Origin of the sequence: Bradyrhizobium sp. CIR18, assembly GCF_014198295.1 — a bacterium.
In the GTDB taxonomy this organism is placed as follows: Bacteria; Pseudomonadota; Alphaproteobacteria; order Rhizobiales; family Xanthobacteraceae; genus Bradyrhizobium.
In genome coordinates this window covers 1-56759 of the sequence record NZ_JACIHF010000019.1, presented here as the reverse complement: position 1 = coordinate 56759, position 56759 = coordinate 1, and the positions used below count along the sequence as shown (strand labels likewise).

At 64.0% G+C, this 56759-nt stretch carries 56 protein-coding genes (1 of these 56 running past the window's edge); 27 read left to right on the top strand and 29 right to left on the bottom strand.

The features are described 5' to 3' along the window. On the bottom strand, window positions 1–259 hold the beginning of the coding sequence (locus GGD65_RS35495) for a L,D-transpeptidase (protein WP_018318755.1). 521 nt of this gene lie to the left of the window's left edge; 259 of the gene's 780 nt are visible here — the first part of the coding sequence; its start codon is at window positions 257–259; its stop codon lies off the left edge, out of view. A gap of 209 nt (window positions 260–468) precedes the next feature. On the opposite strand from GGD65_RS35495, the gene GGD65_RS35490 reads away from it, so the two are divergent. From GGD65_RS35490 to GGD65_RS35470, 5 genes are all read left to right on the top strand, one after another. Then, window positions 469–1581: an AI-2E family transporter gene (locus GGD65_RS35490; protein WP_018318756.1), complete on the top strand. Its 1113-nt coding sequence runs from the start codon at window positions 469–471 to the stop codon at window positions 1579–1581. 78 nt (window positions 1582–1659) lie between these two features. Next, the gene (locus tag GGD65_RS35485) at window positions 1660–2031 is read left to right on the top strand and encodes a YqjD family protein (protein ID WP_026202065.1); all 372 of its coding nucleotides are present in this window, start codon (window positions 1660–1662) and stop codon (window positions 2029–2031) included. 94 nt (window positions 2032–2125) lie between these two features. Further along, window positions 2126–2581 (top strand): hypothetical protein, encoded by a 456-nt coding sequence (locus tag GGD65_RS35480; protein WP_183238229.1) that lies wholly within the window; start codon window positions 2126–2128, stop codon window positions 2579–2581. Window positions 2582–2766: 185 nt separating this feature from the next. Then, complete coding sequence (locus GGD65_RS35475; protein WP_018318758.1) at window positions 2767–3909, top strand: OpgC domain-containing protein; 1143 nt, start codon at window positions 2767–2769, stop codon at window positions 3907–3909. 166 nt (window positions 3910–4075) lie between these two features. Beyond that, entirely contained in the window at window positions 4076–4684 is a 609-nt protein-coding gene (locus GGD65_RS35470) for a TetR/AcrR family transcriptional regulator (protein ID WP_179738167.1), read from the top strand. Window positions 4685–4734: 50 nt separating this feature from the next. Here the strand turns inward: GGD65_RS35470 and GGD65_RS35465 are convergent, their stop codons facing one another. From GGD65_RS35465 to urtA, 15 genes are all read right to left on the bottom strand, one after another. Continuing rightward, entirely contained in the window at window positions 4735–6393 is a 1659-nt protein-coding gene (locus tag GGD65_RS35465; protein ID WP_179738084.1) for an HWE histidine kinase domain-containing protein, read from the bottom strand. A gap of 294 nt (window positions 6394–6687) precedes the next feature. Then, complete coding sequence (gene ureG, locus GGD65_RS35460; RefSeq protein ID WP_018318761.1) at window positions 6688–7311, bottom strand: urease accessory protein UreG; 624 nt, start codon at window positions 7309–7311, stop codon at window positions 6688–6690. A 41-nt stretch (window positions 7312–7352) separates the two neighbouring features. Further along, window positions 7353–8081 carry an urease accessory protein UreF gene (locus GGD65_RS35455; RefSeq protein WP_183238261.1) on the bottom strand — a complete coding sequence of 243 codons (729 nt, stop codon included), beginning with the start codon at window positions 8079–8081 and terminating at the stop codon, window positions 7353–7355. Next, on the bottom strand, window positions 8062–8712 hold the full coding sequence (locus GGD65_RS35450) for an urease accessory protein UreE (RefSeq protein ID WP_018318763.1): 651 nt from the start codon (window positions 8710–8712) through the stop codon (window positions 8062–8064). Before GGD65_RS35450 ends, GGD65_RS35455 begins: the two co-directional genes overlap by 20 nt. Before the next feature lie 14 nt (window positions 8713–8726). Continuing rightward, window positions 8727–9026: a putative quinol monooxygenase gene (locus GGD65_RS35445; protein WP_018318764.1), complete on the bottom strand. Its 300-nt coding sequence runs from the start codon at window positions 9024–9026 to the stop codon at window positions 8727–8729. A gap of 127 nt (window positions 9027–9153) precedes the next feature. Then, window positions 9154–10869 carry an urease subunit alpha gene (ureC, locus tag GGD65_RS35440; protein WP_179738081.1) on the bottom strand — a complete coding sequence of 572 codons (1716 nt, stop codon included), beginning with the start codon at window positions 10867–10869 and terminating at the stop codon, window positions 9154–9156. Window positions 10870–10903: 34 nt separating this feature from the next. Next, window positions 10904–11443, bottom strand: a complete 540-nt coding sequence (locus GGD65_RS35435; RefSeq protein ID WP_183238228.1) for an HD domain-containing protein — start codon at window positions 11441–11443, stop codon at window positions 10904–10906. 57 nt (window positions 11444–11500) lie between these two features. After that, window positions 11501–11806, bottom strand: coding sequence for an urease subunit beta (locus GGD65_RS35430; protein ID WP_026202067.1), 306 nt, complete (start codon window positions 11804–11806; stop codon window positions 11501–11503). 111 nt (window positions 11807–11917) lie between these two features. Continuing rightward, entirely contained in the window at window positions 11918–12220 is a 303-nt protein-coding gene (locus tag GGD65_RS35425) for an urease subunit gamma (protein WP_007605424.1), read from the bottom strand. Window positions 12221–12257: 37 nt separating this feature from the next. Then, window positions 12258–13088: an urease accessory protein UreD gene (locus tag GGD65_RS35420; RefSeq protein ID WP_183238227.1), complete on the bottom strand. Its 831-nt coding sequence runs from the start codon at window positions 13086–13088 to the stop codon at window positions 12258–12260. A gap of 32 nt (window positions 13089–13120) precedes the next feature. Beyond that, window positions 13121–13816 carry an urea ABC transporter ATP-binding subunit UrtE gene (gene urtE / locus GGD65_RS35415; protein WP_018318770.1) on the bottom strand — a complete coding sequence of 232 codons (696 nt, stop codon included), beginning with the start codon at window positions 13814–13816 and terminating at the stop codon, window positions 13121–13123. Window positions 13817–13819: 3 nt separating this feature from the next. After that, window positions 13820–14581 carry an urea ABC transporter ATP-binding protein UrtD gene (gene urtD, locus GGD65_RS35410; protein WP_018318771.1) on the bottom strand — a complete coding sequence of 254 codons (762 nt, stop codon included), beginning with the start codon at window positions 14579–14581 and terminating at the stop codon, window positions 13820–13822. A gap of 6 nt (window positions 14582–14587) precedes the next feature. After that, on the bottom strand, window positions 14588–15748 hold the full coding sequence (gene urtC / locus GGD65_RS35405) for an urea ABC transporter permease subunit UrtC (RefSeq protein ID WP_018318772.1): 1161 nt from the start codon (window positions 15746–15748) through the stop codon (window positions 14588–14590). Next, on the bottom strand, window positions 15745–17352 hold the full coding sequence (urtB, locus tag GGD65_RS35400; protein WP_018318773.1) for an urea ABC transporter permease subunit UrtB: 1608 nt from the start codon (window positions 17350–17352) through the stop codon (window positions 15745–15747). The genes urtC and urtB overlap by 4 nt, the downstream gene beginning before the upstream one ends. Window positions 17353–17435: 83 nt before the next feature. Continuing rightward, a complete protein-coding gene (gene urtA / locus GGD65_RS35395) occupies window positions 17436–18758 on the bottom strand; it encodes an urea ABC transporter substrate-binding protein (protein ID WP_026202068.1) in 1323 nt (440 codons plus the stop codon). Between the two features lie 505 nt (window positions 18759–19263). Here urtA and GGD65_RS35390 point away from each other — a divergent pair. The 3 genes from GGD65_RS35390 to GGD65_RS35380 all read left to right on the top strand — a co-directional run bounded on the left by GGD65_RS35390 (window position 19264) and on the right by GGD65_RS35380 (window position 21621). Next, on the top strand, window positions 19264–20838 hold the full coding sequence (locus GGD65_RS35390; protein WP_183238226.1) for a DEAD/DEAH box helicase: 1575 nt from the start codon (window positions 19264–19266) through the stop codon (window positions 20836–20838). A 23-nt stretch (window positions 20839–20861) separates the two neighbouring features. Beyond that, on the top strand, window positions 20862–21149 hold the full coding sequence (gene infA / locus GGD65_RS35385) for a translation initiation factor IF-1 (protein WP_008131890.1): 288 nt from the start codon (window positions 20862–20864) through the stop codon (window positions 21147–21149). Window positions 21150–21408: 259 nt separating this feature from the next. Beyond that, entirely contained in the window at window positions 21409–21621 is a 213-nt protein-coding gene (locus GGD65_RS35380; RefSeq protein ID WP_018318776.1) for a cold-shock protein, read from the top strand. 100 nt (window positions 21622–21721) lie between these two features. Here the strand turns inward: GGD65_RS35380 and GGD65_RS35375 are convergent, their stop codons facing one another. The 4 genes from GGD65_RS35375 to GGD65_RS35360 all read right to left on the bottom strand — a co-directional run bounded on the left by GGD65_RS35375 (window position 21722) and on the right by GGD65_RS35360 (window position 24648). Beyond that, window positions 21722–22336, bottom strand: a complete 615-nt coding sequence (locus GGD65_RS35375) for a TadE/TadG family type IV pilus assembly protein (protein WP_026202069.1) — start codon at window positions 22334–22336, stop codon at window positions 21722–21724. Window positions 22337–22359: 23 nt separating this feature from the next. Beyond that, window positions 22360–22941 (bottom strand): TadE/TadG family type IV pilus assembly protein, encoded by a 582-nt coding sequence (locus tag GGD65_RS35370; protein WP_018318778.1) that lies wholly within the window; start codon window positions 22939–22941, stop codon window positions 22360–22362. Between the two features lie 228 nt (window positions 22942–23169). Next, a complete protein-coding gene (locus GGD65_RS35365; RefSeq protein WP_092254378.1) occupies window positions 23170–23670 on the bottom strand; it encodes a pilus assembly protein N-terminal domain-containing protein in 501 nt (166 codons plus the stop codon). Between the two features lie 150 nt (window positions 23671–23820). Then, window positions 23821–24648 carry a sterol desaturase family protein gene (locus GGD65_RS35360; protein ID WP_183238225.1) on the bottom strand — a complete coding sequence of 276 codons (828 nt, stop codon included), beginning with the start codon at window positions 24646–24648 and terminating at the stop codon, window positions 23821–23823. A 269-nt stretch (window positions 24649–24917) separates the two neighbouring features. Here GGD65_RS35360 and GGD65_RS35355 point away from each other — a divergent pair, with 269 nt between their 5' ends. The 10 genes from GGD65_RS35355 (at window position 24918) to GGD65_RS35310 (ending at window position 33841) form a co-directional block, all read left to right on the top strand. After that, window positions 24918–25082, top strand: a complete 165-nt coding sequence (locus GGD65_RS35355; protein WP_007599783.1) for a Flp family type IVb pilin — start codon at window positions 24918–24920, stop codon at window positions 25080–25082. 76 nt (window positions 25083–25158) lie between these two features. Then, the gene (locus tag GGD65_RS35350; RefSeq protein WP_183238263.1) at window positions 25159–25299 is read left to right on the top strand and encodes a hypothetical protein; all 141 of its coding nucleotides are present in this window, start codon (window positions 25159–25161) and stop codon (window positions 25297–25299) included. 121 nt (window positions 25300–25420) lie between these two features. After that, the gene (locus tag GGD65_RS35345) at window positions 25421–25945 is read left to right on the top strand and encodes a prepilin peptidase (RefSeq protein ID WP_183238224.1); all 525 of its coding nucleotides are present in this window, start codon (window positions 25421–25423) and stop codon (window positions 25943–25945) included. A 128-nt stretch (window positions 25946–26073) separates the two neighbouring features. Beyond that, window positions 26074–26871, top strand: a complete 798-nt coding sequence (gene cpaB / locus GGD65_RS35340) for a Flp pilus assembly protein CpaB (RefSeq protein ID WP_026202070.1) — start codon at window positions 26074–26076, stop codon at window positions 26869–26871. An 11-nt stretch (window positions 26872–26882) separates the two neighbouring features. Next, window positions 26883–28358 carry a type II and III secretion system protein family protein gene (locus tag GGD65_RS35335; protein ID WP_179738062.1) on the top strand — a complete coding sequence of 492 codons (1476 nt, stop codon included), beginning with the start codon at window positions 26883–26885 and terminating at the stop codon, window positions 28356–28358. A 20-nt stretch (window positions 28359–28378) separates the two neighbouring features. Beyond that, window positions 28379–29113, top strand: coding sequence for a CpaD family pilus assembly protein (locus GGD65_RS35330; protein WP_179738060.1), 735 nt, complete (start codon window positions 28379–28381; stop codon window positions 29111–29113). Next, the gene (locus GGD65_RS35325; protein WP_183238223.1) at window positions 29110–30378 is read left to right on the top strand and encodes an AAA family ATPase; all 1269 of its coding nucleotides are present in this window, start codon (window positions 29110–29112) and stop codon (window positions 30376–30378) included. Before GGD65_RS35330 ends, GGD65_RS35325 begins: the two co-directional genes overlap by 4 nt. 21 nt (window positions 30379–30399) lie before the next feature. Further along, a complete protein-coding gene (locus GGD65_RS35320) occupies window positions 30400–31869 on the top strand; it encodes a CpaF family protein (protein ID WP_018318788.1) in 1470 nt (489 codons plus the stop codon). Window positions 31870–31879: 10 nt separating this feature from the next. Then, on the top strand, window positions 31880–32857 hold the full coding sequence (locus GGD65_RS35315) for a type II secretion system F family protein (protein ID WP_018318789.1): 978 nt from the start codon (window positions 31880–31882) through the stop codon (window positions 32855–32857). A gap of 9 nt (window positions 32858–32866) precedes the next feature. Beyond that, complete coding sequence (locus GGD65_RS35310) at window positions 32867–33841, top strand: type II secretion system F family protein (protein WP_018318790.1); 975 nt, start codon at window positions 32867–32869, stop codon at window positions 33839–33841. 75 nt (window positions 33842–33916) lie between these two features. Here GGD65_RS35310 and GGD65_RS35305 read toward each other — a convergent pair whose 3' ends face one another. Continuing rightward, entirely contained in the window at window positions 33917–34732 is an 816-nt protein-coding gene (locus GGD65_RS35305; RefSeq protein WP_179738058.1) for a tetratricopeptide repeat protein, read from the bottom strand. Between the two features lie 236 nt (window positions 34733–34968). Beyond that, window positions 34969–35172 (bottom strand): hypothetical protein, encoded by a 204-nt coding sequence (locus GGD65_RS35300; protein WP_018318792.1) that lies wholly within the window; start codon window positions 35170–35172, stop codon window positions 34969–34971. A 200-nt stretch (window positions 35173–35372) separates the two neighbouring features. Between GGD65_RS35300 and GGD65_RS35295 the strand changes: the two genes are divergently transcribed. The 4 genes from GGD65_RS35295 to GGD65_RS35280 all read left to right on the top strand — a co-directional run bounded on the left by GGD65_RS35295 (window position 35373) and on the right by GGD65_RS35280 (window position 38326). Continuing rightward, a complete protein-coding gene (locus GGD65_RS35295) occupies window positions 35373–36746 on the top strand; it encodes a M17 family metallopeptidase (RefSeq protein WP_183238222.1) in 1374 nt (457 codons plus the stop codon). Beyond that, window positions 36739–37581: a C40 family peptidase gene (locus GGD65_RS35290; RefSeq protein WP_183238221.1), complete on the top strand. Its 843-nt coding sequence runs from the start codon at window positions 36739–36741 to the stop codon at window positions 37579–37581. Before GGD65_RS35295 ends, GGD65_RS35290 begins: the two co-directional genes overlap by 8 nt. Window positions 37582–37780: 199 nt before the next feature. After that, a complete protein-coding gene (locus GGD65_RS35285; RefSeq protein WP_092254365.1) occupies window positions 37781–38062 on the top strand; it encodes a hypothetical protein in 282 nt (93 codons plus the stop codon). 36 nt (window positions 38063–38098) lie between these two features. Beyond that, window positions 38099–38326, top strand: a complete 228-nt coding sequence (locus GGD65_RS35280) for a hypothetical protein (RefSeq protein ID WP_026202072.1) — start codon at window positions 38099–38101, stop codon at window positions 38324–38326. Window positions 38327–38405: 79 nt separating this feature from the next. On the opposite strand, the gene GGD65_RS35275 is transcribed toward GGD65_RS35280, so the two are convergent. The 6 genes from GGD65_RS35275 to GGD65_RS35250 form a co-directional block, all read right to left on the bottom strand. Further along, complete coding sequence (locus GGD65_RS35275; RefSeq protein ID WP_183238220.1) at window positions 38406–40043, bottom strand: ABC transporter ATP-binding protein; 1638 nt, start codon at window positions 40041–40043, stop codon at window positions 38406–38408. A 4-nt stretch (window positions 40044–40047) separates the two neighbouring features. Continuing rightward, complete coding sequence (locus GGD65_RS35270) at window positions 40048–41226, bottom strand: ABC transporter permease (RefSeq protein ID WP_026202073.1); 1179 nt, start codon at window positions 41224–41226, stop codon at window positions 40048–40050. Continuing rightward, window positions 41226–42335, bottom strand: a complete 1110-nt coding sequence (locus GGD65_RS35265) for a microcin C ABC transporter permease YejB (RefSeq protein ID WP_018318799.1) — start codon at window positions 42333–42335, stop codon at window positions 41226–41228. Before GGD65_RS35265 ends, GGD65_RS35270 begins: the two co-directional genes overlap by 1 nt. A 2-nt stretch (window positions 42336–42337) precedes the next feature. Continuing rightward, window positions 42338–44224 carry an extracellular solute-binding protein gene (locus tag GGD65_RS35260; protein WP_183238219.1) on the bottom strand — a complete coding sequence of 629 codons (1887 nt, stop codon included), beginning with the start codon at window positions 44222–44224 and terminating at the stop codon, window positions 42338–42340. 14 nt (window positions 44225–44238) lie between these two features. Continuing rightward, a complete protein-coding gene (locus GGD65_RS35255) occupies window positions 44239–46140 on the bottom strand; it encodes an extracellular solute-binding protein (protein WP_092254357.1) in 1902 nt (633 codons plus the stop codon). A 211-nt stretch (window positions 46141–46351) separates the two neighbouring features. Then, on the bottom strand, window positions 46352–46906 hold the full coding sequence (locus GGD65_RS35250) for a cytochrome c family protein (RefSeq protein ID WP_092254355.1): 555 nt from the start codon (window positions 46904–46906) through the stop codon (window positions 46352–46354). Between the two features lie 233 nt (window positions 46907–47139). Here GGD65_RS35250 and GGD65_RS35245 point away from each other — a divergent pair, with 233 nt between their 5' ends. Both GGD65_RS35245 and GGD65_RS35240 read left to right on the top strand, forming a co-directional pair. Further along, a complete protein-coding gene (locus tag GGD65_RS35245) occupies window positions 47140–47880 on the top strand; it encodes a 3-deoxy-manno-octulosonate cytidylyltransferase (protein ID WP_179738050.1) in 741 nt (246 codons plus the stop codon). 39 nt (window positions 47881–47919) lie between these two features. Continuing rightward, window positions 47920–48780: a prephenate dehydratase gene (locus GGD65_RS35240; RefSeq protein WP_018318803.1), complete on the top strand. Its 861-nt coding sequence runs from the start codon at window positions 47920–47922 to the stop codon at window positions 48778–48780. A 128-nt stretch (window positions 48781–48908) separates the two neighbouring features. Here the strand turns inward: GGD65_RS35240 and GGD65_RS35235 are convergent, their stop codons facing one another. Beyond that, on the bottom strand, window positions 48909–49928 hold the full coding sequence (locus GGD65_RS35235) for an LLM class flavin-dependent oxidoreductase (RefSeq protein ID WP_183238218.1): 1020 nt from the start codon (window positions 49926–49928) through the stop codon (window positions 48909–48911). A 403-nt stretch (window positions 49929–50331) separates the two neighbouring features. On the opposite strand from GGD65_RS35235, the gene metF reads away from it, so the two are divergent. From metF to GGD65_RS35220, 3 genes are all read left to right on the top strand, one after another. Then, window positions 50332–51252 (top strand): methylenetetrahydrofolate reductase [NAD(P)H], encoded by a 921-nt coding sequence (gene metF / locus GGD65_RS35230; protein WP_183238217.1) that lies wholly within the window; start codon window positions 50332–50334, stop codon window positions 51250–51252. A gap of 6 nt (window positions 51253–51258) precedes the next feature. After that, entirely contained in the window at window positions 51259–55110 is a 3852-nt protein-coding gene (metH, locus tag GGD65_RS35225; RefSeq protein ID WP_183238216.1) for a methionine synthase, read from the top strand. Window positions 55111–55304: 194 nt separating this feature from the next. Next, window positions 55305–56345 (top strand): tetratricopeptide repeat protein, encoded by a 1041-nt coding sequence (locus GGD65_RS35220; RefSeq protein ID WP_183238215.1) that lies wholly within the window; start codon window positions 55305–55307, stop codon window positions 56343–56345. Window positions 56346–56759 lie beyond the last annotated feature (414 nt).

Here is a 56759-nt window from a genome sequence, read left to right as displayed (position 1 = left end):
GGTCGAAGCCGACGATCTGCTTGCGCAGACGATCGGGCAGCTGGGCATCCTCGTCCGCCGCCTGCGGCTGCGGCGCTTCATTCACGTAGCCCTGCGCATAACCCTGGTCCTGCGGATATGCCTGCGGCTGCATCGGAGCATAGCCGAATGTCTGCGCGCTCGCGCCATCGAAAGGCACCGTCAGCAGAGCGGTTGCGAAGGCGAAGGCGGTGACGGCGCGCGGCGAGAAGCTGCGACGGACTGCAGAGAACTTTGTCATGTGCTGCCCCGTTGGATGCGTGCATCAGGGTGATGCGCTTGCGAACAAACGCCGCGGGAGCGATACAGGTTCCGGCCCTTCGCGCGGCATCCTTGTCACAGTCAAGCGAGCGCGCGTTCACGAAGCCGCGATGGAACCGCCGCGCCGCTCGCGCATTATCGGCAAATCAATGGGCGCGCGGTGCGAGGCTTCCGTGCGGGAGAGAGATTGTGCGCGTCCTTCCCAGTGAAAGTCTGATTTCCGGCAACAGCGAAGGCAGCCCGCTTCCCGACAGCCATATCGAGCTGCCGCCAGTCATCCGCCGCACAGAATTCGTCGCCTTCGCGCTTGCCGGCTTGTTACTGATTGCGGTCGTTACCGTGCTCTACGTTGGAAGAGCTTTCTTCCTGCCGGTCGTGATGGCCTTCGTCACCGGCACCATGCTGTCGCCGGCGGCGGGCTTTCTGGAGCGGTACAAGGTGCCGCGCAGCGTAGGTGCCGTTCTGATTGTGGTCGCGGGGACCGCCGTGGTCGCCTTCGTGGTGGCGCTGATCGCCTCTCCGGTGATGGAGTGGAGCACGCGCCTGCCGGAGCTCGGCGCGCAACTGAAGGACAAGTTGCACGTGTTCGACCGGCCGCTGGCGCTGTGGCGCGAGCTGCAGACCATGGTCGGCGGATCGGAAGGGCTGCCGAACTTCCAGATGCCGAAAGTCGAGTGGGTGCAGCCGACCCTCGAATTCCTGTCACCGACCTTTACCGAATTCCTGCTATTCTTCGTCACCCTCATCCTGTTCATCGCCAGCTGGCGCGACCTGCGGCGGGCCATGATCATGACCTTTAGCGATCGTGACGCGCGGCTCCGCACGCTCCGGATTCTCAACGAGATCGAGGTACATCTCGGCAACTATCTCCTGACGGTGACCCTCATCAATGTCGGCGTCGGTGTCGGCACCGGTCTCATCTGCGCGCTCACTAAAATGCCCAATCCGGCCGGGCTCGGCGCGCTCGCGGCAACGCTCAACTTCATCCCCATCATCGGGCCGGTCGCGATGTTCGCGGTGCTGGTTGTGGTCGGGTTGGTCGCCTTTCCGACCATCAGCGGCGGCCTGATGGCGGCACTCGCTTTCGGCGGTCTTACCTTTCTGGAAGGACACTTCATCACCCCCACGATCATTGGCAGGCGGCTGGCGCTGAATGCACTAGCAGTCCTGCTCGCGTTGGCCTTCTGGACCTGGATGTGGGGCCCAATGGGCGCATTCCTGTCGTCGCCGCTCCTGATCGTCGCGCTGATCCTGAAGGAGCATCTGTTACCGGCGGATGGGCCGCAGCTTCCGCAGGACTGACCGGTTTCCGCGAACGGAACTTCCCCGACGACGAAACGTTTTCCGGCTATCTCAGCCGTCAACAGTTTGGAGCTCCCGATGTCCACGACCGATGCCGAAGCCGGGATGAAAGACTGGACCGACAAAGCCACCAGAGAACGCCTCGAGAAGGATGTAGCAGCCGTGAAAAGCGATATCGCCGCCCTCACCGACCAGATCACCGACGCGCTCAACACATTTGCCAATTCCACCAGCAAGCAGGCCCGCCGCGGCTATCGTCAGGCGCGCGAGAACATGGATACCGCGCTCGACGACGTGTCAGAGCGCGGCAGTGCAATGATGGGCGCGGCCCAGGAAGCCTACGGCTCGATCGAGGAGACGCTCGAAGACGCGATCACACAGCGGCCGCTTGCGACCGTCGGACTCGCGCTCGGCATCGGCTTTCTGATCGGTGCCGCCTGGCGCCGGTAAGATTTGCGGGACGCGAGTTGAGGCGTCGGCACCGGCGCATTGCCGGTGTCGGCCCGTGATGGTTTGGCTTGCGGGGAACTGAGGAGCGAGGGCCATGTTTCAGCGCATCATCGACGGGATCAGTGCATCCACCGGCACGACGGTGCGGCTGACCTCGCTTGCCGCGGGCGCGGCCTTCGCGCTGTTCGTGACGACGTGCTTCCTTTGCGCGGCCGCCTTCATCTCGGTGCTCGAGAAATATGGCCCGGTGCAGGCCTGTCTGACCGGCGCCGGCATCTTCTTCCTGCTGACGCTGGCAGCGGTAGGTTCTTATTGGGGCTACAAGCGCGAGGTGCAGAAGCGTGCCCGGATCGCGGCCGAGCGCGCCGCCAAGTCGGCAGCGCAGAGCATGCTCGCGGACCCCATGCTGCTCGCCACCGGGCTGCAGATCGTTCGTGCCATCGGGGTCAAGCGACTGCTGCCGATCCTGGCGATCGGAGGCGTCGCGCTCGGCATCATGGCGAGTCGCGCCGGCGTTCCTGACGAGGCGTCGGCCGAGCCCGCCGAATAGCGGTAAGAACAGGTTAGAAAATTTCGTTGTAAGTCCTCCGAGCGCATCAATCAGAACGTCCATAAGACACCGCGCAATTTCGCGCCATAACGGCGGATGCCCCCAGCCATCACGCAAACGCTACTCGGATGGGCAGGCAGTTGCCGTTAAAAGTATCACCCTGATTCCCAAAGCTATTTTAATCAATGAAACCGTCCGTTAAGGCGAACCTCGCCGCATTCCATCACGACGCCAGGCTGTATCTGACGCTCGGTATCGCCAACTGGTCGGTTTTCGTCGACCATATCCCGAACAACGTCGTCAACCTGCTGACGCTGCGCAATTTCGGCTTCAGCGGCGCCGCCGACCTGTTCGTGTTCGTCGTGGGCTATGGCGTCGCCATCATCCACGGCCGGATGGAGCTTGAACGGGGTTACCTCGTGGCGGCGACGCGCATCTTCCGCCGCGTCTGGCGACTCTACGCCGCCTATGTCGTGCTGTTCGTGATCTATATCGACACCATCGCCTACGTCGCCTCGCAATCGATGGCGCCGGAGATCATCCACGAATACAACATCTCGGGCATCCTCGAGCACCCGCTGAGGATCCTGGTCCGCGGCCTCGTGCTCCAGGAGGAGCCGCTGAACCTCGACCTCCTGCAGCTGATGATCCCGCTGATGGCCTTCTTTCCGTTCGCGCTGTGGGGCCTGTTGCGGTGGCCGAACCTGACCCTGGCGGCATCGGTCGCGCTGTACCTTGCCGCACGCTGGTTCGACTGGAATTTCCGGGTCTATCCGGACCAGGAATGGACCTTCAATCCGCTCTGCTGGCAGATGCTGATGGTGCTCGGGGGCTGGTTCGCCGTGACAGGCGCGCCCGGACGCGCGCTACGCGACATGCCCTGGCTGCGGATTCTCGCCGGCACCTATCTCGTATTCGCGATGGCCATCACCTTGCTGCGCCATTCGCCGGCAATGTCGGCTTACCTGCCGGACATCCTCCTCGACAGCATCGCGCCGACCGACAAGGAAAACCTTGCGCCCTATCGCGTGCTTCACTTCCTCGCACTCGCCTTTCTGGCGACCCATCTCATTCCGGCCGATCATCCCGGCCTGCAATTGAAGCCGCTGCAGGCGGTCATCAGATGCGGCGAGGAATGGCTCGCCGTGTTCTGCGTCGGGGTATTCCTTTCGTTTGCCGGCCATCTCATCCTGATCACCAGCGCCAATCTGGTGGTGATGCAGATCGTGGTGAGCCTCGCCGGCTTCGCCGCGATGACCGCGGTGGCCTACTACGTCGCCTGGTCGAAGTGGCAGGATCTGCCGAAGGTCTTGCGGCAGCAGACCTAATGCGCGATGCGATGAGGAGGAATCGTCATCGCGCTTTAGGTTCCACGCGAGCCGGGATCCACTTCGCTCGAAAACACTCTGGCCAGAGAATCGTGCGATTCTGCTAGGCCGAAAGCAGCGGCTGCGCTATGCGGAGAAGCTCTGCGTGAGGAGACCGGGCGTGGCGATGGTGAAAAGCGGGGGTGGGGAGACCGAGAGCACGCCCCGGCGCGGCCGGCCTCGGTCGATCGAGACCAGCAACGCGATTCTCGAAAGCGCCTATGCGCTGATGGCTTCGACCGGCCTTGCCGCTACCACCATCGACGCGGTCGCCCGCCACTCCAGCGTCTCCAAGATGACGATCTACAAATGGTGGCCGTCCCGCGAGGCGCTCCTGATCGACGCCTTTCTTCAACATGCCGCGCAGATGCTGCCGCTGCCCCCGGAGGGCTCCGGCAACCCCGCGGCACGCGCCCGCCGCCATGCCGCAGCCTACGCCGAGGCGCTCCAGGGCGAGTTCGGCAAGGTCCAGCTCGCGGTGATCTCCGAATGCATTTCCAAAACCGGCTCGGCCGAGCTGTTCTATGCCCGCTATCTGCAATTCCGTCGTGACGCGCTGGTCGAGATGATCGCGGCAGGCCAGAACGACGGCAGCATCCTGGCCGAAGGGCAGGCTGAGGATCTTTACGACGCGATCTATGGCAGCCTGTTCTATCGCTACGTCTTCGGCATCGCGCCCATCACGCCCGCCTACGCCCGCAATCTGGTCGACCTGGTGTTGCGGCCCAAGGGTTAAGCCCCAAGGGTTAGGCCCCAGGATTAGGCCGAGGCTTAAGCCGGCGGCTTCTATCGCGCAGGCCTCACCGGCGCGGAGATCTTGTCCGTGCGGTCGCGCTCGGTCATGTCGATCACCGTCTCCATCGGCGCGGTCAGCTCGTAGACATAGGAGGCGTCGGTAAAATAGCGCTTGGCGGTGCCACCGAGCGCTTCGGGGGCGACACGGTCGAGCAGGATCAGGCCAAAATCGGAATCGGGGCGGCGGGTCGCCTCGCTGGTGTTGAGCTCCTCCCAGCGGAAATGGAAGACCTCGTCGGCTCCCTCGCCCGTCACCGTCCAGCTGGCGGTGATGTGCGGATGTTTTCCAACCAGCGACAGGCCCTCGTCGGAATGTGAGGCGAGTTCGAAGAACAGCAGCGAAAGGCTCTGCGCCGCGCGCGCGCTGACCGCGATATCAGGCCCCGTGACGGCGATGCGGTCAGCATGGGGGATGGCGCGCGCCTCGAACAGGCCCTTCAGCTTGACGCCCTGCCACTGGCTCTCGCTGAGCAGCGAGACCACGTTGGACATGGCATGGATGCGCCCGATCAGAAGCTCGCGGGCGACGTCGATGTCCGAGCCGTGACGCAAGGTGCGCGTCACGATCGACTGGATCACTGCAAGGATATTCTTGACCCGGTGGTTGAGCTCGTCGATCACCGCGGTCAGCCGGCGCTCGAAGCCGATTCTGACCTGGATTTCCCGGCTGAGCCGCAGATTGTTGTAGGCGACATAGCCGAACAGGCCGCACACCATCGCAGTGATCGCAAAGCCGATCGCCGCCACGATGATCGCGGTCTGCTCGGCGCGACGCGCCGAGTTGGTCTTGGCGTAATAACCCAGCTGCCAGTCACGGCCGCCGAAGCTCACCGTGCGCGTCGCCGATGGCGTCGGCCCGTCCGTCGTCGTCATGCGCGTGGAGACGATGCCCTGGTCGTTGGCAACGAGCTCGCCGCCTTCCTTGCGCGGGTCCCTGAGCGCGACCGAGAACAACGACATATCGTCATTGGTCAGCATCAGCGAGGCGAGTTCGTAGGAAAACGTGACGAACCCGGCTGGCTCGGTCGCACCCTCGGGAATGACGGGAGCTGCCACAATGATCCCGACCGGCCCGTTGCCGCGCAACAGCGGAATTGGGTCCGAAGCCACCGACCGCTTCTCGAGCCGGGCCCGTGTCAACATGGCGCTGCGAACCTGATCCTGGTCGTAACTACGGCCAGGCAGAGCCTTGGTCTCGTCGCTGCGCGGCTCGAGATCCAACAGCACATCGATCGGCTGGGTGATCTCGGCCGGATTGATCGGCTTGTCGTCAAAGGTGCGGATCTTCGGATTGGGGAAGCCGGCGCCTCCAATGGCGGCCTGCGCCGCCGTAAGCTCGTTCGGCTTCAGCCGGGCGATCCAGCCGGCCACCACGAAATCGGTCTTGAAGGCGTAGATGGCCGAGCGTAGCGGCTCCAGCATGTTCGGCTTGATCACGGATGGTGTGCGGAACAGGCCCGAGGCGACGCGTGCGAGCAGCTCGCGCTCGGTAAGCCGGTCCTGGACCAGACTGGCATGAACGTCGATCGCGCGCGCAAGCGCGATCCGGTCCAGCGCCAGCTCCTGGTCGTGGACGCGATAAGCCGCAAGCCCGGAGAGCAAGGCTCCGAGCAGAGCGATAAAACCGATGATGAAACCCAGCCGGACCACGCGACTACTCAGGCGAAAGCAGGAGGTCGGCAATAAACAAGGAGCATATGAACGCCGCTCGAACGGCCATGTGCCGAAACAGGGTGAACCCCGGTGGCAGAGATAATGAAGGAGGAGGCATCGGTACGCAACTTGGGTCGCCTGGAAAGCTTAATCCGCCCGGCCGATGGTCTGGCCGGGATGAATTGACCGGGCACCGGAGGTAATTAATCGCCGTGTCCGAAATTTGTTCCGTGGCTGCGGCCCGGCCCCAAGGTTAACGGCGAAAAAAGCATGCGCCAAGTCGTCGCGCTGTCAGCCCGTCCGTTTCAGGCCGCCTTTGGCCTCGATGAAGCCGACAATGCGGTCAAGGCCCTCGCTCTTCTTCAGATTGGTCATGACGAAGGGACGCTCGCCGCGCATGCGCCTGGCGTCGGTGTCCATCTTCTCCAGGGAGGCGCCGACATGGGGGGCGAGGTCGATCTTGTTGATGACCAGCAGGTCGGACCGGGTGATGCCGGGGCCGCCCTTGGACGGGATCTTGTCGCCGGCGGCCACGTCGATGACGTAGATGGTCAGGTCGGCCAGCTCCGGGGAAAAAGTGGCAGCGAGATTGTCGCCGCCGGACTCGATCAGCACGAGATCGAGCCCCGGAAACTTGGCGCGCATGTCCGCCACCGCGGCGAGATTCATCGAGGCATCCTCGCGGATCGCGGTGTGCGGGCAGCCGCCGGTCTCGACGCCGGCAATGCGGTCCGGCGTCAGCGAGCCCGAACGCACCAGAAACTCGGCATCCCATTTGGTGTAGATGTCGTTGGTGATCGCGGCGATGTCATAGCGCTCGCGCATGGTCTTGCAGAGCAGGTCCATCAGCGCGGTCTTGCCCGATCCGACCGGACCGCCGACGCCGACACGCAAGGGGCCGTGAGATTTCGACATGTAATTCGCTCGCTCTCGATGGGTTGAGGGCTGCGCCGCTCTCACGAGCGGAACAGCCGTGTATATTGTGTCTCGTGCCGCAGGCTGGCGAGGTCGGCGCGGAAGGTCGCGCTGCCGAGATCGTCCAATGTCGCACTCAGCGCACGATTCGCAGTCGAGGCCACCGCGGCTTCCAGCCTCACCAGCACGCGCTGGCTGTCGGTCTGGCCGAGCGGAATGAGGCGGCTGGCCGCGGAAATCCAGTTCGAGACGACAGCATGCAGGAAGGCGTGCAGCGTCGGCGCCAGCGGCACGCCGTGCATGGCGGCAACCACACCGACCGCGACCGGATAAACCGGTGGCGCGCGGCATGCCGCAACCATGGCATCCAGCCCATCGGCATCCCACGCGGCGCGGGCAATGTCGATGAAGGCGCGGCCCTGCGAGCTCGTCTCCAATTGCCGCTCGCGCGACGGCACCATGGCCGCGGCGAGCTCGGCGATATCGCGCAAGGTCGCATCTTCGCCCATCTCAGCAGCACGATAGGCATGCACCAGAAACGTCGCGTCGCAAAAGCCGGAGCCGTCGCCGAGCATTGCGTCGAGCCAGTCGGCCAGCGTGGCCGTATCGACGATGTCGCCCACCTCGACCGCCCATTCGATGCCGCTGGAATAGGAGAAGCCGCCGACCGGGAACGCCGGCGACAGCCAGGTCATCAGCCGGTACAGCGCCGCCGCCTCGCCCTCGGCGAGGCCGCCGGCGTTGACCGGCTCATTTGTGGTCATGAGCATGCTTGTGGCCGTGGTGATGGTCGGGATGGTCGCAATGCTCGTCGTGGTGATGGTGATGATCGTGCCCATGATCATGCGCGGCGTGATCATGGTGTTGGTGGTCATGAGCGTGATGATCATGGCCGTGGTGATCGTGACCATGGTCATGATGATGCCCGTGATCATGATGCGCATGATCGTCATGGCCATGCGCGTGGCCGGCATCCGCATAGGCGCCGCCTTCGGGATCAAACGGCGCCTCGATCTCGATCACGCGCGCGCCGAGGCCCTTCACCATCGCCTCGATGACGTGATCGCGGCGAATGCGCAGGGCCTTGGCCATGATCTGCGTCGGCAGATGACGGTTGCCGAGGTGCCAGCCGACGCGGATGAGGTGATGCGGATCGCGGCCGCGGATTTCCAGCAGCGGCTCGGGCGCCGCGACCACTTCGACCAGCCGGCCGTCCTCCAGCACCAGCGCATCGCCGCCGCGCAGTGCGACCGCCTGTTCCAGGTCGAGCAGGAATTCGAGCCCCCGCGTTCCTGTCATCGCCATGCGGCGGCGGTGACGGTCGTCGAAATCGAGCACCACCGTATCCGCCGGCGCTTCCGTGAAGCGGTGCTGTCCCCTGACCTGCGTCGCCCGGATCATGCGCTTTTACCCCGTTACCTTGTCTCGACCTTCTCGGGCGTGATCACCTCGATCTTCGGCGGTGCCGTGAAGCACTTGACCGCCACGCGACCGAACGTCTTCATGTGCTCCATGCCACGATGCGGCACCAGCGCTTCGGCGTTCTCCCACTGCTCGACGAACACCATCTTGGCAGGATCGGTGACGCTTTCATGCAGATCATAGGCGATATTGCCGGGCTCCTTCCGCGTCTCCTTGATGCAGGCGGTGGCGGCTGCAATGAATTCGGCGCGCGTCTCGGGCTTGATGGTCAGGGTGGCAACGACATAGATCACGAGAAATCCTCCCGGCTTTTCTTCTGGGTTACGATACCGGGCGGGACATTAGACCAGGCGGGATCGAACGCAAAACCGTAAAAGCCGCCCCCGGACGCTTGCCGGGGACATGCGTCGAGGCGCTATTTCAGTACATGAAATATCGCTGCGCCATCGGCAGCACCTCGGCGGGTGCGCAAGTGAGCAATTCGCCGTCGGCGCGGACCTCATAGGTCTCCGGATCGACCTCGATATTGGGCGTGGCGTCGTTGTGGATCATGCTCTTCTTCGAGATCTTGCCGCGGGTATTCTGGACCGCATAGAGCTTCTTCTCGATGCCGAGCTTTCGCGCGAGACCGCCGGTGATCGCGGCCTTCGAGGTGAACACCACGGACGATGCCGTGCGCGCCTTGCCGAAGGCGCCGAACATCGGCTGGTAATGCACCGGCTGCGGCGTCGGGATCGAGGCGTTGGGATCGCCCATCGGAGCTGCGACGATGGTGCCGCCCTTGACGATGCAATCCGGCTTGACGCCGAAGAAGGCCGGCGACCACAGCACGAGATCGGCGAGCTTGCCCTTCTCGACCGAGCCGATCAGCTTCGACACGCCGTGCGCGATCGCGGGGTTGATGGTGTATTTGGCGATGTAGCGTTTGACGCGGAAATTGTCGTTGTCCTTGCCCTTGTCCTGCGGCAGTGACCCGCGCTGCTTCTTCATCTTGTCCGCGGTCTGCCAGGTCCGGATGATGACCTCGCCGAGCCGGCCCATCGCCTGCGAGTCCGACGACATCATCGAGAGCGCGCCGAGATCGTGCAAAATGTCTTCCGCAGCGATGGTCTCCTTGCGGATACGACTCTCGGCGAATGCCAGATCCTCCGCGATCGAGGGATCGAGGTGGTGGCACACCATCAGCATGTCCAGATGCTCGTCGATGGTGTTGCGCGTGAAGGGCCGGGTCGGGTTGGTCGAGGACGGCAGCACGTTCTTGAGCCCTGCGACCTTGATGATATCTGGGGCGTGACCACCGCCGGCGCCCTCGGTGTGGAAGGCATGGATGGTGCGGCCCTTGAAGGCCTTGATCGTGTCCTCGACGAAGCCGGATTCGTTCAGCGTGTCGGTGTGGATCATCACCTGGATGTCGTGAGCATCGGCGACCGAGAGACAGTTGTCGATCGCGGCGGGCGTCGTGCCCCAGTCCTCGTGCAGCTTCAGCGCGCAGGCGCCGGCCTTGATCATCTCGACCAGGGCGGCGGGCCGCGAGGCGTTGCCCTTGCCGGAGATGCCGAGATTGACCGGGAAGGCATCGAACGACTGGATCATCCGCCCCATGTGCCACGGTCCCGGCGTACAGGTGGTGGCGAAGGTGCCATGCGACGGGCCGGTGCCACCGCCCAGCATCGAGGTGACGCCTGACATCAACGCGTGCTCGATCTGCTGCGGGCAGATGAAATGGATGTGGCTGTCGAAGCCACCGGCGGTGAGGATCTTGCCCTCACCCGCGATCACGTCGGTGCCGGGACCGATGATGATGGTGACACCCGGCTGGATGTCGGGATTGCCGGCCTTGCCGATCGCCGAAATCATGCCGTCCTTGATCGCGACGTCGGCCTTCACGATGCCCCAGTGATCGACGATCAGCGCATTGGTGATGACGGTGTCGGCCGCGCCCTGCTTGTTGGTGACCTGCGACTGCCCCATGCCGTCGCGGATCACCTTGCCGCCGCCGAACTTCACCTCCTCGCCATAAATGGTGAAATCCTTCTCGACCTCGATGATGAGGTCGGTGTCGGCCAGCCGCACCCTGTCGCCGGTGGTCGGGCCGAACATGTCGGCATAGACGGAACGTTTCATCTTGACGGACATCACAAGCCCCGTTTGCGTTTGATTGTTTGGTGACTCACAGCAAGGCCTTCGCTGCTTTCACGGCATCATCGAATTTCGTATCGAGCCACGCATTGCCGCCGCGGCAGCCGGCCACCACCTGCTCGGCCCAATCGCTGTAGTCGGCGAGGTCGTCACGCTCTTCGGTGGTCGGATCCGTATGAATGCGCGCGCCGATGTTGCTGATCTTGTCGGCGATCTTGATCAGCTTGGCGCCCGGCGATTTGTGGGACGCGTCCTCGATCTGCTTCTGCCGGCGCTCAGCCTTCGGCCGGCTCATGTCGTCTGTGCACTCCGCGACCAGCGAGGCAACGCCCTCGGAAAGTCGCTGCGCCAGCTCCTCGCGCGTGGTGTCGGTATCCTCGATCGAATCATGCAGCCAGCCGGCCGCGACCAGTTCGGCATCGGCGCCATCGGTCGCGGTCGCGAGCAGGTTCGCGACTTCGGCGAGATGATTGATGTAGGGCTCATTGCCGCGTCCCTTGCGCACCATCCCGTTGTGACGTTGCGCGGCGAGTTCGGCAGCTTCAGAGATGAGGCGGATGGGTGAGAGCATGGGAAATACCTCCGTTTCCGCCTCAACCGTGCCGCGCCGCGCTCGTTCCTGCTAAGATCACAGCTTCCCCATGACGTCGCCGCGGAAGCCGTAGATCGTCTTCTTCCCCGCCATCGCGACAAGCTGCACGTCGCGGGTCTGGCCGGGTTCGAAGCGGACGGCAGTGCCGGCGGCGATGTCGAGGCGCATGCCGCGGGCCTTCTTGCGGTCGAATTTCAGCGCGGGGTTGGTCTCGAAGAAATGGTAGTGCGAGCCGACCTGGATCGGACGGTCGCCGGTGTTGGCGACCGTCAGCGTCACGGTCTTGCGGCCGGCATTGAGCTCGATCTCGCCGTCCTGGATGAAGAGTTCGCCGGGGATCATTCTATCCTCCTCGTCGTTCCGGGGCTCGCGCAGCGAGAAGGCCGGGATCTCGATCAACAATCTCTGGATTCCGGGTTCGCCCTGCGGGCGCCCCGGAATGACGAATTCGAATTACCTGATCGGCTCGTGCACGGTGACGAGCTTGGTGCCGTCCGGAAACGTCGCCTCGACCTGGATGTCGTGGATCATCTCGGGAATGCCCGGCATCACCTGGTCGCGGGTGAGGACCTGCGCGCCGGATTGCATCAGCTCGGCGACGGTGCGGCCGTCGCGTGCGCCTTCGAGAATGAAATCGGAGATGATGGCGATCGCCTCGGGATGGTTGAGCTTGACGCCGCGGTCCAGCCGACGGCGGGCCACGATCGCCGCCATCGAGATCAGAAGCTTGTCCTTTTCGCGGGGAGACAGGTTCATGAAGAATCTCTTCCGTTCAACACGTCAATTCAGCCGGTCAGTTCAGCCAGAGTCGCGGCAGGGCCGTTCCAGTGCGCGCCAGCACGGCCATCATGTCGGCTCGCAAGCGCGCCGCATCTTGGGCACAGAACCGGGCCATTGCAAAGCCATTCCACGCGGAGATTCCGACCTCGCCGGAGAATGAGTCCGAGGCCTCGCGAATGCGCTCGACCAGAGCCTCGTCACCGGGCACGATCAGCGCCGTGCCGATCGCGGCACCACCCTTGGCGACGGCAGATCGCTCAAGTTTTGCGCCGATATTGCCGTCGAGCCTGATGGTCTCGGCGAACACCAGCCTGCCACCACGCCGCAGCCGCCAGCGGTCGACAAACTCGCCCTGCTCCATCCGCTCGCCCATGGCAATGCGGCCGAACACGACGATCTCGCAGAGCAGCAGCGAGGCGGCCTCATCAAGCTCGATATCGAAGCGGCGATGGACGCGGGCGCGATCGAACAGAATGGTCTCCTGGGGCAGCCAGGACAGATGCGCGCCCGCGTCGACCTTCAAGGAAATATTCAGCCGCGCCGCCGTTCCGGGCGCGCGATAGACCTTTTCGGCGGCCGCGGTCGTCAGCGTCAGCCGCGAGCCCTGGCCCGCCGCGATGTCGATCTCAAAACTGTCCCCGCCGGCGACGCCGCCGGCAGTGTTGACGAACACGCCGGAGAGCCCCTCGCCTTCAGGTGAGGGAAAGCGCACGCGCAGCGAGCCGGATTCATGCAAGACGCCGCGCCGCGTCACGCCGTCACGTGCGTGCACGTCGAAGCGCACCGCGCCGCGGGCACGGTTTGCCTCGAAAACTCCTGACGTGACCGAAACGTCGCTGCGCATCCGCCTCCCCCAGCCGGTCGCGGCAGAACGGCTTACAGCGCCATCTGGCGGCTGATCTCGCTCGCGTCCAAATTGGCGCGATCGCAGGTGAATTTCACCGCGCCGCGATCCATCACGGCAAAACTGTCGCCGAGTTCGCAAGCAAAGTCGAGGTATTGTTCGACCAGCACGATGGCGATGTTGCCGAGGTTGCGCAAATAAGAGATGGCGCGTCCGATGTCCTTAATGATCGAGGGCTGGATGCCCTCGGTCGGCTCGTCGAGCAGCAGCAATTTCGGCCGCATCACCAGCGCGCGACCGATCGCGAGCTGTTGCTGCTGGCCACCGGAGAGATCGCCGCCGCGCCGGCCGAGCATGGATTGCAGCACGGGGAAGAGCGAGAACACGTCGTCGGGAATGTGCTTGTCCTCGCGCTTGAGCGGGCCGAAGCCGGTCTTGAGGTTTTCCTCGACCGTCAGCAGCGGGAAGATCTCGCGGCCCTGCGGCACGAAGCCGATGCCCTTGCGCGCCCGCTCATAGGGCTTGAGGCCGGTGATGTCGCTGCCGTCGAGCACGATCGCGCCCGACGAGATCGGGTACTGCCCGACCATCGCGCGCAAGAGCGAGGTCTTGCCGACGCCGTTGCGCCCGAGCACGCAGGTCACCTTGCCCGGCTCGGCCGAGATCGAGACGCCGCGCAGCGCCTGCGCCGCGCCGTAGAACAGATTGATATCCTTGACCTCAAGCATCGCTCAGCGTCCCAGATAAACTTCGATGACCCGCTCGTTGGATGAAACCTGGTCGATGGTTCCTTCGGCGAGCACGGTGCCTTCGTGCAGACAGGTGACCTTGACGCCGAGCTCGCGCACAAAGGTCATGTCGTGCTCGACCACCATCACGGTGTGGGTTTTGTTGATCTCCTTCAGCAGCTCGGCTGTCAGATGCGTCTCGACATCGGTCATCCCCGCGACGGGCTCGTCGACGAGGAGCAGTTTTGGATCCTGCGCCAGCAGCATGCCAATCTCCAGCCACTGCTTCTGGCCGTGGCTGAGGCTGCCGGCAAGGCGGTTGCGGGCCTCGGTGAGACGGATCGTCTCCAGCACCTTGTCGATGCGCTCGGACTCGGCCTTGCTGCCGCGCCAGAACAGCGTGCCCTTGACGCTGTGGTCGACATTGAGCGCGAGCAGGAGGTTGTCCTGCACGGTCTGGCTCTCGAACACGGTCGGCTTCTGGAACTTGCGGCCGATGCCGAGCTCGGCGATGCGGGTCTCGTCGAGCCGCGTCAAATCGGTGACACCGTCGAACAGCACGGTGCCCTCGTCGGGCTTGGTCTTGCCGGTGATGATATCCATCATCGTGGTCTTGCCGGCGCCGTTCGGACCGATGATGGCGCGCATCTCGCCGGGCTCGAGCGTCAGCGACAGATTGTTGATGGCGTGGAAGCCGTCGAACGAGACGTGCACGCCGTCGAGATAGAGCATTGCGGAGGTTGCGCGGTTGTCCATGACGTTCATTTGCGCCTACTCCGCCATCTTGGGTTCGGTGACGCCGTCCTCGGCCGCGGCGCTCGCGGCGTTGCGTTTATCTTTCGACGAGTCCCACCACGCGTTGAAGGTGCCGACGATGCCCTTCGGCAGCAGCAACGTCACCAGGATGAACAGCGCACCCAGCATGAACAGCCAGTACGGCGCGAGCATGCCCGAGGTGAAAAACGTCTTGGCGTAGTTGACGACGACGGCGCCAAGTGCGGCACCGACCAGCGTGCCGCGGCCGCCGACCGCGACCCAGATCACCGCCTCGATCGAATTGCCGGGCGCGAATTCGCTTGGGTTGATGATGCCGACCTGCGGCACGTAGAGCGCGCCGGCGACCCCGGCCATGCAGGCCGAGACCGTGAACACGAACAGCTTGTAGGATTCGACGCGGTAGCCGAGGAAGCGCGTGCGCGATTCCGCATCACGCACCGCGATCAACACCTTGCCGAGCTTGGAGGAGACGATGGCGCGGCAGATCAGGAAGCCTGCGATCAGCGCCAGACAGCTCAGCGCGAACAACGCCGCGCGGGTGCCTTCCGCCTGGACGTTGAAGCCCAGGATGTCCTTGAAGTCGGTCAGGCCGTTATTGCCGCCGAAGCCGAAGTCGTTGCGGAAGAAGGCGAGCAGCAGCGCATAGGTCATCGCCTGCGTAATGATCGACAGATACACGCCGGTGACGCGGGAGCGAAAGGCAAGCCAGCCGAAGCAGAAGGCGAGCAGGCCGGGCACGACCAGCACCATCAGCGCTGCGAACCAGAACATGTCGAAGCCGTACCAGTACCAGGGCAGCTTCTGCCAGTTCAGGAACACCATGAAGTCGGGCAGGATCGGATTGCCGTAGACGCCGCGGGCGCCGATCTGCCGCATCAGGTACATCCCCATCGCGTAGCCACCGAGCGCAAAGAACGCGCCGTGGCCGAGCGAGAGGATACCGCAATAGCCCCAGATCAGATCAATCGCGAGCGCCAGGATCGCGTAGCAGACATATTTGCCCCAGAGCGCGACGAGATAGGTCGGCACCTGCAGGAACGAGCCCGCGGGCAGCAGCAGGTTGGAGAGCGGGATCAGGATGCCGCAGGCTGCGACGACGGCAAGGAAGATCGTCGCGCCGCGGTCCAGCGAGCGCGTCAGCATGTGAGGGGTCATGCTTCCACCGCACGGCCCTTGAGCGCGAACAGTCCGCGCGGGCGCTTTTGAATGAACAGGATGATGAGAACCAGGATGGCGATCTTGCCGAGCACGGCGCCGGCGACCGGCTCCAGGAACTTGTTGGCGATGCCGAGCGTGAAGGCGCCGACCAGCGTGCCCCAGAGATTGCCGACGCCGCCGAACACCACGACCATGAAGCTGTCGATGATGTAGCTCTGGCCGAGATTGGGACTGACATTGTCGATCTGCGACAGCGCCACGCCGGCGATGCCGGCAATGCCCGAGCCGAGCCCGAAGGTCAGCGCGTCGACGCGCGAGGTGGCGATGCCCATCGAGGCCGCCATGCGGCGGTTCTGCGTCACCGCGCGCATCTCGAGGCCGAGCGCGGTGTAGCGCAGCATCGCGAGCAGGATCGCGAACACGGCCAGCGTGAACACGAGGATCCAGAGCCGGTTATAGGTGATGGTGATCTGGCCGAGCTCGAAAGCGCCGCTCATCCAGGAGGGATTGCCGACCTCGCGGTTGGTCGGACCGAACATGGTGCGCACCGCCTGCTGCAGCACCAGCGACAGGCCCCAGGTCGCGAGCAGCGTCTCCAGCGGTCGCCCGTAGAGGAAACGGATGATGCTGCGCTCGATCAGCACGCCGATCGCGCCGGCGACGACAAAGGCCAGCGGCACCGCGATCAGCAGCGAATAATCGAACAGGCCGGGATAGCGGGTGCGGATCACCTCCTGCACCACGAAGGTGGTGTAGGCCCCGATCATCACCATCTCGCCATGCGCCATGTTGATCACGCCCATCACGCCGAAGGTGATGGCGAGCCCGATCGCGGCGAGCAGCAGCACCGAGCCGAGCGAGAGGCCATACCAGGCATTCTGCACCATGGACCAGATCGCGAGCGAATTCTGGATCGAGCCGATCGCGCTCGTAGCGGCCTTGGTCACAGACGCCGGCTGGTCGCCCATGCCTGTGAGCAGGGCCAGCGCCTCCTGGTCGCCGCGCCCCTTGAGGGTGGCCACCGCCTCCAGCTTCTCGACCTCGCTGGCGTCCGACTTGAACAGCAGGATGGCCGCGCGGGCGTCGCCGAGCGCAGCCTTGACGGACCTGTTGGTTTCCTTGGCGAGCGCGGCATCGACCGGCTCGAGCGCGGTCTCCTCATGCGACTTGAAGACGGATTGCGCGGCCTGCAGCCGTGTTCCGACGTCCGGCGACTGGAGCGTCAGGCTGCCGAGAGCTGCGTCGACGCTGCGGCGCAGGCGGTTGTTGAGGCGGACTGCGCTCGCGCTGTCGGGAACGCTCGCCACCGCCTGGCCGGTCGCGGCGTCGATCGACTTACCGTCGGTACCGGTGACGTAAACCTTCTTGCTGTCAGGGTCGGCCATCAGGCGGCCGTCCTGAAGCGCACTGATGATGGGGAAAGCCAGCGGATTGCCGCTGCTTGCGACCACGCCGATCGCCTCGTCCGTATCGGAATAATCATCGTTGGCGAATTTGGCGACCGCATCCTCGAACGGACCGGCGAAGGCCGGCAACGCGAACGCGATCAGGAACAACGAGAGCGCAAGCGAGCAGAGGCGCGCGGACAAATGGGCTGGCACTGTGAATGACCCCGGCAGAAATGAGTGGAGAAGGCGGCGGGATCGCCGCCTTCTCCGGGCGTGTATGGCGTGTCAGATCCGGGTCAGGAGCCCGAACCGAGGCACTTGTTGGTCTTGGTGTTGAAGTTGCCGCACTTCTTGCCGACCCAGTCGCCGACCAGGTCCTTAGAACCGTCGAGCTCCTTCGACCAGGCATCGCCCGCGACGAGACCCGGGGTCTTCCAGACCACGTCGAACTGGCCGTTGCCCTTGATCTCGCCGATGAACACCGGCTTGGTGATGTGGTGGTTCGGCAGCATCTTCGACACGCCGCCGGTCAGGTTCTTGGCTTCGATGCCCGGGAGAGCGTCGATCACCTTGTCCGGATCGGTCGACTTCACCTTCTCGACCGCCTTGACCCACATGTCGAAGCCGATCACATGCGCTTCCATCGGATCGTTGGTCACGCGCTTCGGATTCTTGGTGTAGGCCTGCCATGCCTTGATGAACTTCTCGTTCTCCGGCGACTTGATCGACTGGAAGTAGTTCCAGGCCGCGAGATGGCCGACCAGCGGCTTGGTGTCGATGCCGGCGAGCTCTTCTTCGCCCACCGAGAACGCGACGACCGGGATGTCCTTTGCCTTGATGCCCTGGTTGCCGAGCTCCTTGTAGAAGGGAACGTTGGCGTCGCCGTTGATGGTCGATACCACGGCGGTCTTCTTGCCGGCCGAGCCGAACTTCTTGATGTCGGCCACGATCGTCTGCCAGTCGGAGTGACCGAACGGCGTGTAGTTGATCATGATGTCTTCCTGGGCGACACCCTTCGACTTCAGATAGGCTTCCAGGATCTTGTTGGTGGTACGCGGATAAACGTAGTCGGTGCCCGCGAGCACCCAGCGCTTCACCTTCTCGTCCTTCATCAGGTAGTCGACGGCGGGGATTGCCTGCTGGTTCGGCGCCGCACCCGTGTAGAACACGTTGCGCTCGCTCTCCTCACCCTCGTACTGCACGGGGTAGAACAGGATGTTGTTCAGCTCCTTGAAGACGGGGAGCACCGACTTGCGCGACACCGAGGTCCAGCAGCCGAACACGACCGAGACCTTGTCCTTGGTGATCAGCTCGCGCGCCTTTTCGGCGAACAGCGGCCAGTTCGACGCGGGGTCGACGACGACGGCCTCGAGCTTCTTGCCGAGAACGCCGCCCTTCTTGTTCTGCTCGTCGATCAGGAAAAGGATGGTGTCCTTCAGCGTGGTTTCGCTGATGGCCATGGTGCCGGAAAGGGAGTGCAGCACGCCGACCTTGATGGTGTCATCCGCGGCCTTGGCGCCAGTCAATGAAGCCAGACCGAGCACCAGTCCGGCGGTCGCGGCGAGTACACCGCGGCGGCTAAATGACGCCGCTATATCGTGAGTGGATTTGCTAAACATGAGTGTCTCATCTCCCTGACGCAGACGTGAAAAACGCTGCGAAACGGCCCCACGGCCGCCTGCGATTAACGGATTCGCAAGAACCATGCCATGGACTGAGCACCCACCAACCAGTTGGTTTTGCTGACAAAATTTGCCGAAATCAAAGTATCCCGACCTCGAACCAGCCCAAAACTTGAGCAATCCAAATGTATGCCAAAGCGGCAGGCTGGTCATTTTCTGAGCAAAATGCTCTTTCTGGCTAAATTTCCGGCATAACTATTTCTGCACCGCAACCGGCCTTTTTGGACGAGCTGCCTTGAAAGCGCCCCCTCGATGTTCCATATGAGCGGCCGAGACCTCTTGCGAATCAAGCGGTCGTCGCGAGCCGCGTGTTCTTAAGCCCTTACGGGCCTCTGGCTTGCCCCATATCTCCCAAGCCATCCGACACCCCAAACACGCAGGTGTCTTCTCGACACCCTTTTGCGTGCGCCGCGCTGAATGCGCCGGGCGTTGCGCTTTTGACATGGAAAGAACCCCTCTTTTGACTTCGTTTCAGGACTTCGGCCTCGCCGAACCCATCGCGCGCGCTCTTCAAGAAGAGAACTACGTCACCCCCACCCCCATCCAGGCCCAGACCATCCCCACGGCGCTGACCGGCCGCGACGTCGTCGGTATCGCCCAGACCGGTACCGGTAAGACCGCGTCCTTCGCGCTGCCGATCCTGCACCGCCTGCTCGAGCACCGTATCAAGCCGCAGCCCAAGACGACCCGCGTCCTGGTGTTGTCGCCGACCCGCGAGCTGTCCGGCCAGATCCTCGACAGCTTCAACGCCTATGGCCGCCACATCCGCCTGTCCTCGACGCTCGCCATCGGCGGCGTTCCGATGGGCCGCCAGGTCCGCTCGCTGATGCAGGGCGTCGAAGTGCTGGTCGCCACCCCCGGCCGCCTGCTCGACCTCGTGCAGAGCAACGGGCTGAAGCTCTCGAGCGTCGAATTCCTCGTGCTCGATGAAGCCGACCGCATGCTCGACATGGGCTTCATCAACGACATCCGCAAAATCGTCGCCAAGCTGCCGATCAAGCGGCAGACGCTGTTCTTCTCGGCCACCATGCCCAAGGACATCGCCGAGCTGGCGAACGCGATGCTGCGGGACCCCGCCCGCGTCGCGGTGACCCCGGTCTCCTCGACCGCCGAGCGCATCAATCAACGCATCGTCCAGGTCGATTTCTCCGCCAAGCCCGCCTTCCTGACCAAGCTTCTGAAGGACGAGCCGGTCAACCGCGCCCTGGTCTTCACCCGCACCAAGCACGGCGCGGACAAGGTGGTGAAGTCGCTCGAGAAGGCCGGCATCCCTGCCAGCGCCATCCACGGCAACAAGTCGCAGAACCATCGCGAACGGACGCTGGCCCAGTTCCGCTCGGGCGAGATCCGCACCCTGGTCGCCACCGACATCGCCGCCCGCGGCATCGACGTCGACGGCATCAGCCATGTCATCAATTTCGACCTGCCCAACGTGCCTGAAACCTACGTCCACCGCATCGGCCGCACCGCGCGTGCCGGCGCCGACGGCACCGCGATCTCGCTGGTCGCAGGCGGCGAGGAACTCAGCTATCTCCGCGACATCGAACGGCTGATCAAGGTGGCACTGCCGCGCGAAGATCTCCGCACCGACGCCGGCCGCCGCGATGCGGGTCCTCCCGCGCCGCAGCAACGACAGGGTCGCGGAGGCCGCCCGGGCCAGCGTCCGCAAGGTGCAAGGCATGGCGAGGGACGCCATGGTGACGGACGTCGCAGCGACGAACGACATGCCGACGGACGCCACCATAGCGCCGGCAAGCACGGCGATGGACGCCCCGGTGAGGGCCGACATGGCGGCGAAGCGCGACATGCTGACGGGCGGCCCGGCAATGGCCCGAAGGCCTCAAAGGGGTCTCGTCGTCCACGCTCTAGCGGGAAGACGCATTCTTCTGCAGGCAGTCGTCCAGAACAGCGTTCCGCGCATAGCGCCGGGGCACCTGATGGGATACAAGGCGTTGCCTTTTTGCGCCGTGAGAGTCGGCCGAACGGCCAACCGAACCGCAAACCCTATTCGCACTAGCCGTCCACGACCTGGAGAAATTCATGGCTAAGGAAGAGCTGATCCAGTTCGAAGGACTGGTCACCGAAATCCTCCCCGACGCACGCTACCGCGTGCAGCTCGACGCCGGACACGAGATCGTCGCCTATACCGCCGGCAAGATGAAGAAGAACCGCATCAAGACGCTGGCAGGCGACCGCGTGACGGTGGAGATGTCGCCCTATGACCTCGAGAAGGGCCGGCTGATTTTCCGCCACAAGGACGAGCGTCCCAGCGGCGTGGGCGGACCGCCTCGCCCGGGCCAGCGCGGCGGCCAGTTCCGCCGTCGCTAGGCGCCTGAGCGCGGAAGTAAGATTCCGACCTTTATGTGGATCCGCCGCGGCCATCGCGGCGGATCAAAAAATCGTGCATGTCCGGATTGTTTTGAGACCCCAATTCCGATAAAATGAATTTATCGATTTTCGGCCGGACGACATTAGCATCCACCGGTACAGCCGGTTCAGACACGCTGACGACCCTTCCAAAAATTCGATCTAACCGGCCTGCGCAAGCGGGCTCTCACATTGTGTTATCTGAGAAGGGACTACCCCCGTGAGCATGGGAACCGTGAAGTGGTTTAACGCGACCAAAGGCTTCGGCTTCATTCAGCCCGACGATGGCGGCCAGGACGTGTTCGTCCACATCAGCGCTGTGGAGCGTGCGGGCCTCGGCACGCTGCGTGAAGGTCAGAAGATCTCCTACGAGATCGTGGCCGACCGTCGTTCCGGCAAGTCGGCAGCAGACAACCTCCGCTCCGAAGGCTGAGCCTCCGGGCGTTGGGCCGATCGGCTCGCGCAAGCCAAAGAAAGCAAGAAGGCCGTGCGCAACGCACGGTCTTTTTCATTTTAGCGCCTGCTCGCGGATATCAGCACGTCGACGGCACGCCGTTGTAGGGAACGCAGGTGACCTGGCGCGGCCGCGTGTAGGACAGATCGCTCAAGGGTAGGCTCGACTTCAACACGTAGCCTACGGACGGCGTGTAAGTGTAGCTCGCCTCGCTGAGGATGAGGTAGGTCGACGGAATCAACAGCGTCGAGGGAATCATGGTGGTGACCTTGTCGCCGGCCTTGCGAGCCGAGGTCGCCAGCGTCGCTTGCGTCGCGCCGCTCGCAATGGTGCCGGCCTTGCTCCACTGGACCGTAGCAATGCTGTTGGCATCGATATAGATCTGGGAGACCGTGCCCTTCACCAGACTGGCGTCGTAGGGCATGATGACCGAGATGCTCGCCGTGAACGTATCCTTCATGTCGGCATCGGCGAGCGTCGTCGACTGCGACGTCAAATCGGACAGCGCCCGCGCGATCAATGTAACCTTGCGATCGATCGCCACGGCCGACGAGAATTCGACGGTGCCGAAGAACATCACCAGCATCAGCGGGACGATGACCGCGAATTCGGTCGCCGCGAGCGCGCGCTTGTCGGCGACGAAGTCGCGCACGGAACTACATGCATTCCGCCAGATATTCGCAATCGCCTGCATCGGTCCGCTCGGATCCATCTGTCTCAGAAGGGTTCGTTCTTGAAGGCCGTGGTCGCCACCATCAGCCGTTTGTTGCTGCACCCGATATTGTAACCAAGGCCGGTGACGATGAGCGGCCATTGATAGAACAGCCGCACCACGACCACCTGGCCGGAGGTCCCGGCACTGTACTGCATGCCGGTCGGGTTGAAATTGCAGGAATCGCCGTAGTTCGTCAGGCTTAGCGACCCGAAGGAGCTGGTGCTCACGACGTCGACGTAGAGCTTGCTGCAATCAAACAGCGCCGGGATCTGCGTGCACACATAGGCCTTGAACGTCGTCTGGTCGCACGCCATGACCACGCCGGGCGTGGTCTGACAGGCCGCCACCGAACCGCCCTGCGCTTGCGCCTGGCCGGTCAGAATCGCGCGCGCGGAATTTTGCGTGATGGTCTCGAGCACCTGGCTCGCGAGGAACATGAGCGCCGTTTCGATGATGGCGAACAGCAGCGCGAAGAACATCGGTGCGACCAGGGCGAACTCGACGGCCGCGGAACCGCGGCGGTTGCCGCAAAACCGGCCCAGCGCTTTCCGGAGTGTGAATCTCGAAGGTGCAGGCGATGGCATCGCGTCAAATTCCCCAGCAACGGGCGGTCAACTGTCCCGTTCAATAGCGGAAACTGATTGTTTAAGTGTTTCAGGCGATCCGCAGCCCGCGGACCGCGCCATTAAGAACGTGTTAACCAGCCGCGATCCCAAGCTCGCGGAAAGCACGGCGCGCGCCGAGACCTCTGCTTCGCATCTGCAAAGCGGTCTGGCGGGCTCCTGCCCGGGCAAACCCGCCGATCGGTCCTGCTAGTTGGACTTGGGCGGACCGCCGCCACCACCACCGCTGGCGCTGGCGCTCAGCGAGCCGGCCTGGCTCATCGTGTTGTTGAAATAGGTGTCGCTGTCGCCGAGCGTCACGCGACGCTGGCAAAGCGGCACGCAGCTGTAGGACTCGCGCTCGATTCCGCGATAGACGGTGACGAGCCGGTCGCTCGGACCTTCGACCTGGATCTGGCGATCGACCAGAATCTCGCCGGCTCGGTCTAGTGCGATGAAATTGGTGGCACCATAGCCCTTGCCGGTCACGACGATCATGCCGCCGGGCTGGAGCGTGACGTCGGCGATCAGGGGATTGCCGACCACGATGGTCGCCACCTTGCCGGGCAGCCGCACCAGCTTGGCCTGGTCGACATTGACGGCGATGGTGTCGGCGGTGGGCTCGGCAAGGCCGGCGGCCGGCGATGCCAGCACCGCAGCCGCAACCAGAAGACAGACGCGCGCCCGACGGCGCAGCAATTCCTTACGCATACTCTTACCCCCGGGACGTCACAAACCAGCGGAAGCGACTCGATACAACGAAGCCAGTGCCCGACCCGGCTAACCTGCCCTTAATTCGTGAACGTTCCGCAAACTCGCCGACTATTGTTTGAACAGACTGGCGTTTTACCGCCTTGGAGGCTAGCGGCGGAACGGATAGGCGAACTGGCCCGCGATCTCCTTCGGCATCGTCGCTTCGTCCTTGCCGTAATCCTGCGGCAGTTCACCCTCGGGCATACGGAAGGTGCCGAACAGAACATCCCAGATCGGGAACGTGCCGGCAAAATTGGTGTCGCCGCCCTCCTTGAGCGAGGTGTGGTGCCAGCGGTGGAACACCGGCGTCGCCAGCAAATATTTGAACGGCCCGAAGCTCCAATTCAGGTTGGCGTGCACGAAGGCCGAATGGAAGGTCGTGAACGGGGAGAGCCAGACCATCGCGTTCGGGGAAATGCCGGCCATCAGCAGCACGACGTCGACGCCGATTGAGCCGAGCACGAGATTGACGGGATGGAAGCGGGCCGCCGAAATCCAGCTGATCTCCTCCGAGGAGTGATGGATGGCGTGGTACTTCCAGAACCCGCCGCCGTGGAACAGCCGGTGTAGCCAATACAGCATGAAGTCGGACAGGACCAGGAACAACCCGGCCTGGACCCAGAGCGGCATTAACGACAGCGGGCCGTGGCCATTGTCATAGAAGGCGATGAGCTCGTCGGCGTCGTGGATGTTGAAGACGAGGCTCGCGCCGACGATCAGAAGTCCGATCCGCATGGTGCGGGCGAACACCGGAACGAAGAACCAGTAGCAGATGTCGGTGACGATCTCCCGCTTGCGCCACCACGGCGCGCCGGCATTGCAGGCCCAGAAATGTTCGAGCACGGTGAAGACCGCCGCGAGCGCGAAGGTGATGGGGATCACCTTGACGATGGTCTCGCCGAGCATCAGGGCGACTTGCATGGGCAGGCTCGACATTGTCGCCTCTCTTGCGAATTCCAGCTCTGTTACGCCTACGCCGCTAAATTTAAGGGAGCGTGAAGCCGGCGCCGCGCCGACGGTACATCCGGAACCGGAACGAATTACAGGCGCCGCCTTAAGACGAAATTCACTCTGGGCCAAAGCATCGCGCCGCAGGCCGGTTTGCCTGATCGAATTAACTCTACCGAAAGAGCTCGGCTCTCATGGTCATCGGGTCAATGACGGCGCCGAACGAGGCGATCCCCACCCCAGATGGAGTTATGTTCATGAAGAACTTGATTGCACGTTTCGCGAAGGATGAATCCGGCGCCACCGCCATCGAATACGGTCTGATCGCCGCCGGCATCGCGCTGGCCATCATCACCGTCGTCAACAACCTCGGCACCACGTTGAACGCCAAGTTCACTTCGATCAGCAGCTCGCTGAAGTAAGCAACCGACGAACGACGGCAAAAGCCCCGGATCTCCGGGGCCTTTGTTTTTCCGAAGACGGCGAGTTCCAGTGGCGTTGCGTAAGTACAGAACCGATGCCGCGATCGCGGCGGATGAGACAGCGGCGGCACAGGCCGGCTCGCCGGCCTATTGGGTCTGCCTTGCGCTGCTGCTTGCGACGGCCGCGCTCGCCGCGCGCATTGCCAGCCTTTGGTGACGACGCTTTCCGCGGCTTCAGCCTCGCGCGCCCTTGCTGCCGTTGTCGGTTTGTTTAGCACTGCCGGCTAGCATCGCCCGACGCCAGTTCCCGCGGTAAACCCAGGCCTCAAGACGCAGCCATGATCCTCGACCTTGCGCGCCTTCTGCTCTTCCCGGCTCTGATGGCGTTCGCTGCCGCGAGCGATCTCTTCACGATGACGATCTCGAACCGCGTGTCGCTGGCGCTGGTCGCCGGCTTCTTCGCGCTTGCCCTCGCCGGTGGCATGGCACCTTACGAGATGCTCGGTCATGTCGGCGCCGGCGCGCTTCTTTTGGTCATCGCCTTCACCTGCTTTGCGATGGGCTGGGTCGGCGGCGGCGACGCCAAGGTGGCGGCCTCCGTCGCGCTCTGGTTCGGCTTCGCACAGCTGATGAACTTCCTGCTCTACGCCTCGCTGTTCGGCGGAGCGCTGACGCTGCTCCTGCTCCAGTTCCGGCAATGGCCGCTGCCCTACGGACTGGCGGGTCAGGCCTGGCTCGCCCGGCTGCATGCCAAGGAGAGCGGTATCCCCTACGGCATCGCGCTCGCACTGAGTGCGCTGATGGTCTATCCGGAGACCGAATGGGTGAAGGCGATTGATCTCGCTCACCTCGCGCTGCGCTGAACGCACCGGGTAAACCCGGCGTTAAGGCGATTTAGATACGCCTCATTAACCATGCTTTGACGAATAGCTGGTCAACTGCCGATTACGGCGGCGGCAGCGTCGCGGCGTTTTGTTGGAAAGTGAAGCGTATGAATAGGGCACGCATTGTCGTCCTGACGGTCGCCATCTGCGCCGGCGGTGTCGCCGCGTACCTGGCGAGCGGCTCGGACAATTCTGCGCCGCCTCCGGCCCCGGTCGCGCAGCTTCCGACCGTCGACGTCCTCGTGGCCAAGAACGACATCGGCCTCGGCCAGACCGTGAAGCCGGAAGATCTGCAATGGCAGACCTGGCCGGCCGCGACCGCCAGCGCCACCTTCATTCGCCGCAACGAGCGTCCCGAGGGCGTGACCCAGGTGACCGGTTCGATCGCGCGCGCCCCCTTCATTCAGGGTGAGCCGATCCGCGACCAGAAGCTGGTCAAGGCCGAGGGCTCCGGATTCATGGCGGCCATCCTGCCCAGCGGCATGCGGGCCATCTCGACCGAAATCTCGCCGGAGACCGGCGCAGGCGGCTTCATCCTGCCCAATGACCGCGTCGATGTCCTGCTGACACGCCGCCTCAAGAACCCGGACCAGACCGCCGGGGGCCAGGACGTCGTCACGTCCGAGATCATCCTGGTCAACGTGCGCGTCCTCGCCATCGACCAGGCTCCGAAGGAAAAGGACGGCCAGAACACCGTGGTCGGCAAGACCGTGACCCTGGAACTCACTTCCGCACAGACCCAGGCGCTTTCCTCGGCCCGTCAGGCCGGAACGCTCTCGCTGGCGCTGCGCAGCATTGCCGACGTCAAGATGAGCGAGATCACGCTCGACGAATCCGCCCAGAAGCGCGACGGCGTCTCGATCATTCGCTACGGCATCCCGAGCTCGACGGCGAAAGCACGATGAGGACAGGCGACATGAAATGCAGGGCAGATTCAGCGACGATGCGAACCGCCATGGTCCGCGCCCTGTCGTTTTCGGCCGCCTTCGCGCTGGCATTCAACCCGGTGCTGACCCCCGTGGTCGCCGCCGACTATCGCCCGGGCGCGGCGGTCGCCGCCGACGGTCAGATGAACGCCCGCTTCCTTTCGCTCGGCATCGGCAAGTCCGTGGTGATCGACCTTCCGCGCGACATCAAGGACGTGCTGGTCGCTGACCCCAAGATCGCCAATGCGGTGGTCCGCTCGGCGCAGCGCGCCTACATCATCGGCGCCGCGCTCGGCCAGACCAACATCGTGTTCTTCGATTCTGCAGGCCAGCAGATCGCGGCCTATGACATCGCGGTCAAGCGCGACCTCAACGGTGTGCGGGCGGCGCTGAAGCAGGTCCTGCCGAATTCAGACATCCAGATCGACGGGCTCGGCGACGGCATCGTCCTGACCGGCACGGCGGCGAACCCGATGGAAGCGCAGCAGGCCAATGACCTCGCCGCGCGCCTGGCCGGCGGCGCCGACAAGGTCGTGAACTCGATCGTGGTCCGCGGCCGTGACCAGGTCATGCTCAAGGTGACGGTCGCGGAAGTCCAGCGCAACATCGTCAAGCAGCTCGGCATCGACCTGACCGCGAACCTCAACTACGGCACGTCGGTGGTGAGCTTCTCCAACTCGAATCCGTTCACCGCTCTCGGCCACAACCTCGTGGACGGCAACAATCTGACCACGAAGTTCGGCGCGGCGCCGTCGGTGCAAGCCACCCTGCGCGCGATGGAAACCGCTGGCGTGATCCGCACGCTGGCCGAACCGAACCTGACCGCGATCTCCGGTGAATCGGCAACGTTCATCGCCGGCGGCGAATTCCCCGTGCCGGCGGGCTATGCGTGCGATCCCACCACGCATGTCTGTACCACCCAGATCAGCTTCAAGAAGTTCGGCATCTCGCTCAACTTCACCCCCGTGGTGCTGAGCGAAGGCAAGATCAGCCTGCGGGTGATGACCGAGGTCTCGGAGCTGTCGAACGAGAATGCGATCACGCTGTCGCAGGCCGTGACCTCGACCTCGGTGAACTCGGTGACGGTGCCCTCGATCAGGACCCGCCGTGCCGAGACCTCGCTGGAAATTCCCTCCGGCGGCGCGATGGCGATGGCCGGCCTGATCCAGCAGCAGACCAAGCAGGCCATCAGCGGATTGCCGGGACTGATGCAGCTCCCGGTCCTCGGCACGCTGTTCCGCAGCCGCGACTTCGTCAACAACGCGACCGAGCTGGTCGTGATCGTGACGCCTTATGTCGTTCGCGCGGTGGCGCCAAAGGACCTGTCGCGGCCGGATGACGGCTTCGCCCCGCCTGCGGATCCACAGGCCCAGCTGCTCGGCAACATCAACCGCCTTTACGGCGTGCCCGGCCGGACCGAACCGGCCAAGAACTACCGCGGCACCTACGGCTTCATCACCGACTGAGGCGAAACGGGGACTTCACGATGATCACAAGACCACCCCAGCTTCGCAAACGCGCCATCCGTCTCGGTGGCGCGCTCGTTGGCATGGCGCTCGCGCTCGGCGGGTGCCAGCATGACGAAGCCGTCACGGCCTCCATTCCCGACGACTACAAGCAGCGCCATCCGATCGCGATCGAGGAACAAAATCGTTCGATCGTCGTCTTCGTCGGCCATGCCCGCGGCGGATTGACCGCCGCCCAGCGCGCGGATGTGATGGGTGTCGCATCGGCATGGTTGCACGAAGGCACGGGCGCCATTCGTATCGACGTGCCGTCCGGCACGCCCAATGCGCGTCCGGTCGCGGACACGATGCGTGAAATCCAGGCGATGCTGGCGGGAGCAGGCGTTCCGCCGCGCGGCGTCAACGTTCGCCCCTACCAGCCGGAAGACAGGCGCTTCCTGCCGCCGATCCGGCTCACTTATTCCAAGATCGCCGCGGTCGCGGGTCCCTGCGGCCTGTGGCCGGAGGACGTCGGCCCTTCGATCAAGAACAAGAGATGGTTCGAGAACAAGGACTATTACAATTACGGCTGCGCCTATCAGCGCAACCTCGCAGCGATGGTCGACAATCCGTCGGACCTCGAGCAGCCGCGGCCTGAAACTCCGTCCTACACGGCGCGGCGTATCACCGCTCTCGAGAAATATCGCAAGGGTCTCACGACGGCGACCACCTATCCCGAGGCCGACAAGGCCAAACTCAGCGACACCGGCAAATGATCAGCTACGCTCGCCAGACACACGAAGAGCAGCCGGACGCAGCTCCTCCGCCGGTCGAGGAGCATATTGCGCCCGCGCCGCGCGTCTCGGTCCAGGCTTTCTGCGAGACCGTGGAAACCGCCGCCGCGGTCCAGTCGGCCGGCGAAGACCGCCGCCTCGGCAAGGCCCATCTGAAAATCCAGATGGGCGGCATGGCCGCTGCAACCGAGGCCTACCGCTCGGCCCCGACGCCGAACGTCATCGTGCTCGAAAGCGACGGACGCAACGACCTGCTGGGCGGGCTCGACCAGCTCGCCACCGTCTGCGACGCCGGCACCCGCGTGGTCGTGATCGGCCGGATCAACGACGTCACACTCTACCGTGAGCTGGTGCGCCGCGGTGTCAGCGACTACGTGCTCGCGCCGGTCGGCGCGATCGATGTCGTGCGCTCGATCTGCAACCTGTTCTCCGCCCCGGAAGCCAAGGCGGTCGGCCGCATCATCGCCGTGGTCGGCGCCAAGGGCGGCGTCGGGGCTTCCACCATCTCCCATAATGTCGCCTGGGCGATCGCGCGCGACCTCGCCATGGACGCCGTCGTCGCCGATCTCGACCTCGCCTTCGGCACCGCCGGGCTGGACTACAACCAGGACCCGCCGCAGGGCATAGCCGACGCCGTGTTCTCGCCCGATCGCGTCGACACCGCCTTCATCGACCGCCTGCTGTCGAAATGCACCGACCATCTCAGCCTGCTGGCGGCGCCGGCGACGCTCGACCGGGTCTATGATTTCGGCACCGACGCCTTCGACGCCGTGTTCGACACCCTGCGCTCCACCATGCCCTGCATCGTGCTCGACATTCCGCACCAATGGTCGGGCTGGACCAAGCGCGCCCTGATCGGGGCGGACGACATCCTGATCGTGGCCGCGCCCGACCTCGCCAATTTGCGCAATACCAAGAACCTGTTCGATCTGTTGAAGGTCGCGCGCCCCAACGACCGGCCACCGCTCTACTGCCTGAACCAGGTCGGCGTGCCGAAGCGCCCCGAAATCGCCGCCGCGGAGTTCGCCAAGGCGATCGAGAGCCAGCCGATCGTCTCGATCCCGTTCGAGCCGCAGATCTTCGGCTCGGCCGCCAACAACGGCCAGATGATCGCGGAGATCTCCGCCAACCACAAGTCGATCGAGATGTTTCTTCAGATCGCCCAGCGCCTGACCGGCCGCAGCGAAACCAAGAAACAAAAGTCGTCCCTGCTTTCACCCCTGATTGACAAGTTGCGGGGAAAATAAGCCGCCGCATGGAGTTGTTAAGTGTTCGGTAAGCGTAGCGGAACAGACACCGACCTTCGGGCGCCCAAGCCCGGCGCCGTGTCGCCCGAGCCTGCCCAGGCTCCGGCGCCGACGGTGTCGCGCGCCCCGCCTCCGCCGGCCGTCGCCTCGCCGCCGCTTGCGCCTGCCAAGGCGCCGCCGCCTCCGGCCATGGAGAGCCGGCGGTCGGACAATTATTACGAGGTCAAGGCGACCATCTTCGGTGCGCTGATCGAGGCGATCGACCTCGCTCAGCTCGCCAAGCTCGATTCGGAGTCCGCGCGCGAGGAAATCCGCGACATCGTCAACGAGATCATCGCGATCAAGAACATCGTGATGTCGATCGCCGAGCAGGAGGAACTGCTCGACGACATCTGCAACGACGTTCTCGGATACGGTCCGCTCGAGCCGCTGCTGTCGCGCGACGACATCGCCGACATCATGGTCAACGGCGCCAACACCGTCTACATCGAAGTCGCCGGCAAGATTCAGCGCACGGGAATTCGCTTCCGCGACAACCAGCAGCTCCTCAACATCTGCCAGCGCATCGTCAGCCAGGTCGGCCGGCGCGTCGACGAATCCTCGCCGATCTGCGACGCGCGCCTTGCCGACGGCTCCCGCGTCAACGCCATCGTGCCGCCGTTGTCGATCGACGGCCCCACGCTCACCATCCGCAAATTCAAGAAGGACAAGCTGACGCTCGATCAGCTGGTCAAGTTCGGCGCCATCTCGCCGGAAGGCGCTGAAATCCTCCAGATCATCGGTCGCGTCCGCTGCAACGTGCTGATCTCCGGCGGCACCGGCTCCGGCAAGACCACGCTGCTCAACTGCCTGACCAACTATATCGAGCATGACGAGCGCATCATCACCTGCGAGGACGCCGCCGAGCTCCAGCTCCAGCAGCCTCACGTGGTGCGGCTGGAAACCCGACCGCCCAACATCGAGGGCGAGGGCCAGATCACCATGCGCGAGCTGGTGCGCAACTGCCTGCGTATGCGCCCCGAGCGCATCATCGTCGGCGAGGTTCGCGGACCCGAGGCGTTCGACCTGCTCCAGGCCATGAACACCGGCCATGACGGATCGATGGGCACGCTGCACGCCAACAACCCGCGCGAAGCCCTGTCGCGCTGCGAATCCATGATCACGATGGGAGGCTTCTCGCTTCCCTCACGCACCATCCGCGAGATGATCTGCGCCTCCATCGACGTCATCGTCCAGGCTGCGCGCCTGCGCGACGGCTCGCGCCGCATCACCCACATCACCGAGGTGATGGGCATGGAAGGCGACACCATCATCACTCAGGACATCTTCCTCTACGACATGGTCGGCGAGGACGCCAACGGCAAGATCATCGGCCGGCACCGCTCGACCGGCATCGGCCGTCCGAAATTCTGGGAACGCGCCCGCTATTACGGCGACGAGAAGCGCCTTGCCGCTGCGCTGGACGCGGCGGAAGTCGCGCCGAAGACGTGAGCCGTTCAGCATGAACATGCAGGTCCTCGCCCTCGCATTCCTTGCCACCGCGGCGGTCGGCGGCATCGCCTGGGTCTTCCTCTATCCGCTGCTGTCCGGGGAACGAAAGGCCGAAAGCCGCCGCGCTTCGATCTCGCGCGCCGAGGCGCCCACGGCCCGCCAGGCCGAGAAGACCCAGCGCTCGCGCCGCGAGCAGGTCGAGACCACGCTGAAGGATCTCGAGGCGCGACGCCTGCAGGAGAAGAGCGCTCCGCTCCCCGTCCGCCTGTCGCAGGCGGGGCTCGATTGGACGCCGCAGAAATTCTGGATCGTCTCCGCCGTCGTGGCGGGCGCGTTCTTCGCAGCCGCTCTGTTTGCCGGCGGCGGCCTGATCGGTGCTGCCGGCCTCGCCTTTGCCGGCGGTTTCGGCCTGCCGCGCTGGGCGCTGGGCTTCCTGAAAAAGCGCCGCGAGGCCAAGTTCCTGGCGGCACTGCCCGATGCGGTCGACGTGATCGTCCGCGGCATCAAGGCGGGCCTGCCCTTGTTCGAATCGATCAAGGTCGTCGCGGCCGACGCGCCCGAGCCGCTGCGCAGCGAGTTTCTGGCGATCATCGAGACCCAGGCGATCGGCATGCCGCTCGGCGAGGCCTGCTCGCGGCTCTATGATCGCATGCCGTTGCCGGAGGCCAACTTCTTCGGCATCGTCATCTCGATCCAGCAGAAATCCGGCGGCAACCTCTCCGAAGCGCTCGGCAACCTTTCCAAGGTGCTGCGCGACCGCAAGAAGATGAGGGAAAAGATCCAGGCGATGTCGATGGAAGCCAAGGCCTCGGCCGGCATCATCGGCTCGCTGCCGCCGATCGTGATGTTCCTCGTCTATCTCACGACGCCACATTACATCTCGGTGCTGTGGACCCATCCCACCGGCCAGCTCATGCTGGTCGGCTGCGTCGTCTGGATGGCGGTCGGCATCATGGTGATGAAGAAGATGATCAATTTCGATTTCTGACGGTGCAGTATGGTCCAGTTTCTCGTCGCGAAACTACATGACGTCCATTTCATGACCATGATGCTGGCGGCCATTGCCGCCAGCGCCACCGTCTATACGCTGGTGATGCCGCTGTTCGCCGGCGAAGGCCTCTCCAAACGCATGAAGGCGGTGGCGAGCGAGCGCGAGCGCATCCGGCAGCGGGAGCGTGAGCGCCTTCACAAGAATGAAAAGGTCACGCTGCGCCAGACGCCGAAGCAGCTCGTCTCCAAGGTCGTCGAGGACTTCAACCTCACCAAATGGCTCGCGCAGGAAGCCGCGCGCGACAAGCTGATCATGGCGGGTTACCGCGGTCAGGCGCCCTACATCACATTCCTGTTTGCCCGCATGGTCACGCCGATGGTGCTCTTTATCGGCTCGGTCATCTACGTTTTCCTGATCGCGCATCTTCAGCAGGGCATGCCGATCAAGATCGGCATCTGCATCGGCGCCGCCTATCTGGGCCTCCAGGCGCCGATGCTGTTCCTCAGGAATGCGATCTCCAAGCGCCAGCTCTCGATCAAGCGCGCCTTTCCCGATGCGCTCGACCTGCTTCTGATCTGCATCGAATCCGGCATGTCGGTCGAGATGGCGTTCCGGAAAGTCGCCACCGAGATCGTGGGACAGTCGATCGCACTGTCGGAGGAGTTCACGCTGACCACGGCCGAATTATCCTATCTGCAGGATCGCAAGGTCGCTTACGAGAATTTGGCGCGACGCACCGGACTCGAGGGCGTCAAGTCGGTGTGTCTCGCGCTTCAGCAGGCGGAGCGTTACGGCACCCCGCTCGGACATTCCTTGCGCGTCATGGCGCAGGAAAATCGCGACATGCGCATGAACGAGGCCGAAAAGAAGGCTGCCGCCCTGCCGCCGAAGCTGACCGTGCCGATGATCCTGTTCTTCCTGCCCGTGCTGTTCGTCGTCATTCTCGGACCGACTGGCATCAAGATCTCCGAGATGCAATGACGCAAGACGCGGGCCGCGCACGCGGCTCGCGGGCCGCTTTCAGCATGAGACGATAGAAGAGACGATCAGCTCGGATCAATCGGGCTGGCTGAGCGAGGCGACCGGCGTCCGCTTCGGTGCGCCACGGGGAGCGTCGCTGCGGCTGAGCATCTCCTTGAGATAGGCGACGTTGGCCGCGGCCTGATCCGGTGGCAGATCCGCCTTCACGATGGTCTCGGCTTCGGCGAAGCGACCCTGCAGACCGACGACAAGACCGAGATTCTGCCGCACCCGGATGCTCGCACGCGGCGAGGCGTAGGCCTGCCGTAGCGCCTCTTCGGCCTTCGGAAGGTCTCTCGACAACATGTAGGACAGGCCGAGATTGGAGAGCACACCGGGATCACCCGGTGCGATCTTGAGCGCGCTCGCGTAGTAGGAGCGCGCTTCCTCGTGACGGCCCATCTGGTCCAGCGCGGTGCCCTGCACCGAAAGCAGGCGCCAATCCGGATTGTCAGGCGAATGCGCTTTCGACAGCACGTCGTAGGCTTGCTGGAAATTACCGTTGTCGGCGAGGGCGCGGCCGTATTGGGCGAGCAGCGCCTTGTTGCCGGGATTGGCGATGGTCGCCTGCTCGAGCACGGCGGCGGCCTGGGCGCGCTGACCGTTGGCGCGCAACGCCTGACCGTAGGCGAGCGCGGCATCGGCATCCTTGGGATTGGCGCGGTAGCGCTCGCCATAGACCTCGACGGCGCGCGCCGGATCGGTGGGAGCCGCCTCTGCCCGTGGCCCGCCGATCGAGCCCGTCACGTCGGAGAGCTTCGACATGCCCGTGCAGCCGCCGAGACCCATGGCCACCGCCGCGACCAGCGAGGTGGACGCAAGAAGCCGAGGAAGACTGAACCGTAGACGCATGACGCTTTGACTCTCGAGCCGATTGATCGAGCCGAACGCGCCAGCAATAGACTGTTAACCCTAACGGCCGGTTAACACCGCTCCCGGGCCGTGCTCTCGTCGAATTTCCGCTCGCAAGCGTCGTCAGGCTTGCGCGTTGGGAATCCAGCAGCAGCAGGTCGAAGGCCGCTCGCGCGAACGGCAGCTCTCAACACGAGATACGAGATCCGTGCGACGACGGTTTTCGTCTCGCCCGATCAATATTCGATGGCAAGCCGTTTGCGGATTTCGTCGACGCGCCTGTCGAGCGCATCGAACCGCGCGTGGACCGAGCGGTCGTGGAGATAGAAGACGTAGCCGCCGGCGAGGAACGCGAAGATCCAATGGTGGTGCTCGACATAGCCGAAAATCGCCTCGATGGCCTCGCCAATGAACGTGACCACGCTCCACACAAATTCCATTGCATTTCCTCCCGGCGCGCCTTGTCGTCGGTCGCCTGATCTCCAACTCTGGCGACCGTTGCCGGAACCTAGCATGGCCCACTCGCCGCGAGTAGCGGCTCGCTGCACGGTGACAGCAAAGCCGATTGCAGCGGCGGCGAAACTCTGCGAAGTCTCATCCGTTCGCATAACCCGTTCGATCTGACGATCCGGACCCGCCAATGCCCTCTGTCTTCGAGACGTCTTCCGCCGCCATCCCGATCACCTTCGTCACCAAATCGAGCTGGGATCAGGTCGCCGAGGCGTTGCCGCCGCCGCAACGCGCGTTCGCCACGGCATGCGCCTTTGCCGCCAAGCCGGGCGCCTATCTGGCGCTGCCTGCGCCCGACGGCGCAATCGCGCAGGTGCTGTTCGGCCTCGAGGACGAGGGGGCAAGATCGCGCGACCTGTTCCGGCCCGGCGCCCTGCCCGGCCTGCTGCCGCCGGGTATCTATCGCTTTGCCAATGCACCCCACGATGCACGGCTGGCGGCGCTCGCTTTTGCGATGGGGCGCTACCGGTTCGCGCGCTACCGCAAGGCTGACAGGCCCGACGTCCGGCTGGTGCCGCCTGATGGCGTCGATGCGGCCGAGATCGAGCGGATCGCTGACGCCGCGATGCTCGCGCGCGACCTCATCAACACGCCGTCCAACGACATGGGGCCGGCGGAGCTGGCCGCCGCCGCGCAAGACCTCGCCGCGGAGTTCGGCGCAAGCTTCGCGTGCACCGTCGGCGACGATCTGGAGAAGAACTTTCCGCTGATCCACGCCGTCGGCATGGCCTCCAGCCGCGCGCCGCGGCTGATCGACATCGGCTGGGGCGATCCTGATCATCCCAAGGTGACGCTTGTCGGCAAGGGCGTCTGCTTCGACACCGGCGGGCTCGACCTGAAGCCGTCGAGCGGCATGCTGATCATGAAGAAGGACATGGGCGGCGCCGCCAACGTGCTGGCGCTGGCGCGCATGGTGATGGATGCGAAGCTGAAGGTGCGGCTGCGCGTGCTGATTCCGGCGGTGGAGAATGCGGTCGCCGGCAACGCCTTCCGCCCGCTCGACATCTTCACCTCTCGCAAGGGCATCACGGTGGAAATCGGCAATACCGACGCCGAAGGCCGGCTGGTGCTCGCCGACGCGCTGGCACTGGCCGATGAGGAAAAGCCCGATCTGCTGGTCGACCTCGGCACGCTGACCGGCGCCGCGCGTGTCGCGCTGGGACCGGATTTACCGCCCTTTTACACCAATGATGAGAGCCTTGCCGCCGATGTCGCGCGCTGTGCGGTGCAGGAGAACGATCCGTTGTGGCGCATGCCGCTGTGGCCGGCTTACGATGCGTGGCTGGACTCCAAGACGGCCACCATCACCAACGCACCATCCGGCGGCTTTGCCGGCTCGATCACCTGCGCGCTGTTCCTGCAACGCTTCGTCGATCAGGCGAAGAGCTGGCTGCATGTCGACATCTACGGCTGGACACCGTCGGCAAAGCCGGCCCGCCCCGAAGGCGGCGAGTGCCAGGCCGCGCGCGCCATCTATACCTTGCTGAGCGAGCGCTATGCATGATCCGCGACTAACACCGGCGCGGGGCGACCTCGCCGCGAAATATCTCGAAGGCAAGGTCGAGGCGGATCGCTTCGTCGCCGGCGAAGAATTCGAGGTGGTTGATCCGGTCGCGCCGGTGCGCGAGCAGCCGTCTTCGGGCGCGATGCTGATGACGGAGGCATTGCGCGGCGAACGCGTCACGGTCTACGACCGCAACAGCGAGGGCTGGGCGTGGGGCCAGCTCAATGGCGACGGCTATGTCGGCTGGCTGCCGGATGCAGCGCTCATGAAACCCTCGGCGACGCCGACCCATGTGGTCAGCGCGCTGCGGACGTTCGCCTTCCCCGGCCCTTCGATCAAGCTGCCGCCGGCCGACACGCTCGTGATGGGATCCAGGCTGGCTGTGGCGCGCGAGGACGGCAGTTTCGCCGTCACGCGCGACGGCAGTTACCTGCCGAAGGCGCATCTCGCCCCGCTCGATCATCGCGAGCCGGACTTCGTTGCGGTCGCCGACCGCTTCGTCGGCACGCCCTATCTCTGGGGCGGCAAGAGCAGTTTCGGCATCGATTGCTCCGGCCTCGTCCAGGTCTCGCTGACATTGGCGGGAATCGGCTGCCCACGCGACAGCGACATGCAACTGGCCGGTCTCGGCCGCGCACTGGAGCCGCATGAGCGAAGCAGCTTGCTGCGCGGCGATCTGATCTTCTGGAAGGGCCACGTTGCCATCGTGCGCGATGGCAGCACCATGGTTCATGCCAACGCGTATCACATGGCGACCGTGATCGAACCGATCGAGCCGGCAATTGCGCGGATCAGGCAGGCCGGCAGCGAGGTCGTTGCGATCAAACGGCTCTAGGGCCGTGGATCGAGAGGATCGTACTCGATCTTTTTTCTCGGCATCCGAACAGGTTTCGGACGCGGTTGCTGACGGAACGGGCGCATTAGCACCGGCAGAATGGTTTACCTTGCGGCGCAGCTACGGAACAACGTTACATCTGAGGAGATTTGCGGAACGAAACGCGGCGTCAGTCTTTCTCTGGCTTTGGGAGGTGCCCATGAGTTCTCAGGCCAGAGAAGGCGCGTGTGCGTTCGCTTGGCGAAACTACTTGCTGCTCCATAGCGGCATCAGCGAGAACGACGACAGGCGTTCCGCCCTCTACAGCTACATCTCCAATCTTCGCGACACCTGCGAGGACGATTTCGATCTCTTGCAGATAGCCGCGGTCGCCTACTTGAAAAAGCTGGATGAACTGCATGACGACCAATGCGCGCGCCGCGCGGCAGATCAACTTCTGGCCGAACGCTTGGAAGCAAGCAGTTCACAACAGGACAGATAGCCTAGGTCATACCACCAGAGCGAAGGAGCGAGCAGCATGGCAGACGACACCAATGCAAACCGTTTCGTGCGCGACCCTCAACGGCGCATCGCCGCAGCGACAGCAATTGGCATGAATGCCTTGAAGCCGATGATGCACTTCCAGGTCTCAATGCTGAGGATGTGGGCCGATAGTATCGAGAGGCTCGAGGCCAATTACGACAAGAACCTGGAAGACACTGCGACCAGGGTCGAGAAAGCGTCAGACAAGGAACGCGCGGCGTAACATCAAGGCGGGCTGCCCGCGCAGCCTGCTCCGGCGAAACGCTCCGGGCGCCGCGATGTCGCTCGCCTGGGATGACGGGCTACGTCGCCACCGACCCGTTGCCCGCTGTCTCGAGCCGGAACGCCGCCGCGAACAGCGCGCGTGTGTAATCGGTCTTCGGATTCTTGAATAGCTCGGCGGCCTGTCCCTCTTCGACGACCTTGCCGCCGCGCATCACGATCAGGTGGCTCGCAAGCGAGGCGACGACGCGCAGATCGTGCGAGATGAACATGTAGGTGAGTTCGCGCTTGCGCTGGAGCTCACGCAACAGATCGACCATCTGTGCCTGGAACAGCATGTCGAGCGCGCTGGTCGGCTCGTCGAGCACGACGAAGTCCGGCTCCAGCACCACGGCCCGCGCGATGCTGATGCGCTGGCGCTGGCCGCCGGAGAATTCGTGGGGATAGCGGTAGCGGGTATCGGGCTTCAGCCCGACGTCTTCCAGCGCCTTGACGACGCGCGCCTCGCGTTCCTCGCGCGACAGCCCCGGCTGATGCACGGAGAGACCTTCGGCGATGATGTCGGCGACCGACATGCGCGGGCTGAGCGAGCCGAACGGGTCCTGGAACACGATCTGCATGTCGCGCCGGAACGGCCGCATCTTCTTGAAGCGCAGGCCCTGGATGTCCTTGCCCAGGAACACGATGCGTCCGTTCGAGGAGATCAGGCGCAGCAGGGCCAGCCCCAGCGTGGTCTTGCCCGAGCCTGACTCGCCGACCACACCGAGCGTCTCGCCCTTGCGCACGGCGATGCTGACGCCGTCGACCGCCTTGATGTGGCCGACGGTCTTGCGCATCAGGCCGCGCTTGATCGGAAACCAGACCTTCAACTCGTTGGCGGACATCACCACCGGCGCACCCGGCTGCGGCGGCGCCGGATCGGGCTTCGGTTCCGCCGCGAGCAGGTCGCGCGTGTAGGGATGTTTCGGGCTCTTGAAGACCTGCTCGACCGGCCCCTGCTCGACGATCTCGCCGCTCTTCATGACACAGACGGTGTCGGCGATGCGGCGCACGATGCCGAGATCGTGGGTGATGAAGAGCAGGCTCATGCCGAGCCGCGAGCGGATCTCGGCCAGCAGCGCCAGGATCTGCGCCTGCACGGTGACGTCGAGCGCGGTCGTCGGCTCGTCCGCGATCAACAGATCCGGCTCGTTGGCGAGCGCCATCGCGATCATCACACGCTGGCGCTGACCGCCGGAGAGCTGATGCGGATAGCTCTTCAGTCGCGTCTCCGGCTCGGGAATACCGACCTGCGTCAGCAATTCCAGCGTCCGCCGGCGCGCCTCCGCATTGCTGGTCGGATTGTGCAGCTGGATGATCTCGCCGATCTGCGCCTCGATCGTGTGCAGCGGATTGAGCGAGGTCATCGGCTCCTGGAAAATGATGGAGATGTCGCTGCCGCGGATCTCCCGCATCTCCTGCTCGGATCGATCGATCAGCTCCTGCCCCTTGAAGCGGATGCTGCCCGAGGGGTGCGAGGCGTTCGGATAGGGCAACAGCTTGAGAATCGAGAGCGCGCTGACGGATTTGCCGGAGCCGGATTCGCCGACCAAAGCCAGGCATTCGCCGCGCTTGATCTGGAACGAGACCTCGTCGACCGCGAGCGTGGTGGTGCCGCCCTGGTGGAAAGCCACCGACAGGTCGCGCACGCTGAGCAGGGGCTGGTTGATGGCATCCATGGCCTTACCTGAACGTCTTGCGCGGATCGAAGGCGTCGCGCACCGCTTCGCCGATGAAGATCAGGAGCGACAGCATGCTCGCGACCGAGAAGAAGCCGGAGAAGCCGAGCCAGGGGGCCTGCACATTGGCCTTGGCCTGCGACAGCAATTCGCCGAGCGAAGGCGATCCCGGCGGCAGGCCGAAGCCAAGGAAGTCCAGCGCCGTCAGCGTCATCACCGAGCTCGACACGATGAAGGGCAGAAACGTCATGGTCGCGACCATCGCGTTCGGCAGCAGGTGGCGGAACATGATGACGGGATTGGAGACGCCGAGCGCCCGCGCCGCCTGGATGTATTCGAAGTTGCGCCCGCGCAGGAACTCGGCCCGCACCAGACCCACCAGCGAGACCCAGGAGAATAGCAGGAGGATGCCAAGCAGCACGAAGAAGCCGGGCACGAGCACCGACGACAGGATCAGCAGAAGATAGAGCGAGGGAATCGCCGTCCAGATCTCGATAAAGCGCTGGAAGATGAGATCGACCCGGCCACCGAAATATCCCTGCACCGCACCCGCCGCGATGCCGATAACTGACGAGACGATCGTGAGGCAAAGGCCGAACAGCACCGAGATGCGGAAGCCATAGATCAGCCGCGCGACCACGTCGCGCCCCTGATCGTCCGTCCCGAGCCAGTTATATTCGAGGTCGCGGCAACTCTTCAGCCCCTTCTTCTCCACCACCGGCTTGCATTGCGCTTCCGTCAGCATCCATGTCGGCGGTGACGGCGCAGGCGTCGGCAGGTCCAGATTGTGGGTGTCGTAAGAATAACGGATCAGGGGCCAGACGATGCTGCCGCCCTTGTCCTTGATCAGCTTCTGCAAATAGGGATCGCGATAGTCGGCCGCGGTTTCGAAGTCGCCGCCGAAGGTGGTTTCCGAATAGGTCACGAACGCGGGCCAATAGAGCCGGCCGTCGAACTTGATCAGGAAAGGCCGATCGTTGGCGATCAACTCCGCGAACAGCGAGACCACGAACAGGGCGATGAATATCCAGAAGGACCAGTAGCCGCGGCGGTTCGCCTTGAAGTTCTGCCACCGCCGCCTGTTGAGCGGTGAAGGCGCGAAGGGCTTGCGCGTGATCGGGACGACCTCGCCCAGCGGGGACTGGGTCGTGGTCTCGATCGGCGTCGGCGCGGTAACCGTCATCAGACCTCCCGCGCCTCGAAATCGATCCGTGGGTCGATCCACATATAGGTGAGGTCGGAGATCAAATTGATCACGAGGCCGACCAGCGAAAAGATGTAGAGCGTGCCGAACACCACGGGATAGTCGCGATTGAGCACGCTCTCGAAGCTGAGCAGCCCCAGCCCGTCGAGCGAGAAGATGGTCTCGATCAGAAGCGAGCCCGAAAAGAACGCGTGGATGAAGGTCCCGGGGAAGCCCGCGATCACGATCAGCATCGCATTGCGGAAGACATGGCCGTAAAGCACCCGGCCCTCGCCGCAGCCCTTGGCGCGCGCAGTCATGACGTATTGCTTGCGGATCTCGTCCAGGAACGAGTTCTTGGTCAGGAACGTCATGGTGGTGAAGGCACCTAACCCCATGGCGATCAACGGCAGCGTCAGATGCCAGAAATAATCGACGATCTTCCAGTACCAGGGAAACTGCGACCAGCCGTCGGAGGTCAGTCCGCGCAGCGGGAACCAGTTGAAAAAGGAACCGCCAGCAAACAGGATGATGAGGAGGATTGCGAACAGAAAGCCGGGAATGGCATAGCCCAGCACGAGAACGGTCGATGTCCAGGTGTCGAAGCGCGTGCCGTCCTTCACCGCCTTGCGGATGCCGAGTGGAATCGAGATCAGATAGGTGATCAGCGTCAGCCACAGGCCGAGCGAGATCGAAACCGGCAGCTTCTCCTTGATGAGTTGCAGAACGCTGACGTCGCGGAAATAGCTCTTGCCGAAATCGAAGCGGGCGAAATTCCAGACCATCAGGGCGAAGCGTTCCGGTGCCGGCTTGTCGAAGCCGAACTGCACCTCGAGCTTCTTGATGAAGTCAGGATCAAGGCCCTGCGCGCCGCGATATTTCGAGTTGATGGCGTCGCCACCGGCCCCGACTTGCCCGGGCGCGCGCTGCGCAAAGTCGCTGCCGCCCGAAATCCGCGAAGTGCCGCCGGTGTCGGCCCCGGAGAGCTGGGCGATCACGCGTTCGACCGGGCCGCCCGGCGCGAACTGCACGACAACGAAGGACACGAAGAGGATTCCGAGCAGCGTCGGAATCATCAGGAGGATGCGGCGGGCGATATAGGCACTCATGGCTACTTCGCCTGCTCGAGCTTGGCCGCCTTGGCGGGTTCATGCCACCAGATGTCGGGCGCGCCGACGCCATTGGCATAACGCGGCAGCTTTTGCGGGTGACCGAATTGATCCCAATAAGCCAGCCGGTGCGTCTTGTTGTACCATTGCGGCACCCAATAGCGGCCAGTGCGGAACAGGCGATCGAAGGCGCGGCAGGCGATGGTCAATTCCTCGCGGCTGTCGGCCGCCATGATCTTCTCGATCATGGCGTCGATGGCCGGACTGGCGACGCCCGCGAGATTGTACGAGCCCTTGGTGTTCGCGACCTGCGACGAGAAGAACGCGCGCATGGCATCGCCCGGCGTCGCCGACATGCTGAAACGCTGGATCGTCATGTCAAAGTCGAAATCCTCCACGCGCGAGCGATATTGCACGGCATCAACGAGGCGGAGGCTCGCCTCGATGCCGAGCGTCCCCAAGTTCTTGATATACGGCGCGTGATGCGGCTGGAGCGAGGGCTCCTCCGCCAGGAATTCAATCTTGAACACCTCTCCGCTCGGCAGCATTCGCTTGCCGTCCTTGATCGGAAAGCCGGCTTCGTTGAGCAGCTGCTGCGACTTGCGCAAGAGAGCTCGATCCTGCCCCGATCCGTCGGAAACCGGCGGCGCGAAGGACGCAGCGAACACCTCGTCGGGAACCTGACCGCGGAATGGCTCGAGCAGCTTCAGCTCTTCCGGCGACGGAGGGCCATTGCTAGCCATGAGATCGGAGTTCTGGAACGGGGACACCGTACGGGCATAGGCGCCGTACATGATGGTCTTGTTGGTCCATTCGAAGTCGAAAGCGTCGATCAGGGCCTCACGTACGCGGGGATCCCTGAATTTCTCGCGCCGGGTGTTGATGAACCAGCCCTGCGCGCCGGACGGCGTGTCGTCGGGCACGATCTCGAGCTTGACGCGGCCATCCTTCACCGCCGCGAAGTCGTATCGCGTCGCCCAGATGCGTGAGGTGAACTCTTCGCGGTACAGATAGTTCTTGCCGGTAAACCCTTCGAAAGCGACGTCGCGGTCGCGATAGAACTCATAGCGCACGACATCGAAATTATAGGCACCGCGGCAGGGCGGCAGATCGGAAGCCCACCAGTCCTTCACCCGCTCATACTCGATATAGCGATTGACCTCGAACTTGCCGACCTTGTACGGACCGGAGCCCAGCGGGGTCTCCAGCGACGATTCATCGAACGGGCGAGACGCGTAGTACGCCTTCGAGAAGATCGGCAGGCTGGCGGCATAGAGCGGCACGTCGCGCGCCCGGCCCTTGGCAAAGGTGACGACGAGCGTTGCATCGTCGACCGCCTCCGCGCTGACCATGTCGCGCAGCTGCACGAGGATCAGGGGATGTCCCTTGGTCTTCAGCGTCATCAGCGAAAACGCCGCATCATGCGCGGTGAGCTTGGTGCCGTCGTGGAATTTCGCCTCCGGCCGCATCGTGAAGCGGTAGACCAGCTTGTCCGGCGATATCTGCACGGATTTGGCGGCAAGCCCGTACATCGCATCAGGCTCGTCGTTCGCACGCACCATCAGCGGCGCGAAGGTCATGTCCATGCCTTGCGCGCCGTCGCCCTTCAGGATGAAGGCGTTGAGCGAGTTGAAGGTCTGGTAGGATTGGTTGTAGGCGCGCACCGACGGAATGAGCGAGAACGTCCCGCCCTTCGGCGCATCGACGTTGACGTAGTCGAAATGGTGGAAGTCGGCGGGATATTTGAGATCGCCGAACGCCGAGATACCGTGAGCCTCGATCCCCGCTTCCGATGCATGCGCTCCGCGCCACGGCTGCGCGCCCAGCGACATCCCGAGGGTGCCGCCGACACCGAGGGCCAGCACGTGGCGGCGTGACATCTGCGTCATGCGGGGAATGTCCTTCACGACTTCTTTGCGATCCGCGCCGCCTTCTCTGCGTCGTACCACCAGATGAACGGGAAGCCGGATTGGCCGTATTTGGGCATTTCCGTCGGCCGGCCGAAGCGATCCCAGCGTGCCGTACGCACCTTGTTATAAGTCCATTGCGGCACGACGTAATGATTCCACAGCAGCACGCGGTCGAGTGCCTTGGTGGCCGCGACGAGATCGTCGCGATCGGTAGCGTAGATGACCCGCTCGATCAGCTTGTCGATTGCGGGATTCTTGATGCCCGCAATGTTGCGCGAGCCGGCGATGTCAGCCGTCTTGGTCGACCAGAACTCGCGCTGCTCGTTGCCTGGCGACTGCGACTCGCCCCACGAGTTTGTGACGATGTCGAAATCCCACTCGCGCGTCCTGTTCTCGTACTGGGTCGGGTCGACCGTCCGCACGTTGACGGCAATGCCGAGCCGCTCCAGGGACGGCTTGTAGAACAGCGTGATCCGCTCGAAGCTCGGATCCGAGTTCAGCAGTTCGAGCGTGAACTGCGCGCCGGTCTTGACGTCGGTCAGCTTGCGGTCGCGCACCTCGTAGCCGGCCTCCTTGAACAGGCGCAGCGCCTCGCGCAGATTGTCGCGCACGGCTTCCGGACTGCCGCCGACCGGATTGGTGTAGGCCGTGGTGAAGACTTCGGGCGGCACCTGGGTGCGGACGGTCTCGAGGATCTCGAGCTCCTTGCCCTGCGGCAAGCCGGTTGCCATGAGCTCGTCGATGCCGTCGAAATAGCTGCTGATGCGCTTGTACTGGCCGTAGAAGATCTGCTTGTTCATCTCCTCGAAGTCGAACGCGTAGTTAAGTGCACGCCGCACGCGGGGATCGCTGAACTTGCCGCGGCGCAGGTTCGGCACGAAAGCCTGCATCACACCTGAGCTGCGATTGGCGAATTCCTCGAGGATCACGCGCTTCTCACTCACGGCCGGGAAGTCGTAGGCGGTCGCCCAGTTCTTCGCACTGTTCTCGGTACGCCAGTCGACCTGGTCGGCCTTGAAGGCCTCGATCGCGACGGTAGCATCGCGGAAATATTCGTAGCGCAGCTCGTCGAAATTGTTGCGGCCGACATTGGCTGGCAAATCGCGGCCCCAATAATCCTTGACGCGCTCCATAGCGATCGACCGTCCGGCGACGAAATCCTTGATCTTGTAGGGACCGGAGCCGAGCGGCACCTCGAGCGTGGTGGCGGACACGTCCCGCTTGCGCCCCTGCGCGTCAGTCCCCTCCCACCAATGCTTCGGCAGGACGATGAGCTGCCCGACGATCTGCGGCAGCTCGCGATTTCCCGGCGCGTCGAACACGAACTTCACCTCGCGCTCGCTGACCTTCTCGGCCTTCACCACATGGCTGTAATAGGCCGAGTACATCGGATGGTGCTTCTTGAAGGACTCGAGCGAGAAGATCACGTCATCGGCGGTGACCGGCTTGCCGTCGTGCCATTTGGCCTGGGGCCGCAAGCGGTAGGTGACGAAGGAGAAATCGTCGGGGTGGCTGACGGCTTCGGCCAGCGCACCGTACTCGGTCGAGACCTCGTCGAGCGACTGCGTGAGGAGCGATTCATAGATGAAAGCGACGGCGCCGGCGACCTGGCCCTTCACACCCGATACCACGATGTTGAGGTTGTCAAAGGTGCCGACGGCGATCTGGCGCGCGACGCCGCCCTTGGGCGCTTCCGGATTGACGTAGTCGAAGCGCTTGAAATCTGCGGGGTACTTGACCTTTCCGAACAGCGACAAGGCATGGCGCCAAGGAAGCTCATTCGCCGATTGCGCCTCGGCACTGCCGACGACGGAAAGGCCCGCTACGGAACCGAGGGCGGGGAGCGCTGCGGCCGCAGTGCCGGTGAGCAGGAGATCACGTCGGGTAATGGCCAAATCAACATTCCTGTCTTGAAGGAGGCTACTCCTTTAAGTTCCCAATATAGGCGAGGTTTCGACCGAATATGTTGCTTTTTCCTCATCTTGGAAGGCCGGACGGCCCGTCGGATGCGGCCAAACGCCCCGAAAAACTCACCGCGAGGCCGGATAAGGAAACGGCCAGGCTTTTCAGCCTGGCCGCTCATTCCAAGATCGGGTTCTTGAGGCCTTACTTCGACGCGGTCGGCAGCGGCTGAGGATGCTCCGACAGCGAATTCAGATAGGCAATGACATCGGCGCGCTCGGAATCCTTGGCAATACCGGCGAAGCCCATCGCAGTGCCCGGGATGAAGCCCTTCGGATTGGCGATGAACTTGTTCAGGTCGTCGAACGTCCAGGTCCCGCCCTTGCCCTTCATGGCAGCGGAGAAATTGAAGCCGCCACGGCCCTCACCCCTCTTCTCGCCGACGACGCCATAGAGGTTCGGACCGACGCGATTCGGGCCACCCTTCTCGAAAGTGTGGCAGGCGCCGCACTTCTTGGCGGCCGCTGCGCCCTTTTCGACGGAGGCGGTCTGGAGCAGCTTTTCGATCGGCTCGGAGGCCGCGGCGGCAGCGCCGCCTTCCTTGCCGTGGCCGGCATCTTCCTTCACGGCGATCTCGAAACCGGGCTTTTCCGGCATCTTGGGCGAGAAAAGAGCCTGGGCGGTAAAGCTGGTCACCAAGAGAAAGAGACAGGTACCAAGCACGGCACCCATGATTTTATTGAGTTCGAAAGAGTCCATTTCCGGCCAGGCCCCACACCGCAAGAAGGATCGAGCGGCCGGGCGGCCGCCAGGACGAGCCTCGGGAGAATCAAACGTTCCTTATCGTTTCCCCGAGTTTTGCCATTGAGATATCGGTTTGCCCGGGGTCTGGCAACCCGTATAAGCGACCCGGCTTTCGGCCGTCCCCGCTCCATTTCTCGGCGCGGAAAACGCCCCGTTTTCAGGCTCTTGACCTCAGATCTCTAGACCCAATGATCGATCCTCGCATCCTGGTGCTGATCCCGGCCCGCATGGCCGCCACCCGCCTGCCCGGCAAGCCACTCGCCGACATCGCGGGATTGCCGATGATCGTGCATGTGCTGCGCCGCGCCGAGGCCGCAAGTATAGGCCGGGTCGCAGTCGCGACCGACACGCCCGAGATCGCTGCGGTCGTGACGGCCCATGGCGGCGAGGCCGTGATGACCAGCCCGACACACCCCTCCGGCTCCGACCGTATCCACGAGGCCATGCAGAAGCTCGATCCGGACGGCAAGGCGGAGATCGTGGTCAATCTGCAGGGGGATTTCCCGACGATCACGATCGGCAACATCCGCGAGGTGCTGCCGCCCCTGCAAGACCCGGCCGTGGACATCGCGACACTGGCCTCGCAGATCCACACCGAGGAGGAGGACCTCGCCCCGAGCGTCGTGAAGGCGATCGGAACCTCGCTCGGCGGCAGGCGCATGCGTGCACTTTATTTCACTCGCGCGACCGCGCCGACCGGCGACGGACCGCGTTACCACCATATCGGCCTCTACGCCTATCGCCGCGCGGCGCTGGAGCGTTACGTTTCGCTGCCACCCTCGCCGCTGGAATTGCAGGAGAAGCTCGAACAGCTCCGGGCGCTCGAGGCGGGAATGCGCATCGACTTCACCATCGTCGACACCGTACCCCGCGGGGTCGACACGCCTGCGGACCTGGAAACCGCCCGCAGCATCCTTTCCAAATCCTGAGCCGCTGTTACAAGGCCGACCCAGGAGCATTTTTAAGACATGAGCAAGATGAAGATCGCATTCCAGGGCGAGCCCGGGGCCAATTCCCACATCGCCATCGTCGAGGCCTATCCCGACGCCGAGCCGATGCCCTGCGCCACCTTCGAAGACGCGCTGTCGGCGATCTCCTCCGGCGAGGCCGATCTCGGCATGATCCCGATCGAGAATTCGGTCGCCGGCCGCGTCGCCGACATCCATCATCTCTTGCCGGCCTCCGGCCTCTTCATCGTCGGTGAATGGTTTTTGCCCGTCCGGCATCAGTTGATGGCGGTGAAGGGCACCAAGCTCGACGACATCAAGAGCGTCGAGAGCCATGTGCATGCGCTCGGCCAGTGCCGGCGCATCATCCGCAAGCTCGGCATCAAGCCCATCGTGCATGCCGACACCGCCGGCAGTGCTCGTGACATCTCCGAGCGCAAGGACAAGACGGTCGCCGCGATCGCCTCCCGCCTCGCCGCCAAGATCTACGGCCTCGACATCCTCGCCGAGGACATCGAGGACGAGGCGCACAACACCACGCGTTTCGTGGTGCTGGCGCGCGAGCCGAAATGGGCCGCGCAAGGCTCCGGCCCGCTGGTCACGACTTTTGTGTTCCGGGTGCGCAATTTGCCGGCCGCGCTCTACAAGGCGCTCGGCGGCTTTGCCACCAACGGCGTCAACATGACCAAGCTCGAGAGCTACATGGTCGACGGCAATTTCTTCGCCACGCAGTTCTACGCCGACGTCGACGGCCACCCCGATGACAAGGGCCTCGCCTTCGCGATCGAGGAGCTGAAATTCTTCTCGCGCGAATTCCGCATCGTCGGTGTGTATCCCGGCCACCCCTTCCGCGCCACGTTCAACGAGGCGCAGCAGGATTGATCTCGTGTCCCGGACGCGCAAAGCGCGGGCCGGGACCCAGCCACGCGACCCGGGGCTGCGATAGGCCCCGGCTCTGCAGCGCATCGCTGAAAAGAGCGTTGCGCTGCGTCCGGGGCACACGGCAGCTCCTATACGGCCGCCGGCTTCACCAACCCGAACGCCTCCGCGAGCAGTGAATACGACTTCTTCCGCGCCTCGTGATCGTACACCGCCGTGATCACCATCAACTCGTCCGGCTTGCTCGCGTCGATCAGTGGCTGCAGTTTCTTCTGCACCGTCGCGGGGCTGCCGACGAACAGGCGGGAGCGATTGCGCAGGATCGAGGTGCGCTCGGAGTCGGAGTAAGGATAGGCCACCGCCTCCTCGACGCTCGGCAGCGGCAGATATTGACCGCGGTCGCGGCGCAGCCGGTTGAGCTCGAACGAGCTGGCGAGCCGTTCGGCCTCCTCGTCGGTATCGGCGGCGATGACGGCGATCGCGAGGATCGCGTGGGGCGTCGCACGCCAGGCCGAGGGCTGGAAGCGGTTGCGATAATGCACCATCGCATCGACCGCATCGTGGGACGCAAAATGATGCGCGAAGGCGAAGCCCATGCCGACCTGTGCGGCGAGCTCCGAGGAATAATCGCTGGAGCCGAGCAGCCAGACCGGCGGCAGTTTGGTGTCGTCGGGCATGGCGACGACGTTGTTGTAGGGATGCCCTGCGGGAAATTCGCGGGTCTCCCACAGAATCAGTTCGTGCAGCCGCTCCAGGAAATCGTCGCCCTCGCGGCGATCAAGTCGGCTGCGGAGCGCATAAGCGGTCGCTCCGTCGGTGCCGGGCGCCCGGCCAAGGCCGAGGTCGATGCGGCCGGGAAACAGCGCCTCCAGCATCTTGAAGCGCTCGGCCACCACCAGCGGCGCGTGGTTGGGCAGCATCACCCCGCCGGAGCCGACGCGGATATGCTTCGTCACCGCCGCGATCTGGCCGATCATGACGTCGGGCGCTGGGCTCGCGACCGAGGCGAGGTTGTGGTGCTCGGCGAGCCAGTACCGGACATAGCCGAGGCCATCGACATGGCGCGCCAGGTCGATGCTGTTGCGCAGCGCCGCGGCGGGCTTGGTGCCTGTGGTGACGACGGAGAGATCGAGGACGGAGAGCGGGATCATGGCGCGCTAACCTAGTGGAGGGCCGCGCGGCGACAATGGGGCGGCTGCGCAGATCTGACGTGTGCAGGCCGCGAGCCCGCGCACCGGACCGAACCGAACCGAGATGGTGGGCTAAAGGCAACCCTAGCAACATTGATTCCATTCTGCCCACCTACGCTATCTGCCTCAGACAACCATCAAAACCTCTATAACTCTTTGAAATGGTCAAATTATTATGAGGATACCGGTATCCCACTCAAACCGGTAGACATTCAATAATTCCGCCATTGCTGGTAGAAGTGGGCCATTTCCCATCATTGATGGGCTGTCGATCAAACCGCCTTTGCCCTATCATAGGCTTTCCCAAGCTAGACCTGACCGTCGGCCGCCAGGATCTGGCGGCACATCTGGAGCGAGTGGTGCCATGACCGATCTGACGATTCCTGCCCGAGCCGACGGGCAAGACGGGCACCTGAAGCGGCCAGCGATCTCCTTCGAGTTCTTTCCGCCCAAGACGGAAGATATGGAGCGCAATCTCTGGGAGACCATCAACCGGCTCGCCCCGCTCGACCCGAAATTCGTCTCGGTGACCTATGGCGCCGGCGGCTCGACCCGCGAGCGCACCCATTCGACCATCGCCCGCATCCTGAAGGAGACCGCGCTGCTGCCGGCGGCGCACCTGACCTGCGTCGGCGCCTCGCGCGGCGAGATCGACGAGATCGTCGACCGCTATCACGAGGTCGGTGTCCGCCACATCGTCGCCTTGCGCGGTGATCCCGCCGGCGGCATCGGCACGCCCTATGCCAGTCATCCCGACGGCTATCAGAGCTCCCCCGAGCTCATCGCCGGCATCAAGAAGCGGCACGGCGACATCGAAGTGTCGGTCTCGGCCTATCCCGAGAAGCATCCTGAAGCGCGCGACTTCGATGACGACATCGACACGCTGCAGGCCAAGGTCGATGCCGGCGCGACGCGCGCGATCACCCAGGTGTTCTTCGACAACGACCTCTATTTCCGCTATCTCGACCGCGTGCGGGCGCGCGGCATCGACATCCCGATCGTGCCGGGCATTATGCCGATGCACAATTTCAAGCAGGCGAGAGCCTTCGTCACGCGCGCCGGCACCACCGTGCCCGACTGGTTCGCCGCGAAATTCGAAGGCCTCGATGACGACGCCGAGACCCGCAAGCTGGTGGCCGCAACCGTCGCGGCCGGCCAGGTGCAGAAGCTCGCCAAGCACGGCGTCGACACCTTCCATTTCTACACCATGAACCGCGCCGATCTCGTGTTCGCGATCAGCCATTTGCTCGGCATCCGTGCCAAGAGCGCGCAGAAGGCGGCTTAAGACAACATGACCGTATCCACCTCTCCGAAGCGAACTGCCCTGCTCAACGCCGCGCGCGAGCGAATTCTCGTGCTCGACGGCGCCATGGGCACGATGATTCAGAACCTGCAGTTCGACGAGGCCGCCTTCCGCGGCGAGCGCTTCAAGGACTTCCATCGCGACCTGCGCGGCAACAACGATTTGTTGATCCTGACCCAGCCGCAGGCGATCGAGGACATTCACGCGGCGTATTTGCGCGCGGGAGCCGACATCGTCGCCACCAACACCTTCTCCACGACCTCGATCGCGCAGGCCGATTACGACCTCACCGACATCGTCTATGAGATGGCGCGCGAAGGCGCCCGCCTCGCCGGCAATGCCGCGCGGCGCGTCGAGGCGGAGGACGGCAAGCCGCGTTTCGTCGCGGGCGCCATCGGTCCGACCAACCGCACCGCCTCGATCTCCCCCGACGTGTCCAACCCCGGCTACCGCGCCGTCACCTTCGACGATTTGCGCAAATCCTATGGCGAGCAGATCCGTGGCATGCTCGACGGCGGCGTCGACCTGCTGCTGGTCGAGACCATCTTCGACACGCTGAACGCCAAGGCGGCGCTCTATGCGATCGCCGAGATCACCGAAGAACGCGGCATCGACATGCCCGTGATGGTGTCGGGCACCATCACCGACAAATCCGGCCGCCTGCTCTCGGGCCAGATGCCGGAAGCGTTCTGGCATTCGGTGCGGCACGCAAAACCCGTCACCATCGGCTTCAACTGCGCGCTCGGCGCAGAAGATCTGCGCGCGCATATCGCCGATATCGGTCGTGTCGCCGACACGCTGGTGTGTGCCTATCCAAACGCCGGCCTGCCCAACGAGTTCGGCCAGTATGACGAGACGCCGGAATACATGGCGCGCCTCGTCGGCGAGTTCGCGCGCGACGGCCTCGTCAACATCGTCGGCGGCTGCTGCGGCACCACGCCGGACCATATCGCGGCGATCGCCGCTGCGGTCGCCCCGCACAAGCCGCGCATCGTGCCGGAGATCGCATCGCGCCTGCGGCTCTCCGGCCTCGAGCCCTTCATCCTGACCGACGCAATCCCGTTCGTGAACGTCGGCGAGCGCACCAACGTCACGGGCTCTGCCCGTTTCCGCAAGCTGATCACCGCTGGCGACTACACGGCGGCGCTGCAGGTCGCGCGCGACCAGGTCGAGAACGGCGCGGTAGTTATCGACGTCAACATGGACGAGGGCCTGCTCGACTCTGAAGCCGCGATGGTGACGTTCCTCAACCTCGTCGCCGCCGAGCCCGACATCGCCCGCGTCCCCGTGATGGTAGACTCCTCCAAGTTCTCGGTGATCGAGGCCGGCCTGAAGTGCGTGCAGGGCAAGCCGGTCGTCAACTCGATCTCGATGAAGGAAGGCGAGGAGAAGTTCATTCACGAGGCCAAGATCGCCCGCCGTCATGGCGCGGCTGTCGTCGTGATGGCGTTCGACGAGGTCGGCCAGGCCGATACGTTCGCGCGCAAGACCGAGATCTGCAAGCGCGCCTACGACATCCTGGTGAACAAGGTCGGCTTCCCGCCTGAAGACATCATCTTCGATCCCAACGTCTTCGCGATCGCGACCGGCATCGAGGAGCACAACAATTACGGCGTCGACTTCATCGAGGCGACGCGCTGGATCCGCCGGAACCTGCCTGGCGCGCATATCTCGGGCGGAGTCTCCAATCTGTCGTTCTCGTTCCGCGGCAACGAGCCGGTGCGCGAGGCCATGCACTCGGTGTTCCTGTATCACGCCATCAAGGCGGGCATGGACATGGGCATCGTCAATGCCGGTCAGATGATCGTCTATGACGACATCGATCCTGAGCTGCGGCAGGTGTGCGAGGACGTCGTCCTCAACCGCGATCCGGGCGCGTCCGAGCGCCTGCTGGCGCTGGCCGAGAAATTCCGCGGCAACAAGACCCAGGCCAAGGAGGCCGATCTCGCCTGGCGCGAATGGCCGGTGGAGAAGCGGCTGTCGCATTCGCTGGTGCATGGAATCACCGAGTTCATCGAGCAGGACACCGAAGAGGCGCGCAAGCAGTCCTCGCGTCCGCTCGACGTGATCGAGGGCCCGCTGATGGCCGGCATGAACGTGGTCGGCGACCTCTTCGGCGACGGCAAGATGTTCCTGCCGCAGGTGGTGAAATCTGCCCGCGTGATGAAGCAGGCGGTGGCCTGGCTGATGCCGTTCATGGAAGAAGAGAAGGCGCGCAACCTCGCCAACGGCGTCGGCACGGAAGGCTCCTCCTCCGCGGGCAAGATCGTGCTCGCGACCGTGAAGGGCGACGTCCACGACATCGGCAAGAACATCGTCGGCATCGTGCTCCAGTGCAACAATTTCGAGGTCATCGACCTCGGCGTGATGGTGCCGGCGGCGAAGATCGTCGAGACGGTGAAGGCGGAGAAGGCCGACATCGTCGGTCTCTCCGGCCTGATCACGCCCTCGCTCGACGAGATGGCGTTCTTCGCCGGCGAACTGCAGCGCGAGGGCCTCAAGCTGCCGCTGCTGATCGGCGGCGCCACCACGAGCCGCGTGCATACCGCCGTCAAGATCGACCCGAGCTATCGCGCCGGCCCCGTCGTGCATGTCAACGACGCCAGCCGCGCCGTCGGCGTTGCGTCCTCGCTGCTCTCGCCCGAGAAGCGCGACGCCTATGCCGCCGAGGTACGCGCCGAATACGCCAAGATCTCGGACGCGCATCTGCGCGCGCAGGCCGACAAGAAGCGGCTGAAGCTGGAAGCCGCCCGCGCCAATCGCGTGCCGGTGGACTTTGCCAAGAACAAGCCGGTGAAGCCGACCTTCCTCGGCATCCGTAGCTTTGACGACTACGACCTCGCCGAGCTGGTCGATTGCATCGACTGGACGCCGTTCTTCCAGACCTGGGAGCTCGCAGGACGCTTCCCCGCGATCCTCGACGATGCCAAGATCGGTGAGGTCGCGCGCTCGCTCTATGACGACGCGCGCAAGATGCTCGACACCATCGTCAAGGAAAAATGGTTCCGGGCGCGCGCGACGATCGGCTTCTGGCCGGCGAACGCCGAAGGCGACGACATCGCGGTCTATGCCGATGAGAGCCGCACGAAGAAGATCGCGACGCTGCACACGCTGCGTCAGCAGCTCGAGAAGCGCGAGGGCCGCTTCAACGCGGCGCTCGCCGACTTCGTCGCGCCTGCGGGCGTGCCCGACTATGTCGGCGGCTTCGTCGTCACGGCCGGCATCGGCGAGGATGCGGTCGCCGACCGCTTCAAAATGGCCAATGACGACTACTCCTCGATCCTGTGCAAGGCGCTGGCCGACCGCCTCGCCGAGGCCTTCGCCGAGCGCATGCATGCCCGCGTGCGCCGCGAGTTCTGGGCCTATGCGCCGGACGAGACGCTCTCCAACGACGAGCTGATCCTCGAAAAATATCAGGGCATCCGCCCCGCGCCGGGCTATCCCGCGCAGCCCGACCACACCGAGAAGGCGACGCTGTTCGAGCTGCTCGATGCGGAAGCGACCTGCGGCGTGAAGCTGACCGAGAGCTTTGCGATGTGGCCAGGCTCCAGCGTGTCCGGGCTCTATTTCGCCAGCCCCGAGAGCTATTATTTCGGCGTCGGCAAGATCGAGCGCGACCAGGTCGAGGACTACGCCGCGCGCAAGGGCATGAGCGTCGCGGAAGCCGAGCGCTGGCTCGCGCCGGCGCTGAACTACATCCCGTCGCGAGAGGACAGTGACAAGGCCTTTGCGGCAACGGCGGCGAACGACGAGACGTCGAAGGATCTCGCCTCGCATCCGCCGGGCTGCACCTGCGCGGTGCATCTGGTCTGGCAGAAGAAGCGCGCGGGCGCGGGATAGGCCCCGCTCTGGCTACAAAACCAAAAATCTGAAAAACAACCCCATGCACAGTAGCGATGGGGTTGAAAAGATTGAGCGATTTCGGGCCCCCGAGGCCGCATTTGCAGCGTCGGGCAAAACACCTGTAATATTCCATCATCGCCCGCCGCGTCAGCACTCCGGCAGATGCCACATGCTCCGATCTCGTGTACCGGATGGGATACGACAAACATCCGGCCGGCGCGCGGGAGGGCGGCATTCGTAATCATCTGAAAATCCTGGGCTCCTGCCTCGTGATGATTGGCGGGATCTTCGTCTTGCATCATGCCGTCCCGCTCGATGCGGCGGTGGCCGAGGTTGCGCAGCAACCGTCCAAGTCAAATGATGCCAGCGGAACCATGCAAACCGTCACAAAGCTCCTCGCCCAACCCCGCTCGCCGTCGCGCGATGACCAGCTCTATTTGGCCGCGGTAGCCCTGTTCAAGGCGATCGAGGCAGGCAAGGCGCCGGTCGAGAGTCGCGACACGCTGGCAAGGGCGCTGCATGAGGTCGCGCTCGGCGGGCACGCCAACGCCTGGGTCGACTATGGCCGCTGCCTCTGGAACGGCTGGGGCGTGCCGCGCGATCGCGACGCGGCGATCGCTGCCTACAAACGCGCGGCCGAACTCGGCTCGGATTACGGCGCCTATCTCACCGCCTATAATCTCTATTGGACGTTCAGGAAATATGACGACGCCTATGCTTACGCGCAGAAAGCGCTTGCAGGCGACGACCCCGATGGCGCCGTGCGCTACCTGCTGGGGCTGATGGCCTACAACGGTCGCGGCCAACCGAAGGACGTGGCCAAGAGCCTTGCATTGCATCTCGAAGCGGCGAAGCGCGGCAACGCCGATGCCTATTTCGAGCTGTTCGTCTATGCGATGCAAGGCATCGGGGACCGCGACAAGGCAGTGTTCTACCTGAAGCAGGCCGGACAACGCGACCAGCCGCGCGCCTCCGCCAATCTCGGCGCGCTCCATGCCACCGGGCAATTGCCCGGCATCGAGAAGGATCTCGGTGAGTCCATCCGCTGGTACAAGCGCGCCGCCGATCTCGGCGTCGGCCGCGCCGCCGCAGCGCTCGGCGTGATGGCGACGCGCGGCGAAGGGATGGCGAAGGACCCGGATGCCGCGGAGGCGTACTTCCATCGTGCCGAGGATTTGGGGTTTGAACTGGACGAGTATCTGCGGACGAACGGCGTGACGCGGCGGAAGTAGTCGCCCCCGTCATTCCGGGGGGCGCCAAAGCGCGAACTCTGGATGACGGACTAAAGCGCGATGAATCGTCATCTCACTTTGGCTTGCTGCTTAAGTGTGATCTTTTCGAAAGACCGCTTCGCACTTTTCCGGCTCATGGTCTAGGAAACCCAAGCCCCAGCCGCGATCCCCATCCTCCCTGGAGGGAGAGGATCGGTGCGCACGCAGCGTAGCGGAATGCGGACCGAGGTGGGGTGACGGTCCCTCCGCATTCAACAGCGCCCGTGTTGAGAGATCACCCCACCCCGCTCGCGCTTCGCGCGATCGACCCTCCCCCTCCAGGCAGGGGAATCGCATATGGGTTTTGTCTAGCTATTGCATTGGAAGGCAAGACGGATTCTGAAGACGACTCCCGGAAGACGGAGGGGGTCGGAT

Excerpts from the sequence above, each read along its gene's own strand:
- metH (WP_183238216.1), top strand. The coding sequence starts at position 51,259 with ATGACCGTATCCACCTCTCCGAAGCGAACTGCCCTGCTCAACGCCGCG.
- GGD65_RS35250 (WP_092254355.1), bottom strand. The coding sequence starts at position 46,906 with ATGGACTCTTTCGAACTCAATAAAATCATGGGTGCCGTGCTTGGTACC.
- infA (WP_008131890.1), top strand. The coding sequence starts at position 20,862 with ATGGCTAAGGAAGAGCTGATCCAGTTCGAAGGACTGGTCACCGAAATC.
- GGD65_RS35420 (WP_183238227.1), bottom strand. The coding sequence starts at position 13,088 with ATGCGCAGCGACGTTTCGGTCACGTCAGGAGTTTTCGAGGCAAACCGT.
- GGD65_RS35360 (WP_183238225.1), bottom strand. The coding sequence starts at position 24,648 with ATGTCGAGCCTGCCCATGCAAGTCGCCCTGATGCTCGGCGAGACCATC.
- metF (WP_183238217.1), top strand. The coding sequence starts at position 50,332 with ATGACCGATCTGACGATTCCTGCCCGAGCCGACGGGCAAGACGGGCAC.
- GGD65_RS35335 (WP_179738062.1), top strand. The coding sequence starts at position 26,883 with ATGAAATGCAGGGCAGATTCAGCGACGATGCGAACCGCCATGGTCCGC.
- GGD65_RS35450 (WP_018318763.1), bottom strand. The coding sequence starts at position 8,712 with ATGATCCGGGCGACGCAGGTCAGGGGACAGCACCGCTTCACGGAAGCG.
- GGD65_RS35290 (WP_183238221.1), top strand. The coding sequence starts at position 36,739 with ATGCATGATCCGCGACTAACACCGGCGCGGGGCGACCTCGCCGCGAAA.
- GGD65_RS35245 (WP_179738050.1), top strand. The coding sequence starts at position 47,140 with ATGATCGATCCTCGCATCCTGGTGCTGATCCCGGCCCGCATGGCCGCC.
- GGD65_RS35355 (WP_007599783.1), top strand. The coding sequence starts at position 24,918 with ATGAAGAACTTGATTGCACGTTTCGCGAAGGATGAATCCGGCGCCACC.
- GGD65_RS35295 (WP_183238222.1), top strand. The coding sequence starts at position 35,373 with ATGCCCTCTGTCTTCGAGACGTCTTCCGCCGCCATCCCGATCACCTTC.
- GGD65_RS35480 (WP_183238229.1), top strand. The coding sequence starts at position 2,126 with ATGTTTCAGCGCATCATCGACGGGATCAGTGCATCCACCGGCACGACG.
- GGD65_RS35365 (WP_092254378.1), bottom strand. The coding sequence starts at position 23,670 with ATGCGTAAGGAATTGCTGCGCCGTCGGGCGCGCGTCTGTCTTCTGGTT.
- GGD65_RS35475 (WP_018318758.1), top strand. The coding sequence starts at position 2,767 with ATGAAACCGTCCGTTAAGGCGAACCTCGCCGCATTCCATCACGACGCC.
- ureC (WP_179738081.1), bottom strand. The coding sequence starts at position 10,869 with ATGTCCGTCAAGATGAAACGTTCCGTCTATGCCGACATGTTCGGCCCG.
- GGD65_RS35485 (WP_026202065.1), top strand. The coding sequence starts at position 1,660 with ATGTCCACGACCGATGCCGAAGCCGGGATGAAAGACTGGACCGACAAA.
- GGD65_RS35375 (WP_026202069.1), bottom strand. The coding sequence starts at position 22,336 with ATGCAGGCGATTGCGAATATCTGGCGGAATGCATGTAGTTCCGTGCGC.
- urtD (WP_018318771.1), bottom strand. The coding sequence starts at position 14,581 with ATGAACGTCATGGACAACCGCGCAACCTCCGCAATGCTCTATCTCGAC.
- GGD65_RS35425 (WP_007605424.1), bottom strand. The coding sequence starts at position 12,220 with ATGAACCTGTCTCCCCGCGAAAAGGACAAGCTTCTGATCTCGATGGCG.
- GGD65_RS35265 (WP_018318799.1), bottom strand. The coding sequence starts at position 42,335 with ATGAGTGCCTATATCGCCCGCCGCATCCTCCTGATGATTCCGACGCTG.
- GGD65_RS35275 (WP_183238220.1), bottom strand. The coding sequence starts at position 40,043 with ATGGATGCCATCAACCAGCCCCTGCTCAGCGTGCGCGACCTGTCGGTG.
- GGD65_RS35300 (WP_018318792.1), bottom strand. The coding sequence starts at position 35,172 with ATGGAATTTGTGTGGAGCGTGGTCACGTTCATTGGCGAGGCCATCGAG.
- GGD65_RS35270 (WP_026202073.1), bottom strand. The coding sequence starts at position 41,226 with ATGACGGTTACCGCGCCGACGCCGATCGAGACCACGACCCAGTCCCCG.
- GGD65_RS35455 (WP_183238261.1), bottom strand. The coding sequence starts at position 8,081 with ATGCTCATGACCACAAATGAGCCGGTCAACGCCGGCGGCCTCGCCGAG.
- urtE (WP_018318770.1), bottom strand. The coding sequence starts at position 13,816 with ATGCTTGAGGTCAAGGATATCAATCTGTTCTACGGCGCGGCGCAGGCG.
- GGD65_RS35330 (WP_179738060.1), top strand. The coding sequence starts at position 28,379 with ATGATCACAAGACCACCCCAGCTTCGCAAACGCGCCATCCGTCTCGGT.
- GGD65_RS35315 (WP_018318789.1), top strand. The coding sequence starts at position 31,880 with ATGAACATGCAGGTCCTCGCCCTCGCATTCCTTGCCACCGCGGCGGTC.
- GGD65_RS35470 (WP_179738167.1), top strand. The coding sequence starts at position 4,076 with ATGGTGAAAAGCGGGGGTGGGGAGACCGAGAGCACGCCCCGGCGCGGC.
- GGD65_RS35240 (WP_018318803.1), top strand. The coding sequence starts at position 47,920 with ATGAGCAAGATGAAGATCGCATTCCAGGGCGAGCCCGGGGCCAATTCC.
- GGD65_RS35220 (WP_183238215.1), top strand. The coding sequence starts at position 55,305 with ATGGGATACGACAAACATCCGGCCGGCGCGCGGGAGGGCGGCATTCGT.
- GGD65_RS35345 (WP_183238224.1), top strand. The coding sequence starts at position 25,421 with ATGATCCTCGACCTTGCGCGCCTTCTGCTCTTCCCGGCTCTGATGGCG.
- ureG (WP_018318761.1), bottom strand. The coding sequence starts at position 7,311 with ATGTCGAAATCTCACGGCCCCTTGCGTGTCGGCGTCGGCGGTCCGGTC.
- GGD65_RS35260 (WP_183238219.1), bottom strand. The coding sequence starts at position 44,224 with ATGACGCAGATGTCACGCCGCCACGTGCTGGCCCTCGGTGTCGGCGGC.
- cpaB (WP_026202070.1), top strand. The coding sequence starts at position 26,074 with ATGAATAGGGCACGCATTGTCGTCCTGACGGTCGCCATCTGCGCCGGC.
- GGD65_RS35390 (WP_183238226.1), top strand. The coding sequence starts at position 19,264 with ATGGAAAGAACCCCTCTTTTGACTTCGTTTCAGGACTTCGGCCTCGCC.
- GGD65_RS35280 (WP_026202072.1), top strand. The coding sequence starts at position 38,099 with ATGGCAGACGACACCAATGCAAACCGTTTCGTGCGCGACCCTCAACGG.
- urtA (WP_026202068.1), bottom strand. The coding sequence starts at position 18,758 with ATGTTTAGCAAATCCACTCACGATATAGCGGCGTCATTTAGCCGCCGC.
- GGD65_RS35285 (WP_092254365.1), top strand. The coding sequence starts at position 37,781 with ATGAGTTCTCAGGCCAGAGAAGGCGCGTGTGCGTTCGCTTGGCGAAAC.
- GGD65_RS35305 (WP_179738058.1), bottom strand. The coding sequence starts at position 34,732 with ATGCGTCTACGGTTCAGTCTTCCTCGGCTTCTTGCGTCCACCTCGCTG.
- GGD65_RS35310 (WP_018318790.1), top strand. The coding sequence starts at position 32,867 with ATGGTCCAGTTTCTCGTCGCGAAACTACATGACGTCCATTTCATGACC.
- GGD65_RS35370 (WP_018318778.1), bottom strand. The coding sequence starts at position 22,941 with ATGCCATCGCCTGCACCTTCGAGATTCACACTCCGGAAAGCGCTGGGC.
- GGD65_RS35435 (WP_183238228.1), bottom strand. The coding sequence starts at position 11,443 with ATGCTCTCACCCATCCGCCTCATCTCTGAAGCTGCCGAACTCGCCGCG.
- GGD65_RS35235 (WP_183238218.1), bottom strand. The coding sequence starts at position 49,928 with ATGATCCCGCTCTCCGTCCTCGATCTCTCCGTCGTCACCACAGGCACC.
- GGD65_RS35430 (WP_026202067.1), bottom strand. The coding sequence starts at position 11,806 with ATGATCCCCGGCGAACTCTTCATCCAGGACGGCGAGATCGAGCTCAAT.
- urtC (WP_018318772.1), bottom strand. The coding sequence starts at position 15,748 with ATGACCCCTCACATGCTGACGCGCTCGCTGGACCGCGGCGCGACGATC.
- GGD65_RS35325 (WP_183238223.1), top strand. The coding sequence starts at position 29,110 with ATGATCAGCTACGCTCGCCAGACACACGAAGAGCAGCCGGACGCAGCT.